The following is a 57,671-nucleotide window of genomic DNA, read 5'->3' as shown; positions in this document are numbered from 1 at the left end:
ACTTGTATGTTGCTGGCAATGGCGGTATGCGCCCCCGTCATGGTGATTTGTTTGCCACTGATTTATCCACTGAAGATCTCTATAAATATATCGATCGCATTTTGATGTTCTATGTCAAAACTGCAGACAAATTACAACGAACCTCGACTTGGATGGATTCATTAGAAGGTGGTCTAGCGTATTTAAAATCAGTTGTTATTGACGATGCGTTGGGGATTAACTCGACCTTAGAGCAGCAAATGGACCATATTGCCGCGACATACCAATGTGAGTGGAAAACCAGCCTTGAACAACCGGCCTTTTTGGCGCGCTTTAATGAGTTTGTTAATCCAAGTGATGCGCCAGAAGCAGATACCAGTGCTTACCAACGAATTCGTGAGCAGCGTTTCCCGAGTATTAAAGACGCAGGGGCAGGAACGATAGCTATTAACGATATTACAGACGATGCAGCACAACTCGCTGTGGAGGAATTAGCATGATTTGGGTCAATGTGTGTAGCGAAGCAAGCATGCCAAAAGGCACCGGAATAGCGGCTTGGGTTGCAGGACGTGCGGTTGCCATTTTCAATTTAGGGGATGACGGTTTATTTGCCCTTGATAATGTAGATCCTGCCAGTGGTGTGAGTTTATTGTCCCGAGGACTTATTTGTGAAATCGATGGTGAGCTTTGTGTTGCTTCGCCGCTTTATAAACAACATTACCGCTTGGATAGTGGACGTTGTATTGAAAATGTTGATTTAGTGGTTAAACCATTCGAAATTAAAACTGAACAAGGCAATGTTTTTGTCTTGGCTCAGTCATAAAGGGGTGCAATATGAGTGCTGAAAAATTTAATATTTTCTGTTTCCACGGCAAGATGAAAATCATGCATTTAAGTTGGATGGCGTTTTTTATCACCTTTGTTGTGTGGTTTAACGCAGCGCCACTTGTTAGCGTGATCGCCGACAGTTTAGGGCTGACTAAATCACAAATTAAGACCTTGTTGATCCTCAATGTGGCATTAACAATCCCGGCGCGGATTATCATTGGTATGGTAACCGACAAATATGGTCCAAGGATCACCTATTCTGCCTTATTGGGTATCTGTTCAATCCCTTGTTTTATGTTTGCGGTAGCCGACACTTTTGAGCAGTTAGCCTTAGCCCGATTTCTGATTGGCTTTATTGGTGCTGGTTTTGTGGTTGGTATCCGTATGGTGAGTGAATGGTTTCCGGCAAAAGAGTTAGGTACAGCAGAAGGCATTTATGGCGGATGGGGTAACTTTGGTTCAGCTGCAGCAGCCTTTACGTTACCTGCCGTTGCACTTGCTTTTGGTGGCCCAGACGGATGGCGTTATGCCATTGGCATTACCGGCTTAATGAGTTTGTTGTTTGCATTTGTTTATTACTTCAATGTGACCGATACCCCAAAAGGTTCGACTTACTTTAAGCCCAAAAAGGGCGGCGGCTTAGAAGTGACCAGTAAAAGTGACTATGTGTTACTGATCATTATGAAGGTGCCAATGTATGCCACGCTAGCGCTGTTAGGTTGGAAACTGTCTCCAGCAGGTGTGAGTATGTTTACTCAAGATGCAACCTACCTTATTTATCTTGGGTTGGTGGTGGTGTTCTTGTTCGATTTTTACCAAACATACCAAGTGAATAAACATTTGTTTTCAATGGAAGTACCTGAGTTTGAACGCTATCAATTTAAGCAAGTTGCTGTATTGAATGTGCTGTATTTCACTACATTTGGCTCTGAGCTTGCCGTGGTATCGATGTTGCCACTCTTTTTTGCAGAAACGTTCGAGCTTGGCATGGCACAAGCGGGTATGTTGGCATCAAGCTATGCCTTTATGAATTTAATGTCTCGTCCTGGCGGTGGCTGGTTAAGTGATAAGTTTGGTCGTAAAACCACCCTGTTAATATTAACTGCAGGGTTAGCGATTGGTTATTTGTCGGTAGCACAAATCGACTCGTCATGGTCATTACCTTTGGCTGTCGCAGTCGTTATGGCATGTTCATTCTTTGTTCAAGGTGGCGAAGGGGCTGTGTTTGCTGCTGTGCCGCTGATTAAGCGTCGCTTAACAGGGCAAATAGCGGGTATGACAGGGGCTTATGGTAACGTCGGTGCAGTGTTTTTCTTAACCGTATATTCTATCGTATCCACTCAAATTTTCTTTTATGTGATTGCGATAAGTGCCGTATTTGGTTTTGTGACATTATTTTTTATGAAAGAACCCAAAGGTCATATTGCTGAAGTAAACGATCAAGGCGAAGTCACTTTAATCAGCGTAAGTTAGTGCTCGAGTAAAGTAGCCAGAGCAACATTGTGCCATAAAACTCAAATTGTTTATGTTTAAGCAATTTGAGTTTTTATATTGATAAAACAGCTTAATCTTAGAGTGAGAGGTTTTATGGCTTCAGAGTCATTAGAACAAACGATGGATAGTGTAGATGCCATGCTTCCTTTTGCTGCAACTTTGCAGCTTGTTGTAGGCCAAGCTTCTGAAAAAGGACGTAAACTGCAAAATGAAGATGCCATAGGTATTCGTATTCCTTCAGTGATACCACTTACGTCGAAAGGTGTTGTTAGTGTTATCAGTGATGGTGTCAGTACCGCTGAAGGTGGGGCTCATGCGTCTGCCATTAGTGTCAGTAATTTTCTTGCGGATTATTATTCGACCCCAGAAACTTGGAGTGTGCAAACATCGAGTACCAAAGTATTAACAGCATTAAACCGTTGGCTGTATGGATTGGGGCAAGACTATCGCGATGCCAGACGCGGCTTTGTATGTACCTTTAGTGCATTGGTATTTAAGTCTTGTTCAGTGCACATGTTGCATGTGGGCGATTCACGTATTTATCGTTTTCGCCGAGGCGAATTACTGCAATTAACTCATGATCACAGTACTAATATTAACTCATCAAACCAATATCTTACTCGTGCATTGGGGATGGATGTTAAATTAGATGTTGACTATAAAAGCTTGTCAGTTGAAGTTGACGACCTCTATTTACTGACAACGGATGGAGTTCATGACGTACTCACTGAATTTGAAATACACCGAAAGTTGACGGCTCTTTGTCAGCAACATCCAACGCTTAGCGATGATTTGTGTGAACAATTCTGCTTAGCGTTGAATAAAAAGGCTTTCGACTTAGGCAGTAAAGATAATCTCAGTGCGCAGTTATTAAGTGTCAGACAATTACCTAAACAGGCTATCGATGATGTGTACCAAAGCTTGTCGCGTCAACCATTCCCCCCCCCACTTAGCGTTGGAATGAAGCTTGATGGATATCAGGTAACTCATATACTTCATCAATCACAACGCAGCCAAGTGTATAGAGTCGTCAATGGGCAAAACCAAGTCTTTTGCATGAAAACACCTTCCGTCAATTACATAGATGATGCCGCTTACATAGAGCGCTTTATGTTAGAGAGCTGGGTAGGGCAGCGCATTAGCAGTGCTCATGTCGTTAAGGTTGTAGAGCAACATAACATAAAGTCCGCTTTGTATTATGTCACCGAGTTTTTATCGGGGATAAGCTTAGGTGAATGGTTAACTCAACATAAAAAGGCCCCAGTAGAAGAGGTGTTACTGTTGCTAAAACAAATCGAATTAGGGATAAGAGCATTTCACCGTCGCGAAACGCTGCATCAAGATTTAAAACCAGATAATATTTTTATCACCCGAGATGGCGTGGTTAAAATCATCGATTTTGGTTCTTGTTATATCAAAGGCGTAGCAGAAATTAGTAGTCCGTTAACTCGAGATCGTATTTTGGGTACGGCTGATTACACTGCCCCTGAAGTTATACTGGGTTATAAGGCCGATGGTCGTGCCGATTTATTTTCGCTTGCAGTGATTGCTTTTGAGATGTTGGCTGGGCAATTGCCTTTTAAAGGCAAACTCGAGAAATGCCGAACGCGGCAGGATTACCAACGTTTAGAATATATTAGTGTACATAAATTAAACCCAATGGTGCCAGAGTGGATTGACGTAGCATTAAAAAAAGCACTCAATGTTGAACCTAATTTACGCCAAGCGGATACCTGTGAATTAATTCATCAATTAACCACTGCCAAAGCGAATCACACAGTAAATGATTATGTGCCCATTATAACTCGCAACCCAGTACGTTTTTGGCAAGTGATTTCAATCGTGTTGTTTATATGTTTAGTGGCTTCTTTGCTGAATAATTGATTATGAGGAGCTTTCTCAAATATATATTACTTAAAATATACAGACTATAAATATTTTCTGTTTATTATCAATAATTTATTTTTTTAATTAGTAACTTATTAGTAATATCTACTTTTGAATTTTTTTCATCATCTTACTCTTTCAAAATACATACTTTAAGGGGAACTCTAATTTTTTTATTATTTGTATATATTTAATTTCTTGTTCTTTGGGAGAATCGGCTCTTCCTATAATTCTCATATTAATGTCTCACTAATTTATAGCTAGCTTAGAATTGCATATTTAAAAATATAAATATAAATCATCATCTTATATGTTTGTGTAGTAATAAAGTAGGGGGCTGAAATTAATATAACCTATAGGTCTATGTTGGTTTAATACTCGAGGATGATTCAAATACCATTTGACAGCGCCATAATATTGACACTATCAATAGAAACGTTATTAAGCCGATTGAATGTTATGGCGCGAAATAACCAAGGGGCAGGGAGCATGATCTTGAACAAGCGTACTCATAAACTTCGCTTTAATGTAAGAACTGGAATTCTTGCTTTTTTATTATGTCTAATATCTTTTTCTAGCTTAGGACAACAAGATCTAAGCGACATAGATGAGCTCAATATTGGCATTAATAATAGAGCTAATGTGAGTCAAAATGGTGATGAGTTATCAATCAACGTAAATCAAAATGGATTCAATAATCGCTTCAATTCCATTCAATTAGGCAATAACAATCAAATATCTTCCACTCAACAAGGCATTCTCAATGGTGCTGCTGTACTCCAGACTGGAAGTGATATTGAAGCCAATATTTACCAATCAGGGTTTAATAACCAAGTGATTGCAAGTCAGGTTGGTTTCAATTTATTGATGGACGTTAGCCAAATTGGAATTAGTAACTTAGCTATCATTAATCAGACTGGTAATGATAATACCATTCGGATCCAACAATACGGTTTTGGAAATGCTGTCGGTGTCACTCAATGGGGGACAACACAGAATGTGAACGTAACTCAAAGGAATTAATCTATTCAATAAAATGAAGGGAATACAAAGATGAAATATTCTAAATTAGCTTTATTAATATCTGCTGTTTTATTAACTTCAGTAAGTGCGTATGCAAGTAACAACGAAGCCGATGTTAGTCAAGAAGGAGATCTAAATACTGCAGTGGTTGTTCAACAAAATAATAGTGTTGCTAATGACGCAACTATTGTCCAAATTGGAGATAGTAATCTCTCAACGATTTCACAAGCTGAAACGTCAAATTCAAAAGCTATATCCTATCAAGAGGGGGATGGAAATACCTCTTTGATTGATCAACATAATGCAACAAGCACAGCTAATGCATCTGTTGAATCTATTGGTAATGATAACCAAGCAAATGTCGTACAGGAATTTTTTAACGGTGAGAATGCTCAAGCAACTGTTAACCAAAATGGCAATGGAAACATAGCAACCGTCACTCAAAATGACGGTGACGGTGCACAGTCTTCGATTAATCAAACCGGAAGTGAAGATACCGCCGAAATTTATAATCATTGGTCAGATTTTGCTGATGCAACCATTAATCAATCTGGAAACTCTAACAATAATGCTTATATTCAGCAGGAATCATCAGATGCTGCTAGTGCCACATTAACTCAAACTGGTTCAAATAATATTGGTGATATATTACAAAACACTCAAAATTATGGTGGAGCAACCAGTGACGATACCGTTGCAATATTAGAGCAGGAAGGTAATGACAACATTGGTTTAGTTGAGCAAGTTGGTTTGTCTAACATGGCAAATGTATATCAAAATGGTGAATCTCATGATGCACATGTGACTCAAAGTGGCGGTAATCATGAAGCTCAAGTTAACCAATACGGTTTGAATCAAACCGCAACGGTAATGCAAATGGACTTTGATCATGTTGCAATCGTCAATCAGTCAAATGAAGGCAACACTGCAACAGTGACTCAAAGTGCGTTAACTCTTGGGAATGGTAACGGTAATTCAGGTTCTGGTAACAATGCTACTGTTGACCAAGAAGGTATGGGTGATACCGCTACGATTGCGCAAGCGGGTTTCTCAAACGAAGCAATAGTGTTCCAAGGGGAGTTCAGTTATGACAACACGATTGCGATTAACCAATCAGGTCATCATAACTATGCGGGTGCATCAACTGACTCTGGTGGATTCAGTACCGTTACAGTGAATCAAACTGGCCATCATAATGAAGTTAATAGCCGACCAAATGGTAGTAATTTTTATGGTGAAGGGATCGGTGCTGGTTCATGGGGTACGGATAACGTTGTTACCGTTGATCAGAATGGCCATCATAACAAAGCCTATGCCGATGCGGCTGATGTTTCAACAATCATTGATATAGATCAGACTGGTCATCATAACGAGGCCTATGCTGAATCTTGGTGGGGTGATACTAACGAAATTGTTATTAGTCAAACAGATGCTATGAACTTCGCAGATGTATACGTTGAAGGGCTAGGTAACAATACTGTTCATGTTACTCAAGCGGATATGCATAATTCAGCGATCGCTACCAGCACGGGTTATAGTAACACAGTGACGATAACTCAAGGTTTGTAGTACATAAGTATAATAAAGGGTGTGTAAGCACCCTTTTGACTAATTGTTAAATGATAAAAGCCTTGCTAATCTTGTTTCACATTGATGCAAATTCTGTTTAAAGAGCATCTAGTTCATCTTCACATGGAGTGTAAATGATGTTTAAAGTCGTAAATTGGATGATTGTTTCTCGGTCACAGTTATTGATCGATTTACTTGATTGCCGCTGGCCACAAGAGTTTTTAATCAAATTGACTAAAGCTCAGCCCAATGGAATGGCAAAAATGTTAGCAAGTGAGCCTATTTCAGTTGTTGTATTTGACTTGTCGACTATTGATTTACAACAAACTTACCAATTACAACGCCTCATTGAGCGCGAATATTGCGCGATTCACACAGTGTTTTTAAATTTTCCTAAGCAGCTTGATACTAAATTTTTAATTCATCCTTCAACAACAATAGGTGTATTTTATTCTGATGCTAATTTAGCGGAAATAAGCCAAGGTTTGAATGAAATACTCAAAGGTCGAAGTGTTATGCCGCAAGGCTTGCAACGTTCAATATTAAACGATGAGCATGACGATGACAGTGAACAACTGACCATTCGTGAACGTGAGGTATTACAAACGTTATTGTCTGGTAGTACTAATCTCGATATCGCTAATCAACTATTTGTCAGTGAATCTACCATTAAAACGCATCTCTATCGTGCGTTTCGAAAAATTGGTGTGTCTAGTCGTGGTCAAGCCATTGCTTGGGCACAAACTCACATGCATGAGGTGAGAGTGTGAAATATCCATCAGTGATACTCATTTACTTGATTGCGAGTCAGGCAGTTTTATTAAGTGACGCTACCGCTGATGATCGTAAAGATGTTGACGTTAATGTTCCAGAATTTACAAAAGCTAACATTGCCCCCACCACAGATGAAGTTATTCCAGAATCTTCCGCTTCCAAAGCTCAAGAGAATTTATTGCATTCAACTGAACCTGTAGTGAGTGTCAGTGATGCAAAACCTAAGCGTGAAGCTGATTTAATTGATGGGTTAATCTTAAATAGAGCCATGACAAGATTTGGCCACCGTTTTTATCGAGAATTTGTTAGCGCTTATCGTGATATCAATGGCATGAGCAACCATTCGGGGCTCACTGTTGTAGAGCAAGCCACAGCAAGAAGTGGTAGTAAAATTTTAGTGTTGCATAATCGAAAGCCGGTTTTTGTGACGTTTTTATCCCCAGCATCGCGAAATATTGATGCACAAGCGAACATGGCAGCAAAGCGGGTCAATGCTTCCTTGTTGCAATATCAACAACAGGCAAAATGGGCGGCATTTTCAGACCCCGATCTTGCTCCTGATGAGTTTTAGCAGGGAATGCATATGAAAAAATTATTACTAATCTTATCAATAACATCATTTAGTTTTCCCTTAGCCGCGACGCAACTGGTATATACCCCAGTTAACCCTGCGTTTGGGGGCAGTTACCTTAATGGTAGTTATTTATTGGCAAATGCGTCAGCGCAAAATGAACATCAAGGTGGCTCCTCCTATGTAGCTCCTACAGCGCTGGACAGGCTTGCTAGTTCATTACAGTCACGCTTAATGAGTCAACTGTTTAATGATGCGGCAAATGGTGGTGAAGGTTATTTAAAAACCGATGACTTTGAGATAAATGTGGTCAATGAAGATGGATCGTTACTGGTTCACATTACTGACTTATTAACCGGCGAGACGACCATCATCGAAGTTGGTGGTATTGTCGGCGCATCAACAGGGGGCTAATCATGAAAAGACTACTGCTTAGCTTATTTATTCTATCTTTGAGCGCGTGTTCTTCGATAAAAAGTGAATTCGACGGTATTGAAGCAACCACAAGTTTAATGCCAAAGGGCGAGACATATTATGATTTAGTCAGTTTGCCATCCCCCCAAGGAAGTATGGTGGCAGCAGTGTATGATTTTCGTGATCAAACGGGTCAATACAAGCCGATACCTTCGAGTAACTTTTCAACTGCAGTACCTCAGTCTGGAACGGCTTTCTTAGCTCAGGCGCTCAATGATTCTGCTTGGTTTGTGCCTGTTGAGCGTGAAGGGTTACAAAATTTACTGACAGAACGAAAAATTGTTCGTGCAGGACTCAATGGTGATGCCAGTAAGTTGCCACAATTAAACAGTGCCCAAATTTTAATGGAAGGTGGCATAGTGGCTTACGACACCAATATTAAAACCGGTGGCGCAGGCGCTCGTTATTTGGGAATCGGCGTATCGGGTCAATACCGTGTCGATAGCATCACGGTTAATTTACGTGCGGTCGACATCCGTACAGGTCGATTATTAAGCAGTGTGACAACCACTAAGGCCGTTATTTCAAAAGAAATTACTGCTGGCGTATTTAAATTTATTGATGCGCAAGAATTATTAGAGTCTGAGGCGGGTTATACCTCAAACGAACCAGTGAGTTTATGTATTGCAGCTGCTATTGAAAGTGCGGTCGTACATATGATTGCCGACGGTATTTGGAAACGAGCTTGGAATTTACTTGATCCTGTATCAGGAGTAAAAAACCCAACATTACAAAAATACTGGTTAGAAGCACATACTGAAAATCAAGTATTAGAACGGATTAAGCAGAGCTAGTCATATTGGTACATTTGTATAGTAATAGAGAAGATTTATAAAAAAGGATATCAAATTGATATCCTTTTTTAATTCAAATTTTCGATTAATATTGATGGTACTCAGTAAATCAATTTTCAAACTTGATAATCGTTTCTTAGTCTTAACCAAGCCACAATTGTGTTTTAGTCGCATCAATGATGCTAAGCGAAATCGTGTCTAAAGCCGCTTCACTGATCGTTAATGTTCCTTGCATCAATTCATCACGTCTAAACCAATGCAAAGTGATTTGTTCGCCAAGGGTTCGACTTTGCAGTTGCTGTTCAAATTGACTGGTTACTTGCAAGTGGTCTGCTGCAATCAATAAATCACCCGCACTTAATCCCGCTTGATGTGCTGGACTGTGTTGGCTAACCGTTAGAATTTTTAACCCTAATGATTCCGCTTTTGTTTTTGCGCCAAAACCAATGTTATAACCTGTAGCTCCAGCACCACCCAAATCAGTTACACCTTCACAGGTCCGTAAACTCATATTCACGCCCACTTGAGCCAGTAATTCTTTTAGTGGCAAATCGTCTGTGTTGTCGAGATAAGTAAAGATATCGTCACAAGGGCGATTTAATAGCGCTTCAACAATCTGTTGATGGCTTGACGATTCAGTACCTACACCTGTTAAACCATATTGTTGCCAAAGTGTACGCATAACATCATCAAGGCTGTATTTACCTTGGGTTTCAATACGGATAGTTAAGTCTACATACAAGGCAAATAGTGCGCCTTTAGTGTAATAGCTGACAATTGCATTAGCGGCATTTTCATCTTGCTTATAAAACTTAGTCCAAGCATTAAAACTTGATTGCTTTAAGGTTTGTTTAAAGCGACCTTCGCCTCGGTATACTCGAGTCATAATTTGACTGAGTAAAGTAAGGTAACCTTTCTCATCAATACACTGAGATTTAAAGGTAATTAAATCATCATAATATGACGTGATACCTTCGTACGCCCACAATTGAGAAGTATAAGACTCTTGTGATAAATCAAATGGCGTAAACTCAGCAGGTTTAATCCGTTTAACGTTCCATGAGTGGAAATATTCATGGCTACACAGTGATAAATAAGTGCGATAACCTTTATCTACTGGCGCATCGAGTGACAAAGGTAAGTCGTTGCGAGAGCACATTAACGCTGTAGATGCTTTATGTTCTAAACCGCCAAAACCATTGTCCAAAACGGTGGTCATGAACACATAACGCTTAAAGGGTGCTGGAGTGCCAAACAAATTGATTTGATATTCGCAAATCGCTTGTAAATCTTTGGCTAATCGAGCCATATTTGCCCTGTGTTTGCCACTGAGTACGATATCGTGTGGCACACCAGCAGCGAAAAAGGTTTCGACGGTCAGTTCACCCATTTCAACGGGATGGTCAATTAAGTCATCGTAGTTTTCAGCGCTAAAATCACCAAAGCTAAATTGTTCACCTGATGCTCTAGTCATGCTGGTGGCTAGCGTCCAATGAGCTAATTCTGCAAGTGCAGGTTTAGCCATGGTGACGGTATGTGGTTGAGACTCAAGACCATTAGCCGCTAGAAACACGCTACTGCCATTAAAAAAGCCATGATTAGTATCAAGGTGTGCAGTGCGAACAGACAAATCCCATGCATAAATTTGATAACACAGAGTGATATCACTGCCTTGGTTATTCAATTGCCATGTTTGTTTATCTAATTGAGTGACTGCAAGCGATTGTAGATTCTCTTTGGCATCAATTTCAATGATATTTTTGGCAAAATCGCGGATCATGTAGCTGCCAGGTAACCATGCTGGTAATGAAAAAATCTGAGATGGATTGGCGTTTTTTAGCGTAAAGGTCACTTCAAATAAATGAGCTTTTGGGTCGACCGCATGAATATGATAATGCATAAAGAATTCCGAATGAGTGGCAAGTCGCAATCAAAACGATTGAGCTATAATAACCAATGCTGCCAAAATTGACTCACTTAAGCAAACGAATCCCATTTTAGGCAAAATATTACCCATAAAAAGCGTTTTTACTGGAGTGATAGTTCAAAGAGTTGATAGTATTATCAATAGCATCAATGCAGTTATCTAATGAGGGCATCCAAATGGCCGAAGAAACCATATTTAGCAAAATTATCCGCCGTGAAATTCCAGCGGATATTTTATACCAAGATGAATTAGTCACCGCATTTCGGGATATTGCTCCGCAAGCTCCTACGCATATTCTGATTATTCCCAATCATTTAATCGCGACAGCAAATGATGTTAAAGCGTCTGATGAATTAGCATTAGGGCGGATGATAACAGTAGCGGCCAAACTTGCCGATGAAGCCGGTATTGCTGAAGATGGATATCGCTTAATCATGAATTGCAATAAGCATGGTGGTCAAGAGGTGTACCATATTCATATGCATCTTTTAGGGGGTAAACCATTAGGCCCAATGCTGAGTCGTGGATAATGAAAATTAACAGTGATTTTTTCCCGTTAACTGAAGTTGCCACCCGTTTTGTCAACCAGTTAGCTCAGTGCCGTCGTTTAGGGCTTTCAGTGCAAGAAGCCAGTGAGCATCATGTGTTAATTGAGTTACCTTACAGTCAAGATATTATTGGTTACCCCGACACCGGAGTCATTCATGGTGGGGTGATCACAACCTTGATAGATACCGCTTGTGGCACAGCCGTGGTATGCGCCATTTTGAAGAAGTACCAATCGTTAGAGTTGTCTCCAACATTGGATTTACGTGTCGACTACATGAAACCCGCAGAGCCTCATAAGTCGGTTTATGCCTTTGCTGAATGCTATCGTTTATCGTCAAGCGTTGCTTTTACCCGTGCGATAGCATATCAAGACAGTATTGATGAACCTATCGCTCACGCGGTGGGTTCTTTTATGCGAATTAGTCCAGAAATGGTCGGCGAAGAGTTTCGTCAAGTGTTAATGGGGAATTTACCGGGGGCGAAATCATGAGTGAACCAACCCAAATAGAGACACAAAAGGGTTTAGATGTTCAAGATGTGGTTAAACGTGCCATTGAACTGAATGATTATAGTTACCTACTTGAGAAAGTACCTTACTCACAATTTATTGGCATGTCAGTGGCCCGTTTTGGTGATGAAATGGTATTTAGACTGCCGGCTAAAGATGACAACATTGGTAATCCGATTTTACCTGCAATACATGGCGGAGTGATTGCTGGGTTTATGGAAATGTCGGCAATTGTGCAACTAATGGTATTTATGCAAGCCAAGAAAGTACCTAAAATTGTTGATTTCTCAATTGACTATTTACGCGCAGGTTTACATCAAGATACCTTTGCAGAATGTAAAATTACTCGCCAAGGCCGCCGTGTGGCTAACGTCAGTATGAACTGTTGGCAAACCAACCGTAAACAATTGATAGCCACTGCCAGAGCACATTTTTTGATAGATTAAGTCAACGCTTTACATTAACAGCAAATAAGGAGATAGCATGAAAATAACGTCAATATTTGTGTTCGCATTAGCATTGTTGCTTAGCGCCTGTGCGCATAACACGGCAGGTATTTCGGTAGACTCAAGCGGGCAGGTTAGAGTCGATAGCAGCTCTTTTGCCAGTGATGTCAATGTTGTGGATATTTCATCTGTCATGGTTGCTGACTTAATCAAAGCATCGGCGCTAATTCAAAGCAAATCGAGCACTGACCTACGTCTACAATATAAATTCACTTGGTACGATGCTAGCGGATTTACAGTTGAGGATGAAGCAAGCAGTTGGAAGTCGGTTAAATTACATGGTAAACAGCAGTTGCAAGTGGGTGCGGTAGCGCCCAATACACAAGCTATTCGATTTGAGATTTATGTGCGCGAAGCTTTCTCAAATTAAGCCACGCTACAGAGAACTTGAAGAGACATGATTACTGAGATTTAATATAAAGTTAATCAATTATATTTTTGCGTTATCAAATTGTATCGCTGCTCGTGTATTCATGGTGAAGTTAGTTTATAATCGTGATCGCCAAGGGGTGTTCAGTAAAACCTGAACTGAGATGTCTGTATGACGAACCCTTAGAACCTGATCCGGCTTATACCGGCGTAGGAATGGGCCACACTATTTATGTGCACCTCTTATTCGCTACTCTTGCCGGATCTCAAAATCACTATTTGAGGTCCTATGTTCACGAAAAACTCTACTAGGTTACACCAAACACCAATTGCCTTAGCGGTAATGGTGGCATTAAGCTCGCCTGTGGTTATGGCTAAAACGGCCGATGTTGAAAATGTCACTCCCGAATATGAAAAAATGGAAGTGATTGTTGTTAATGCTGATTTTAGTAATATCAGCCTTGATAAAATGCCGTCAAGCGTGACGGTTATTGATGCCCAGCAATTAGAAGACGAAGGGGCGCAACATTTTGAAGATGTGCTCAATTCTATTGCCAACTTTAACTGGTCTGGTGGCAGTTCTCGTCCAAAATATTTCCAAATTCGTGGTGTCGGTGAACAAGAACAATATCAAGGTGCACCTAACTCATCGGTTGGCTTTGTGGTCGACGACATCGACCTATCAGGCCTTGGCATGGTGTCGAGTATGTACGACATGCAGCAAGTTGAAGTCTTGCGCGGTCCACAAGGTACTCAATATGGTGCTAATGCACTAGCTGGATTAATTTACTTAAAAAGTAATGACCCTACCGAATCATTTGAACATGGCGCAAAAGTCAGTTTAGGTGATGACAATCTTCGTACTCTTTCTGGTTTTAGCTCTGGTCCACTCAATGACTCAGGTAAATTGCTCTACCGTGTATCACTAGAACAGCACAATCAAAATGGTTACCGTGACAACCTTTATCTTAACCGTGATGATACCAATGAACGTGATGAGTTAACGGCTAGGGCTAAGTTCCGTTGGTACGCTACTGACGATCTTCAAGTTGATTTAACCTTATTGCATGCCAATTTTGATAATGGTTACGATGTGTGGACATTAGATAATAATCGCAGTAATACCTTAACTGACCAACCCGGTGTTGATACACAAAAAACGACTGGAGCAGGGGTTAAGTTCATATACACGGGTATGCAAGCATTTGACTTCACATCATTAACATCATTTGCGCAAACTGATCATCATAATGGATATGATGGTGATTGGGCCAATTCGGATTATTGGGCGAGTAAAGCATGTACTGTGTATGACGACGCAGGAGCGGCCTCAGGTACTGAACCTTGTGTTTATGATTACACCTGGGACAAAAAGGGCGATCGTAAAACCTTTACCCAAGAGTTCCGTTTATCATCCAAAGATGCAGGACGCATCTTCGCCGGTAGTACCGACTGGTTATTGGGTGTATACGCGATGAATTTGAAAGAAGATAACGACTTATACTCGGAATACAACACCTGGCCAGATGAAGTGTTGCAGTCAAACTATGAGGCGACAAACTATGCCATATTTGGTCAATTAGACAGCCATTTAGGTGATGATTACTTATTGTCGACTGGGTTGCGTTTCGAGCGCCGCGATAGTGATTATAGTGACAGCAATAAAGATGACTTTGCCCCATCAGAAGATATGTGGGGCGGCCATATTGCGTTGTCAAAAGCCATTAATGCTAATCACAATGCTTATGCTCGTGTCGCCCGCGGTTATAAGGCGGGTGGTTTTAATATGACACTGCCTGCTGAATTGTCTGACAAGAAACAGTTCGACACTGAGATTTTATATAATTATGAAGTTGGCTTAAAATCGAGCTGGCTTGATGGAGAAGTGGATTCTACCTTGGCGCTATTTTATATGGACCGCCAAGACCAACAAGTTGCCGCCTCTTTACAAGACCCAGATAGCCCGCAGCGTTTTATTCTATTTACCGAAAATGCTGGCAGTTCAAGTAACTATGGCGCGGAACTCGATGCAAAATGGTATTTAACAGAAAATATTGAGTTCTACGGTAGTTTCGGTTGGTTGGAAACTGAATATGGCCAATATCAATACAGTGACAAATACGGTTCAACCGTCGATTTATCTGGGCGCGACTTAGCGCATTCACCTAAATTTACTTACAGTGCTGGTATGACTTATGTTGCTGATTCTGGTTGGTTTGCAAACGTGAATGCCAGTGGTAAAAGCCAGTTTTATTATTCTGACAGCAATGAATCTCAGTCAGAAGCCTATACCATTTATAACGCCCGTTTAGGCTATGAAACGCCAACATGGTCGGCATATTTATGGGGCCGCAATTTGTTTGATGAACAATATGGTGTGCGAGGCTTTTACTTTGGCAACGAACCAGATCAAGATTGGGTCGATAAACAATATATTCGTTACGGTGATCCGCGCCAAATGGGTGTGACATTAGAAGTTCAATTTATGTAATGACATAAAATCGCTGTAGCCTTTGTTGCAGCGATTTTTATTAAGGAATAGAAATGAAGTTAACTGCAGAAATCAGTATGTATCCGTTCAATGAAAACTATCTCGATCCTATCCAATGGTTTATCGGCAGAGTGGATAGTTATGACAATATTCAACGAGTGACTAACGCGATGGCAACCCAAGTCTGTGGCGAGTATGCTGATGTAATGTCGATGCTAGCCGTTGAAATGCAAGCCGCACATCAAAAGTGGGGCAAAGCTGTTTTTGTGTGTAAATTTATCGGTGGTGAGCTCAACCTAGCTCATAGCGAATAACCACAATGAATGATCTATTTATAACGCTACAACAAGCCTTTAGTGAAGCGTCATTAATGACGTTTTGGGAGGCTGTTGCCGTTATGCTAGCGCTTGCTTACTTAATTCTTGCTATGCGGACTAACATCTGGTGTTGGTCGGCAGCATTTATTAGTACCGCCATTTACACTGTACTATTTTGGAATGTATCGTTATTGATGGAGTCAGTCCTTAATATTTATTATATGGGGATGGCGGTATATGGTTATTGGTTGTGGTTGCACGTGCCACCTTCTCAGCAAAGCAATTTGCACAATTCTGAGCTGCATAATGGTACTCAGCACAACATAGATACCAATCACCTTAATATTACCAGTTGGTCTTGGAGTACTCACGCTCGGCTTATCGGCGCGACATCATTAGTGTCTATGCTGGTGGGATATTTAATGGCTCATTACACGTCGGCCGCATTTCCCTATATCGATGCGGCAACCACTTGTTTTGCTATCGTTACAACCTATCTAGTAGCGAAAAAAGTGCTAGAAAATTGGCTCTATTGGGTCGTCATTGATTTTGTGTCTATTTACCTTTACTTCCAAAAAGGCTTAATGCTGACATCGGGTTTGTTTGTTTTATACGTCGCAATGGCAGTTGGCGGATACATGATGTGGCGTAAGAAATATCGTCATCATATAATAACGCAACACAATACGAGTCAAGAGGTGGTTGGTGCATAACCAACCATAATATCATTTTATTAGAGTAAATATTTGATGTCCCAGCCGTTGTTATCTCTACCTATCGATGTGCTTAATATAATCAACAAAGCCATGCCAACCACATTATTTCAGCAGCTTGCTACGCAATGTACTGCGGTGTCTTTTCTTAACACAGGGATCAGTAATGTTAATATTAAGTTATCTTGTGAAGATGGCGATAAGGTCTTACGAGTAAATCAGCCTCACAGTAATTGGTGCGATAGAGCGCTTGAAGTTGAATGTTGGCAAGCTGCAATTGTGGCTAACATTGCACCTGCATTGATTTGGGTCAGTGATGATAAGCAATTGTATCTGAGTGAGTTTATTGATCAACCAGAGACAGACTGGTCGATATTTGCCTCAATGCGCAGTCACTTATCGCTTGGGCAATCGACAAATCAATCCATTTCGGCTGTGGATGCCGTTCCTTTGCTTAGTGCATTATTTTGTAAACTCAGTGTGTTGCCGGTGCCGGAGAAAAACATTACCGTTAGTGAGCAATGGCAACAATATGCATACCAATTAGATTCATTAACGGGGTCGCAAACAGATCCACAATGGCATGATGCGAGGCAGCAATTGTTACGCTTAAATGGGCTTGTTCGACATTGGTTATCGCAGTTAGAAGCCTGTGTGTTGCTGCCGACTTTTTGTCATAGAGATTTAACTCCGCACAATTTACTGCTTAGCGGCAGAGCCCCTCAGCAACTGCTTTGTATCGACTATGAATATGCTGTGGCGAGCCATCCGTTGTTCGATTTAGCCAGCGTCGTGGCTAGTCATCAACTATCAACGATGCAATCTAACCAATTAATCGATAACGTGATTATGCAATACTGTCAGGTTGCTAGCCTCACCGATGTGTCTGCGGCCAAAGCGGCATTACCCGCCGCAATAAATTGTTTTTGGTTATTCTCGGCAATGTGGGCGTTATTAATGGCAGCCAAAGAACCGCAAAAATCTACACAATACTTACAATACTTTACAAAGTATTTTACATTAATCACTTGCTAATATGCTCTGATAAAGTACAAGCTTCTGATAAAGTATAAGTGAAGTAATACCAGTTCTAATAAATATCTGGTCATTCAGCGCCTACTAGACAAGTAATAAGATTATAGACATAGTTTTTCTACGTCAAAATCATATTAAGCAGCATAGAAGGTTCTGAAACCCGTCCTGCGGGAGTCATTCAGACTTTCTATTTTTTGTTGCATTGTTTCATAAGGGAACAACCATTCTTTCAACAATGCGTCTCAAACTGAAAAATCTGAGTGACTCTGATTGATCACATCATTACTGGATTTGATATAAATTTTGATAAAGGAATTATCTGTGTCTAAAAAATTGATTATCCTACTGTTAAGTAGCTTATTTTTTGTCGGCTGCTCAACCAAAGTAAGCTATTTCTTTCTGGATTGGGCGATAGAGTGGGAAGTTGAAGAGTACGTAGAGTTAACCTCAGAACAGCAAGATAAATTTGATATTATTATTGAATCGTTTTTAGTCTGGCATCGCCAACAAGAATTACCGCGTTATCGTGATCAACTGTCTTTATTATCGACATTGACTAATCAACAAACAATGACCCCAGAGCTATGGCTTAACCAAGTGTCAATGGCGAAGGCACATTGGTCTCGAATTTTCGATTTTGTTATGCCTGATCTGTTACCTATTATGGCGAGCTTATCTGATGGACAAGTTGATCAGATACTGGCGCAGCTAAAAAAAGAACAACAAGAATTAATCGAAGAATACGCCGGCAAAGATCAAGCTGAATTGATAAAAGACTCAGATAAAAGAATCGCCGAGCAATTATCTGAATGGACTGGCGATGCTACAGATGAACAAAAAAACATTATTCATCAAGCTAATACGCAGCGTTTAGCCACGTTAGACATGTGGCTTGAGTATCGCCATGAATGGCTAAGTCAATTTGAACAAGCACTGAAACGCCGTCAGCAAACTGATTATTTTACCCAACAAATGAAATTATTAATGATCTCGCCAGATGAACTGAAATCAGAGGTTTATCGCGATAATGTTACCGAAAATACCCGTAAGTTTGGCTCAATGTTGATTACGCTTAATCAAACATTTAGTCAAAAACAACGTAAGCACTTTGATAAAAAATTAGCTGAATTAGTAGAAGATTTAACTGAATTACACTTAGACAAATAATATCTATTTTTATCCGTTAGTCTCCAAAGCTGAAATATTTTTAATCTTCAGCGGGTCTATTACTACAACAACGATTTCAGCTAGGATTATTTATGCAGACACTAAGTGGATTTTATCAACAATTTTTAAATGTGATTAAACATACAGAAGGCTTAGCCGCCTTACTGCTAAGGCTTTATCTTGCGCCAGTGCTAATGCAGGCAGGATACAACAAATTGTCACATTTTGAAGACACCGCAGCATGGTTCGGCAATCCTGACTGGGGATTGGGTTTACCTATGCCAGAAGTCATGACTGCGTTAGCTGCAGGCACTGAATTGTTCGGTGGTTTTTTACTGTTGATTGGTTTAGCCACTCGAATCGTGGCATTGCCAATGATGGTCACAATGCTAGTTGCTGTTTTTGCGGTGCATTTACCCAATGGTTGGTTGGCTATTGCCGACCCAAGTTCGTGGTTGGCGAATGAGCAAGTGTTAGCTTCAGCGGAAAAGCTTTCTGCGGCGAAAGCTATTTTACAAGAGCACGGTAATTATGAATGGCTAACCAGTTCAGGTAATTTTGTTATTTTAAATAATGGTATTGAATTCGCGATGACGTATCTAATTATGTTATTGGCATTATTTGTGATTGGTGGCGGCCGTTACACCAGCGTTGATTACTTTATAGGACGCCGGTTGTTAAAGTAACCTTGTTTACATCACCTGAACTCAGTATAAAAAAGGGCTGTTTGAGAGGCGTTTGTTATTTCGAGTTTAGGTTACATAGAACAACCCTAAAAAATCCCACCTAATACGTGGGATTTTTGCTAATATCGGCAGCATAATTTACTCAAAAGGATTGTATCTTGGACGCCGAACAACTGTTATTGACTCGCCAATCGACGCCTCGCCTAGTTGCCCCAGCACCCAATGCCGAACAACTCACTTTTTTGCTTGATGCAGCAGCAAGAGTACCAGACCACGGTGCATTAACGCCTTGGGAATTTATTATTGCGGTAGATGATGGCTTAGCTAAGTTGGCAGATATTTTTGTTGATGCGGCTAAAAAAAGTGGTGCAGATGATACTTTTCTGACTAAAGTCGCTAACATGCCTTATCGTGCGCCTATGGTGATTACGGTCGTCGCCAAAACACAAACGCATGATAAAGTACCCGTTTTAGAACAGCATATAGCAGCGGGTTGCGCCACGATGGCAATGCAGCAGGCGGCATTTGCGATTGGGCTAGGTGCGGTATGGCGTACAGGCGATTTTGCTTTTGATGCTAATGTGAATAACGCATTAGGATTAGCCGCAGACGATCAAATTGTTGGCTTTTTATATGTTGGCACCCCAGCAGTGCTCGCTCCCACTAAATCGCTTAAAAGTGGCCAGCAATTTGCGCGATATTTGTAAGCATTGCAAGGTTGGGGTTATGACCAATGGGCCACGACGTTGGTGGCCGCAGGCCATAAGTACAAAGCAAAAAAAACACCAAGATCTCGGCTTAAAAGCATTAGCGGGACGACGAGAAGAGGGTTAACAAGCTCTTGTTCAATAATATATTAAGAAACAATCAGACTTTATTCACTGAACTTCAAAGCAAAGCTCTAAAACAAATCTATTCGTAGAACTCGAGTGGGATCATGTTTTGATAGACATAATAGCCTAATGGTCCCATTAACAAACTCAGCATAGACCACACTACACGTTGACCATGTTTGATATGTGCTTTCGAGGTATAGGCTCGATAGCAAAAGTGAATATGTAAAATCAGTAATGCAATGAGCATTAATACTAACGTAATATCCATATTATTCATGTCATGTTCCTTTGCGTTCCAGCAATGACTTATCTAAGTGTAAGCTTAAAATTAAAATCTGCAGTAAAAATAATAGAAATCCATGTTCTTAAACGGCTATTCACTGCTAACACCTTTAATTTACGTTAAAAATTATCCGATTAATAGCCCGTAAACCATTAAATATTCATAATTTTTTAATTTTTGCACAAAGGTATTACTTGTCCATCATTACGTACTGAATGTTTGAGGTAAATCAAAGTTTTTTGTGGTAACCACAATGGATATTTGCACATGGTCACGTTAAATAGCGGGCTATTGATTAATGTGGTTAACCAAGCGTTAACTTTAGGGTATGGCATGGTGTCAAACCACGAAGGTTCAACATTAGCAAACTGTCGAATAAACGGAAAAATAGCAAAATCAGCTAGTGTTGGGCTGTCGGTACACAAATAGTTGTGTTGCAGCAACTGCCTTTCCAACAACTGAATAAACAGCTCTGCCTGTTGTCGATACCAAAGTTGACTGTATTCAGGGAACCTGTCGGCATACTTATATTTATCTAACCATGGTTTAAATTGATTATCATTGGCATTAATGAGCGATTCAGTCATTGATTTATCTAACCAGTATTGCAGGACTTGATACTCTTCTGTGGTTAAGTAATAGTTTTCTGGCGCTGGGTGTTCAGTTAATACAAAGCGCATAATATCTAGACTTTCACTGATCACTTGGCCGTTAGTAAACTCTAAAACCGGCACTGTGCCTTTGGCCGAAATGGTGATCAGCTCTGCGGGTTTATTTTTAAGCTCTATTTCACGCACTAACGGATTCAGTTGGCTCAAATGAAGACTAATACGTGCTCGCATAGCATAAGGGCAACGACGAAAGGTGTACAAAATGGCAGAATTCATTAGGTGTCTATAAAATGATGTCTTGCTAATAGAGTAACGTTTCTTGGCTGAAAACCCAAAATTAACCGCTACCAACATTGTAAAAAAGTACATCTGCTGGTTTTAGTATTTTTTTGACTGTGATTTAGGTATACTTTCGGCCGTTTTTTTGAGTCTGTGCACAGTGTGCAGACCTTATTTATATGCACAGTAATATGCACTGGAAATTAAGTTCCAGCCAGCGGAGACCTCATTTTTATGCAACAACCTAAACAAGCGTCTAAACAAGAGCCTAAACAAGAGCCTAAACAAGAACCTATTCAAAAAGCTATAACAGCTGCATCTCAAGCCCAAGTCGCTGTGTGCGCGTTATATAAATTCGTGGCATTACCGCATTTTGAGGCCGTTCGTCAGCCATTGCTGAGTGTCATGGAACAAAACGAAATCAAAGGCACTTTGTTGCTTGCTCAAGAAGGCATTAATGGCACTGTTGCAGGAACCTCATCAGCGATTGATATTTTATTGGCCTGGTTGGGCACTCAACCTGGTTTAGATAATATCGTGACTAAGCTATCTTTTGACGCTGAAATGCCGTTTTATCGCACCAAAGTGAAGCTGAAAAAAGAAATTGTGACTATGGGTATTGAAGGTATTGATCCTCGTAAAGTCGTCGGGACCTATGTGAAACCTAAAGACTGGAATGCACTTATTTCAGATCCAGATGTGGTGTTGGTTGATACCCGTAATGATTACGAAGTGAAGATTGGTACTTTTAAAAATGCTGTTAATCCAGTAACCGAGACTTTCCGTGAGTTTCCTGAATATGTGAAGCAAAATTTAGATCCGGCTAAACACAAAAAAGTGGCGATGTTTTGTACCGGTGGTATTCGCTGTGAAAAATCTACTGCATATTTGAAAGAGCAGGGCTTTGATGAGGTATATCATCTTGAAGGCGGCATATTAAAATATCTTGAAGAAGTCGAGCAAGAGCAAAGCTTATGGGAAGGTGAATGCTTTGTGTTTGATAACCGCGTAGCGGTAAATCACAGCTTAGAAAAAGGTCAATACGATCAGTGTAATGCTTGTCGTATGCCAATTACTGAAGCAGAAAAACAAACTGAAGCCTATGTTCAAGGAGTCAGCTGTCCACATTGCATTGATAAAGTGCCTGAAGAACAACGTCAGCGGTTTATTGAACGTGAACGTCAAGTCCAATTAGCTAAGCAACGCGGTGAAGCGCATATTGGTAGCGATGTAAAGCAAGTGATTGATGCTCGTCGCCAACAAAAAGAAGCTCAGCGTAAAGCACAAGAAAAACTGAATAACAAAGGCTAATGAATACCTTTGCTAAAACGAAAGCCCAATCTACATAAGATTGGGCTTTTTTGTTATGGGCACAGTATTAATAGTTACCCTATTTCAGGTTAGTTAGATTTTTATCATTTTAAACGCCATATACAGCATTGCCTTTTAAGATAAGGGACTCGCTTTACCCAAGCGGGAGATAAAACAGTGATAAAGGGTTTAGCAAGTGTCATAAGTGTGTTATTTTGAGCGCTTTTTTCGATTAGATGACAGAAGGTAAGTCAATGTTTGTTGGATTTGATTACGGCAGTGCCAACTGTGCGATTGGGGTAATGATTGATGATGCGGTATCGTTATTACCATTATCAACTCATTCGGATTTTATGCCTTCAACGTTGTACGCAATGGATCGCGAGCTTATTGCCGAGGCGGTATACCAAGGATTACCAGAACACTTAAAAGCAGAGTATTCTCATTTACGCAGTTCTCAGTTAATGCGTGCTAAACAAATGCGCCATGAGCTTGATCTGTCGCCGAATGAACAAGCCGTATTTGTTGGCCAAGCTGCGATAGATGCTTATTTAGACATGCCTGAAGAAGGTTTCTATGTCCGTTCTCCAAAGTCTTTTTTAGGTGCCAATGGATTACGTGTTGAACAAATAGCCTTATTTGAAGACATTGTCACCTTGATGATGCAACATGTTAAAACACTAGCCGATAAAGCGTTAAACGCAAAATCGCTTAGCGCAGCGAGCCATGCGGTGATAGGTCGACCGGTTAATTTTCAAGGCATAGGTGGCCAAGACAGTAATCAACAAGCTGAAACTATTTTACGCCTGGCGGCTACTCGTTCAGGCTTTACTGATGTGAGGTTTTTATTTGAACCTTTAGCTGCAGGTATGGATTTTGAATCAAACCTTAGCGATGACAATACCGTGTTAGTGGTCGATGTTGGCGGTGGTACGACAGATTGTTCAGTGGTAAAGATGGGGCCGTCCTACATTAAGCAACAAGACCGCAGCCCAGACTGCTTTGGCCATTCAGGTCAACGGATTGGTGGTAACGATTTAGATATCGCATTAGCGATGACTGGATTGATGCCAAGCTTTGGTGCAGACACGTTAATGATTAACGGTAAACCTATGCCAAGAACACCTTTTTGGAACGCGGTGGCCGTCAATGATATTAGTGCCCAACGTGACTTTGTTAGTTTACCTTCTCGTAAGTTAGTTGAGCAGCTAATCAAAGAAGCGCAGCAGCCTGAACTATTAGTTCGTTTACAAAAAGTACAAAAGAATCAAATGAGTTATCAAGTGGTACGCCAAGCTGAAGCAGCGAAAATCAGTTTGTCAGACAATGACACCATTCTATGTTCGTTAGATTTTATTGAAAAGGGGCTGTTAGTCCCATTAACAGCAGCACAGTTTGAGCAAGCCATTAATGATCCCTTAGCGAAAGTTGAAGCATTAATGAAACAAGCTATGCAAACGGCTATCGCCAAAGCGGAGCAACAAGATTGCGATATGCCAACCAGTCCTGATATTGTATATGTAACAGGCGGTACGGCCCGAAGCCCAGCTATATACAATAAAATTGCTAGTGTTTACCCCAATGCCAAAGTGGTGGTGGGTGACCATTTCGGTTCGGTAACAGCAGGTTTAACCCGTTGTGCTCAAAGTGCATTTAACTAAAATTCATTGCACTTAGCTCGCGAAGGCTGATGGTTATGTTAAAGGCTGATGGTTATGCTAAAGGTTGGTCATTGTGCTAATAGTAGAATGATCAACCAGCATGCTTTGTCTGCCATCAATATGGTCAATTAATATGATTATAGTGATCACCAAAATGATGACAATGTTAGTTATTATTATGGCTTGCGGCGGCCGCGCGTCAGTGTGGACTTATTTGTCATTAAAGGCATAGCCATAATGGTTTACCTTTAATGACAGAACATCTCAATTTTTTATAACAACCTATTTTGATGATATAAACTCATAATATTAAAAGGTGTTACCGATGAAAAAAATGCTAATAGTGCTAGGGTTAACGGCACTTCTTACGGCTTGTTCTGACAATGAAGTCGGTGATGTATCACTTGGGATGTTTACGACACAAGACATAAAATTAAACATTTTAAAGGATGACATCGTAACAGGTGTCACTTGTCACATCGCCTCAATAGAAGAAAATCTTAGTTTTTCAGATCCAAGTGATAGTTCTATTTCTTGCAGACAAACAGGGGAAATCACCACCGATATGATTGCACAAATAGATAAAAGTAAATCTGGTGAAGTTGTGTTTAAAAAATCAAAAAGTATATTTTTCAAAACCATGAAAATCAGAAGAATATTCGATGCTGAAAATCAAACGTTAATGTATGTCTCTTACTCTACCAAAGAAACATCGGGAAGCTTCAAACACAGCCTTTCGACCGTTCCACTTTGGGGAACCAAAGCTTATGTTGACCTCGCACCAGCTCACTAAGGGCAAAGGTCTGTCTTGCTTCGGGCATATTCGTATGCATTTTCTACCATCTTGTTATCTGGTTTTGGTACAAGGGAAAATAGGTTGTTCGGTTAATTGATTTCACGATGAATCATTAACAGGTTAACTCGCCATTTAAGGCATACAAAAATGCCTGTTAGGTTCGCTAACAGGCATGTCGAATTGAGCAGATTAAATGAATACGTGAATTAACACTCGACGATATTCACCGCAAGACCGCCTTTTGCTGTTTCTTTGTATTTACTGCGCATGTCTTTACCGGTTTCCATCATCGTTTTAATGACTTTATCCAGTGACACTTTGTGATTACCGTCACCGCGAAGTGCCATGCGTGAAGCATTAATCGCTTTTACAGCACCCATAGCATTACGTTCAATACAAGGTACTTGGACTAGGCCGCCAACTGGATCGCAGGTTAAACCTAAGTTATGTTCCATGCCAATTTCAGCGGCGTTCTCAACCTGTTCTACGGTTCCGCCCATGATTTCAGTTAACGCACCGGCTGCCATTGAACAGGCTACGCCCACTTCACCTTGGCAACCCACTTCAGCGCCAGAAATCGAGGCATTTTTCTTGTACAAAATACCAATGGCAGCAGCGGTTAACAGATAGCGGCTGCACACATCGATATCGACTTCTTGCACAAACATATCGTAGTAACACAATACTGCTGGGATAATCCCTGCTGCGCCGTTTGTTGGCGCTGTAACAACGCGGTCGCCTGCGGCATTTTGCTCGTTAACCGATAAAGCAAATAAATCGACCCAGTCCATAGCGGTCAATGGGTCAGTGTTATTTCGCCCTTCCGCTTTTAGACGACGGTAGAGTGCTGGCGCACGTCGGCGTAATTTTAAACCGCCTGGCAATATGCCTTCTTTGTGATAACCACGTTCAACGCAGTTTTTCATGGTTTGCCAAATTTTCCACAAACCTTGCTTGATATCATCTTCACTGGCAATGCTAAGTTCATTGGCCATCATTAATGATGAAATACTTAAGCCGTTGTCGCAGCACAATTGCAGCAATTGCAATGCACTATTAAAGTCGTAAGGTGCTTGTTCTATTGGCGTTGCTGGAGACGCATTACGTTGAGTGATTTCATCTTCATCAAGAATAAACCCGCCGCCAACTGAATAATAGGTACGCTGATATATGCATTCGCCTTTAGACAATGCATATAAGGTCATGGCATTAGCATGTGCAGGTAAGGTTTTACGTCTGTGGTAGGTTACCCCTTCTTCGCGAGTAAATTTCACCTGACGTCCGTCTGCTAAGGTAAGTTTTTGAGTCGTAGACACAATGTCTAAAATGGCATCAATCCCATCGGTATCTACGGTTTCTGGATCTTCACCCATCAGGCCTAAAATGACCGCTTTTCCTGTGCCGTGACCTTTACCTGTTTGGCCTAAAGATCCAAATAATTCTGCTTGTAACTCATCGGTATTCGCTAATAAATTATTATCAGCGACATGCTGTATAAAAATTTTACCTGCCTTCATAGGACCCACTGTATGTGAGCTAGAAGGACCGATACCAATTTTGAACATGTCAAATACGCTAATCATGTTGTTTAACCCTTGCTGAGTCGTTTATTGTTTTCGTTATAAGTGAGTATAATCGTCAAAAGTAATGTTGGCGGTTTATCTCTTATTCTTGGTAGAGTATCCCACACATTAATCAATGACAGTTCATTAGATTTTTTGATGCATTATTCTCACATTAGCCAGCCTTATACTTGATGCATAATGTGACTGGATTAACCTGGCATGATTGTCAGCTATATAGATAAGGGAAAGATTTGAGCTATTTAATGATGGATCTTGCAGGTTTAACTGTATCTGCAACAGAAACTGAGCAATTACAGCATCCGCAAGTGGGTGGTATTATATTGTTTAGTCGCAACTGTGAAAATAAAAGTCAATTAATTGAATTGGTTAAAAGTGTTCGCAGTATTCGCCCTGAATTATTAATTGCGGTCGATCATGAAGGTGGCCGAGTTCAACGTTTTCGTGAAGGTTTTAGTTTAATTCCTGCCATGGGTGATATTTTACCTGCCGCTAAAGGCGATTTAACATTAGCTAAACAATGGGCGAAAGAGTGTGGCTTTTTAATGGCAGTTGAGCTGTTAGCGTGTGATATTGATTTAAGTTTTGCGCCTGTTTTAGACGTAAATGGTATAAGTGAAGTGATTGGAAAGCGCAGTTTTAGTGCAAATCCTGATGAAGTCAGTGCATTAGCTCAGCAGTTTATCATTGGCATGAATGAGGCCGGTATGGCTGCGGTAGGAAAACATTTTCCTGGTCATGGCAGTGTTGCTGCCGATTCACATATTGCCATGCCAGTTGATCCAAGGACTAAAGAGCAAGTGGAAGCTTTTGATATGCAGCCATTTAAGCTCTTGATAGGTTCTCAGCAGCTACAAGGTGTGATGCCAGCACATGTGGTTTATTCAAATATTGATCCTAATCCCGCTGGCTTTTCATCTTACTGGCTACAAACTATTTTACGTCAACAATTAGGTTTTGATGGGGTGATTTTTTCTGACGACTTAGGCATGAAGGGCGCCAGTTTTGCTGGTAATTACCTTGGCCGTGCTAAAGCGGCATTAGATGCTGGTTGTGATATGATCTTGGTCTGTAATGATCCTGTTGGTGTTAATGCTTTATTAACCGAGTTTGATTGGCCTGCTGCAGAGCCTACACATACCGCATTATCGCTAAAGGGTAATACTGCACAATCCTTGCAGGCGCTTGAGCAACAATCGCGTTGGCAAGCTGCGCAGCAATTGACGATGGACATTACTCGCATTGCACAATCATTGTAGATTGTCTCAATAACCACAGCTCGAGTTAAGGGGGCGTATTTATTCTCCCGGGCAGAGGTTGTCGAGTAAATGAGCAGGCCATTAAGCAAAAAAACCGGATCAATTGATCCGGTTTTTTAGTCTTAAGCTATCGAGCTGTTAACCAGTATAAGGTGCTGGTTGGCTAGTGGTAGCACGCTCGGTTAAATCAATGGGTTTAACATTAGTCGGTTGAGACATTTTTCGAATTTGCATCACAACACCCAATTGCGGGTGATCAAAGTAGTGGATCTCGCCACTGCGCACACGACGATTCTGGATAAGCGGGATGCTTTCTAAATAAGGTGCTAGTTGCTTTTTACCTTCTATTTCTAGAGCGGCATATTCATTAAACTCTAAAGGACTTGATTCAAGCATTTTTTGAGTCGGTTTACGCAAAGCCAGATTATTTTCAATATACAGATAATGACTGAGATAAATGTTTATCGAGCCATCTAATTCCCATACAGGACCTATTTTTGGCGCTTCATAAGCGTTACCTAAGGCACCAAATTCTGTGCTTGGCATGGCTTCTGTTTGAGTTGCTTTTTTGACCGCTAAGCCATGATATTCAAAATTCTTTGAAAAATCCTTACCACCAAATATACGCACTGGTTTAGCGCGTCTACGCGACTGCATATTTTGTTGCCAGGTTAAATGCACTAGGCTTTTAACATAAGGTTCGCGACTGATCGTTCGAATTAAGTCATTAAACTTACCTTGGCTTTGAGCCAGCAGTAATGGGCCTTGACCTAAATATGCGGATTGCGGCTTGCTGGCTCCGATATTAAACGGAACTTCGCTTGGATGGGCCGCGATACTGTTACTGACTTTTGGGTCATTACAGTTACTGGCGCCATTGGTCCAGTCGGTTGAAGTACAACCATTTAAGCCAACGGCAACCCCGGTTATGTCGGTACTGATCACTGGCGTAATGATATCCACAGTGTCTTTACTGAGCTTTGGTGGTGTGGCATTGAGCCATTTTTCAACAGACGGCTGTTGGCGTTCAAATACAAACACTTCAACTTCAAACCATGATTCTGCATGGGCTGAAAAGCTGTGGGATAGCGCTGTGATAGCGGCGATAGAAATCGCAAGTTTACGAAGCACTATTTGTCTCCAAAATTTGATGTTTAGCGAACTGTTCAAGCAGGGTGTTGATTAACTCAAGACGCTCTTTGCTTGTCTCAGCAGGAATGTTGAACTTTAACTTATTTGGCCCGTCCATTCGATAGATTTGTGGTTGGTTTTGCAACAAACCAATAATAAACATCGGATCGACGTGATTTTCTTGACCAAATTCGACACTGCCACCTTTGGCGTGCATTTCTATTTTGACAATACCTAACGCGGTTGCTTGATGTTTATACAGAGTAATCGCCATTAAATTTCGGGTTGGCACAGGTAACATACCAAATCGGTCAATAAATTCGACTTTAAGTTCATCGAGCATGGTGTCGGTTTCGCAGTTAGCGATACGTTTATACAATGATAAGCGCATATTAACATCACTGACGTAATCTTCTGGTAATAACGCCGGAATGCGTAAATCGATTTCTGCTTTGGCACTCATCATATAGGCTAAAGAAGGCTCTTTCCCTTCTTTGAGGGCTTTTACGGCAGATTCCAGCATTTCCATGTATAAGCTAAAACCAATTTTTGAGATATGGCCGCTTTGTTCATCGCCGAGCAATTCACCCGCACCGCGAATTTCTAAATCCTGAGTGGCGAGTAAAAATCCTGCGCCAAGATCTTCTAGGGCTTCAATGGCTGCAAGGCGTTTGCGGGCATCTGGGGTCATACGTTTAGGATGAGGCGTCATCATATAAGCATAAGCTTGGTGATGCGATCGCCCAACACGGCCGCGAAGCTGGTGCAATTGTGCTAAACCAAACATGTCGGCTCGGTCGATAATGATGGTATTAGCACTGGGCACATCGATACCGGTTTCGATAATGGTAGTACATACCAACACGTTAAAACGTTGGTGATAAAAGTCGGTCATGACTTTTTCAAGATCGCGTTCTCGCATTTGCCCATGGGCGGTTATGACGCGGGCTTCAGGAAGTAAATCGCGAATGTTTTGCGCGGTTTTTTCAATGGTCTCAACATTGTTATGCAGATAATACACTTGGCCACCACGCAAAATTTCACGCAAGATGGCTTCTCGTGCCGTGGCTTTGTCATATTCACGCACAAAGGTTTTTACTGCCAAACGTTTAGCTGGTGGGGTGGCGATAATCGATAAATCTCGCATACCCGACATGGCCATGTTCAATGTCCGCGGAATCGGTGTGGCGGTGAGGGTTAAAATGTCGACATTGGCACGTAATGCTTTAATTTTTTCTTTTTGACGCACACCAAAGCGGTGTTCTTCGTCGATGACTAATAATCCGAGGTTGTCGAAGTTAGCTTCTGATGACAGTAATTTATGAGTGCCGATAACGATATCGACTTTACCTTCAGACAGTTGTTCAACAACACTGCTTTGTTCTTTAGCGGTTCTAAAGCGTGACATCACTTCAATAACGATAGGCCAATCAGCGAAACGGTCTTTAAAGTTTTCGTAGTGTTGCTGGGCAAGCAGGGTAGTCGGCACTAACACCACCACTTGTTTACCGGCATTCACGGCGACAAATGCTGCTCGCATGGCCACTTCTGTTTTGCCAAAACCTACGTCACCACAGACTAAGCGATCCATTGCGCGTGGTGCTTGCATGTCTTCAAGTACTGCGTGAATGGCACTTTCTTGGTCGACGGTCTCTTCAAAGGGGAAACCTTGACTGAATTGGGCGTATTCTTCTTCATCAATACTCATTGCATCGCCAGGACGAGCTTGACGACGGGCATATACATCCAACAATTCAGCGGCCACATCACGAATACGTTCTATGGCTTTTTTCTTGGCCTTAGCCCAGGTTTCGTTACCTAACTTATTGAGGTGAGTATTACCATCGCCGCTGGCATTATAGCGACTGATAAGGTGCAGTGACGACACTGGCACATACAACTTGTCGCCACCTGAATATTCCAGTTTTAAATATTCTGCAACCAAACCGCCAGTATCAAGCGTTTCTAATCCTTGGTATAACGCAACACCGTGCTCTAGGTGGACAATAGGTTGACCGACTTTAAGTTCAGCCAGGTTTTTGACTAAAACATCGGTGCTAACTTGTTTTTGTTTTTCGCGGCGACGTTGCTGCGAAATACGCTGACCAAACAGTTCGGTTTCACAAATGATGCTTACTGCACCTTTTGCGGTGTCGGTTAGCACACAACCTCGCGCTAAAGGCGACACGATTAAGCCTATATTGTCTTTGGCTGCGAGGTAGTCGTTAAGATGAGCAAACTGCTTGGGTTTAATGTCAATTTTGGCAAACAAGTCTAACAGGGCTTCTCGGCGGCCTTCCGATTCGGCACTAAACACTAATTTTGGATGCTGCTGATAATACTCTTGTAACGCAATGAGTGGTTGTTTGAGTTTATGGTTAGCATTGATGTCAGGCAGTGTTTCAACGTTAGCGATGAGGGTATGCGTTGGAAGTGCAACTTCAGCTAGCGGCTCGCCGGCATTATTGGTGTCGGTGGCAATATATTGCTGTAATAATTGGGTACGAGTAAAAGATTTAAATGCCGCGAATAATTCATCATTAAGCAAGTAAAGTTCTTTGGGCGCCAATAACGGCCTTAGTGGATCAACTCGTCGGTCTTCGTAACGGACATTGACTTCATGTAAGTGCGCTAAGCTGGCTTTTTCAATATTGCCTAAGGTGAGCAGTTGACTGTTTTGCGGCAAATAATCAAACAATGTGGCCGTGTCATCGAAAAATAACGGTAAGTAGTTTTCAATGCCTGCGGGCATTAAATTACGGCTGACGAGTTGATAAACTGATTCGGCCTCTTTTGAAATTACTTCAAAGCGACGACGATAACGTTGTCTAAAACCTTCAATAGCATTGCTGTCGGTGGGGAATTCTTTGGCTGGCAGCATGCGAATCGCATCGCGAGCCATGCCTGAACGCTGAGTATCAACATCAAAAAAACGTATCGATTCAACTTCATCATCAAACAATTCTATGCGTAATGGTTGTTTTGAGCCAGTAGGAAAAATATCGATAATAGAGCCACGAATAGCAAACTCACCATGTTCGTATACTTGATCGACGATATGGTAACCGGTATCAGTAAGGTGTTGTCTGGCTTGCTGTAAACTGTATGTGTCGCCTTTATTAAGCACCATGACATTGGCAGTCATAAATGATTTAGGAGGTAGGCGAACCATTAAGGTATTTACCGGTACGATGACCACATTGTGCTGGCTTTGACCAATATTGGCTAAGGTTTCAAGTCGCTGCGATATTAAGTCTTGGTGCGGCGAAAAACTATCGTAAGGCAAGGTTTCACGATCGGGGAACAAACATACATTCACATTGATGTGGTTTAATAAATAACTCAGTTCGACCTCAAGCGATAACGCACTAGGCGTATCGTGAGTGACAATAATACTGGTGCCAGGATGGTTATTGATTAAGTTGGCGAGGGTGATGGCTTGCGACACGCCACCCAATGTTGCCAAAGTTTGCGTTTGTTGGCCTTTTTTTACACTCGGCGGCGTGAGTACACTAAATAGGTTCATTGAAATCTTTGTCAGTTCCGTTTGCGATCAAGTCGTATTGAATGAGGCGAGGCTTCAGCTACGCTGTTTATCGATATTCTGTTTACGTTTTTTGAGCATTTTTTGTTGTACATTCAAGCTTGCTTTAACTAATTGCTCAATATCATCTTCAAGTATTTGGCTAAATTCAAGTTCACAGCGCCAATATGCGGTTTCGATGGCGTCATCTGTTGATACTGGGGTGCAGCTTTGTATTTGGCACAGACACAGCAGTGCCACTAATTCTGTATGCAAATAGATGTGGGTCTTAACGTATTCATTTACAACTAATGGACGTGAAGAAAGGATACTAATTCCACTGCCACCAAATTGATCACCTTTAAATAACTCACCATCTTGAACTTCTTTTTCCAACACGTGTTGCAATACTAAATCGACTTTACGCGATTGTAGCTTTAAAAAATCCACTACGGCTTTAGCATCATTGTCTAAATTGCGCAGTTGCAGTAAACAATTTGCTTCAAGACTTTTCACTTCGGTCAGTAGTTTTAACCCAACAGATTGCATGTCGCGGAGTTCATCATCTGTGGGTAAAGCTTGGTTTGCATCCCACGAAGTTAAGTACACATTAAAGTGGTGAGGCACACTAAAATAAGAATTGCTGTCAGGTATCAAGGTTTGCCTCTTTATTTATCACACTAATAGCCCTATTATCGTGCCCAACTTAATGATTTAGCAAGTCATACACGCTGGCTTGTTGTTTTCATATTCACATTTTGCCTGATTGTCTGACTTATACGCCCCAATAGGCGCACAGGATTAGTATTTTTTTATGAATTTAGGATTTTCTTTTTTTATTGGCTACCGTTACTGGCGAGCCCGAAAAGCGAATGCTTTTGCCTCTTTTATTACCTTCTTTGCGGTATCGGGTATTTTTTTAGGTGTTGCAGCATTGATTGTGGTCAGTTCAGTGATGAATGGACTCGAAGGCCAACTGAAAAATCGCATTTTAGGGGCTGTGCCACAAATGACCCTTATCAGTGATATGGGATTTAGGGATTGGCAACAAAGTAGCCAAAGCCTGTTGGCGGATAAATATTTACTACAAAATATTCGTGGCATTGTGCCTAGTGCGACCACTCAAGCCATGATCCAATCGAGCAGTAACATTCAAGCTATACAAATGTATGGGGTTTACCCAGAGCTTGAGCAATCATTGTCGAGCATTGCGGCTCATACTTATTCAGATGCTTTTTCAACGTTACAAGCTGGCAAGTATTCAATTGTGCTCGGCACTGATCTAGCTCGCAAATTAGACGTTAAAGCGGGCGATAAGGTTAGAGTGTTAAGCGGTGACGGGGTGGTCTATTCACCCATGGGCCCGGTGCCGAGTCAGCGCAAATTTACCGTTGCAGGTGTATTTGAAATGGGCTCGCAAGTCGATTCCAGTGTTGCCTATGTGCATTATAAAGATGCGCGTAAATTGATGCGCCAAGACAGTAATACCATTAATGAATTACGGGTATATTTGAACGATCCATTTTCCGCGCCAGCGTTAGCACCCAAAGTGGTTGCTGGATTTGCTAAGCAAAATATTGAAATCCAAACCAGCGACTGGCGGCAAGACTTTGGCCACTTATTCTCGGCCGTTAAGATGGAAAAAAACATGATGTCGTTGATGTTAAGTTTAATCGTTGCTGTTGCCGCGTTTAATATGGTGTCGGCATTGGTCATGATGGTGGTCGATAAAACCACTGATGTTGCTGTACTCAAAACACAAGGTGTCACAACCTCGTCTGTGATGGGCATATTTATTGTGCAGGGATTATTAAATGCTTTGTTAGGTTTAATTCTAGGGACAGTTGTTGGTATTGCTGTCACCTTGAATTTAAATGAAATTCTATCTGGTCTTGGTGTTTCTATTTTAGGTGTTGGGCAAACATTACCAGTGCAATTGTCGATAAATCAAATGAGTTATATTATTGTTGGCTCGCTATTAATTACCTTACTTGCCACTCTTTACCCTGCGCTATCGGCTGCAAGGGTTCAACCCGCTACTGCTTTGAGATACGAATAATGAGTCAAATACAAACCGCGTTATTACAAGTTAATCATGTCAGCAAGCAATATCATGATGGTGAAGTGACTACTCATGTATTGTCTGGAGTCGATTTAACGGTTTATAAAGGCGAACAATTGGCCATAGTGGGGAGTTCAGGTTCAGGTAAAAGTACCTTACTACACATTATGGGCACCTTAGATTCGCCAACGTCGGGTTCGGTATTACTTGATGGCGAAGACTTATATAAATTGTCTGCGGTACGCCAAGCACAAGTGCGTAATAACGATTTAGGCTTTATTTATCAGTTCCATCATTTATTACCCGAATTTACTGCGATTGAAAACGTTGCTATGCCTGCGTTTATCCAAGGTAGAGATAAAAAACAAGCTTTGGTTGATGCTAAAAGCTTACTAGATCGTGTTGGTTTGGGGCATCGATTACATCATATCCCAGCGCAATTGTCTGGTGGCGAACGTCAACGTGTTGCGATAGCACGGGCATTAATAAACAAGCCCAAGTTAGTGTTAGCCGATGAGCCAACGGGTAATTTAGATGCCAGTAGTGCAGATAATGTTTATGCGATGATCCGCGAGCTGGCTCAGCAATTTGATACTGCGTTTGTTGTAGTGACTCATGATCATAAATTAGCCGCTAAAATGGACCGTCAATTGACCATGAAAGATGGTGTGTTACAAGTGGTTCCTAATAGTGCAGGGCAGGCCGAATGAGTCAGTGGTTACCATTAACAATTGGTTGGCGTTTTTTTCGTGCCAGGCAATCAAATCGTTTTATCGGTTTTATTTCATTTGCTTCAACTGCGGGCATTGCGTTAGGCGTCGGTGTACTGATTGTGTTGTTGTCGGCCATGAATGGCTTTGAAAAAGAATTGCAACAACGTTTATTGGGCGTGGCATCTCATGGTGAACTTGTTGGTGTGAATGAACCCATCGCCGACTGGCAGGTAATTGCTAAAAGCGCACAAAACTTACCACAAATTACCGGTGTAGCACCGTTTATTCGCTTGCAAGGGTTAGTGCAAAAGCCGAGTGGTTTTCAAGGACTGGTGGTAACAGGTATTGATATTAACCATGAAGCCGATGTGTCGAGCATTAACCAATACATGTCTACAGAGGCATGGCAGTCGCTACAGGGCGATCAAAATAATATTGTTTTAGGCCGTAGTTTATTGACTAAATTAGAGCTTAATGTCGGCGACACGTTAGCTATGTTCACCCCAGATGCCAATAACAGTCAATTAACCTCGGCTAAAAGTCATCGGTTTGTGGTCTCTGGTGTATATGATGTCGGCGGGGAAATTGAATCAATCCAGGCTTATACATCGATGGAGTATCTGGCTGATATGTTAACGCTAGGGACTTCGGTTAGCGGAGTACGCATTCAAGTCGATAATGTACTTAATGCAGCGAGCATTACTCGTGATTTGGGGTTCGCCCAAGAACAATATTTATACATTAATGATTGGACTCGCTCACAAGGGCATGTCTATCAAGATATTCAGTTAGTGCGTTTAGTGATGTACTTGGTATTAGCGCTGGTGATTGCTGTGGCGTGCTTTAACATTGTGTCGACATTAGTGATGGCAGTACGTGATAAAGCCTCTGAAATTGCTATTTTAATGACAATGGGCATCAGTCGTGGCGCTATAATGACCATATTTATGTTACAGGGTGCATTAAATGGGCTTATGGGGTGCACTATTGGCGGTGTGTTTGGCGTCGCTTTTGCCTATAACTTGAGCGCGATAGCAAATGGCTTTGAGCAATTGTTGGGTATTCAGCTATTGGCGTCAGATATTTATTTTATCGACTTTTTACCGTCGCAACTTCACGGTAAAGATGTGATAGTCGTTATTGTTATGGGATTGGTCATGAGCTTACTTGCGACTATTTACCCCGCATGGAAAGCCACTAAAATAGCACCAGCGACAGCATTAGCGGGCCGATAGTTTAGGTGCAGATGAACACTTGGTTGTAGCGCTTCATTCGGTTTTAGGGCTTAATTGGGTTGTAACATCGTCGCTTATTGAATTATCGAGCCAATGAGTGATAGCGTAAACAACCTGAGTTGAGCCATGGTGGTGTATGAGTATTTATACGTCATGTTTGCTAGTTAGCGAGTTAATTTGCAGCCTGTGTATGGCTTATAAGGATGTGTTATGTCTTGTAATCAATGCACTGATTCGGTTTTTAAACAGAAAATTGGTCGTTGTAAACGCTGTATGTGGCAGTTAACGGCTCTTAGCTTATTCACCTGGCCACTGTGGTGGTATTACTACGCCGATACGCCTAAGACGGTCGAGTCTATCGCGCTACTTTTCTTTGCTACTAGCTTTACCGGTTTACTGATTCTGCACTTGATGGTGTGGGCTTATCGAGCGGCTACAAAGCAACAATAACCAACTTCCCTTTGCCGTATTATTAATAGATTATCGTCATAGGCATATGTTGAGCCACCCCATCGTTTATATTCACGGATGGCCAAGCCCAATGGCACAAATATAAATTAATATCCTTAGCTTATCAATAATTAAGGCCGCAGAAGCGGCCTTAATGGTATTAAGTTGATCAATCTATTGATGGCTTACTAACCTTTACGCTTTTGCCATTTAAACAAAACTGAATAGCGCCACATACTTTTAATGACAATAAACCCAACTAGCGCACTGATAATGCCAAGAGCTAAGCAACCAACGAGAAAGGGTGGGCCGATGGTTGATACAGATGCTTCAATCCATGCCCAGCTGGCTTCAAACTGAAATGCTTGTGCTTTATGACCTAGGATTTTAGCGCCTAACAAGTAGGCACCATAAAACATTATAGGCATCGTCAGTGGATTTGTTATCCATACCAGCGCCACAGCAACCGGAAGGTTGACGTTAAATATAATGGCAAATCCAGCAGCAACGACCATTTGAAATGGCATGGGGATCCAAGCCACAAATAGCCCAACAGCAAAGGCTCCTGGCGCTGATTTGCGATTTAATACCCATAAATTAGGTTTGTGCAATAGTGTGCCAAACATCCGTAAATACTTATGTTCACGAAGTGTTTCTGGTTTTGGCATAAATCTTTGTATTAATTTTTTTGGCATATTTGTCGATTAATGTCTTAACTAATTCATTATGAATCGATTTATCTATGGCTTTTGCGCCTGTTCTTTATCAGCGATGTTATGGCCTTCGCTGGCACCAATATGGTGTTTGCCCATTCTATTCTTGGCTATGCTTCTTTGCCTTCGCAAAGGGCCGCTTATGGCTGGCTGTTTATTCGCCGTCATTTGGCTGAGCCTGTTGTTTCATTGTCTATATATGCATCAATATGCTGAAAAGTCGCAACAAATCGAGTTTAAGGCGCAGATAGTATCACTAGTTAGCCAAAACAGCGACTGGATTAGTTTTGATGTGCGCGTCATGGCAAAACCTTATCAAGACGCTTTTTTAGAGACGTTGTCGCTTAATAATGTGCAGCGATATTACCGATTAACATGGCAAAAGCCAGATAAAATTGTTGTTGGCCAAATATGGCAATTTAGTGCAAAGGTTAAAGGGATTTCGAGTATCCAAAATCAAGGTGGTTTTAACCAGCAAAAGTACTTTATTAGTAAACATATTGTCGCCAAAGGTCGAGTTAAGCAAGCTGAGTTGCTTAGTCACAGTGGATCGATGCGTCAACAGATCATGGAAACATTATCGCCTTTATTGGCACACTTTTCTCAGGGCGATATTTTACAAGCGTTGATTTTTGGTGATAAAAGCGCGTTAACCTCTGAACGTTGGCAGCAGTTGCGGCAGACAGGGGCAGGGCATTTAGTCGCGATTTCAGGTTTACATCTGGCGGTGGTTTTCGGTTTATTCTATGGCATTTTGATTGGGGTAAGTCGTTATGCTTTCTCTTGGCAGCATTTGGCTAAAATCCAACTCGCAATGGTATTTGCGGCAGCATTTACCTTAGGTTATGGCTACTTATCTGGGTTTGCTATTGCCACTCAACGCGCATTGCTGATGCTATTTTTATTGATGATATTCAGCTTTATTAAACAATTTAGTCATCATTGGGATCGACTTGTATATGCATTATTTTTTGTATTGTTGGTCGATCCTTTTGCGTCACTAGGTGCAGGGTTGTGGTTATCTTTTGGTGCATTGGTGATTATTTTATTGTCGGTGAAACCTGATTCGGTAGATCAACGTTCTAGCTTAAGCACTGCTCTTGTTAACCCAGACATTGAAGTTTCTAAGTTCACTTTGAGGGACAAATGTATCCAAAAAGCTATACAGCTTAAGGATAAAATTTTACATGGACTTATTATATTGTGGTCTATTCAATGGCGTTTAGCGCTGTTACTCGGTGTTTTGCAAGGGATATTATTTGGTGGCATTGCACCTCATAGTATCTGGTTGAATATGCTGCTGGTACCTTGGTTTAGTTTGGTGGTTATTCCATTAACCATGCTGAGTTTTTTCATTTGGTTACTGGCGTTGTGCATCCTATGGTTGTTAGCGATTGATATTGTTTCATTGCAAAGCCTAAGCGTAATGATATTTCAGTGGGCTAATTTTAGTTTGGAGCCCTTTGCGTGGTTATTGCAGTTGAGTGATCGCTTGCCGTTAAAACAACTGGTGTTAACCGAACAAGAGTTAGCTGCGGGAGTCTTTTTTGTTTTTGCGCTGATATTGTTGATGTTACGCGGTTATGTGCCGAGTCAGCGCAAGTGGAGTTATCGCGTTATAGTGTCAGTGCTTATGCTGCCAGTCATCATGAACAAGTTAGTGACCCATGAGATATTGTTATCGCCAGCGTCTTCGTTAGGTTCAACACCATGGCAGCTTCATGCCATCGATGTGGCTCAAGGAATGGCTGTGGTTTTACAGCAAGGGCAGCACGGGGTTATTTACGACACTGGCGCTGCTTATGGCGAGTTCAGTTATGCTCAACGTGCGATATTGCCTTTTTTGGCGAGTAAGGGGATTCGTTATATTGATTATATTGTCGTGAGTCATGACGATAATGATCATGCTGGTGGATTAAACGTATTAGTCGAACAATTTCCACAGGCGACATTAATTGCTGATTTTTCAATGTCAGTCTCAGCCTTAACTGATTCATCACATGGCGTAAAAACTTGTGACGGTGAATTATTTTGGCGCGGTGTACAACTGAGTTTTATCCCAAATCTGTTAAGCGCCAATAGTAATGATAATAACCGCTCCTGCGTGGTTAAATTGTTTGACGGTCAATCTACAGTATTGTTAACCGGAGACATTGAAGCTCCACGAGAGCAAGTACTTCTCGCGGTAAATGCAGATATTCAAGCCGATATTTTATTCGTTCCGCACCACGGTAGTCGAACCTCATCTACCCAAGCCTTTATTGATAGTGTTAACCCCCAATTAGCTATTTTTACCGCAGGTTTCTCTAATCAATATGGTTTTCCTAAACCGGATATTGTGGCGCGGTATCAACAACAAGGCAGTAAAATATTACAAACTGGCCATGTCGGACAAATAAGCATCAACTTCACTGATGAAGGATACAAAGTGACCACTTATCGTCAGCAAATTGCCCCATTTTGGTATAACCGTTTGTTTAGATTTGGTGAGTCACTTAAAGCAGAGTAGAATGTTATTCATGTTTGCTAGTTAAGTATTGGATTCAATGTCAGCATCACCTAAAAATGAAATGTGGGTCGTTTTCAAACGTTTGATGGCCTATGTCGTACCGATGAAAGCCATGTTTATTATGGCTGTTCTAGGTCTTATTACTTATGGCGCTGTCGATGCAGCGTTTATCGCATTTATTAAGCCGTTTATTGATGAAGGCTTTAGTCAAACTCCAGCGATAGTCGCCGGTGTCGACTTACCAACACACGGTGGCTTTAACGCCAATAAAGACATTATGTTAATGGCCCCAATAGCGGTTATTTTAATGTTTAGTTTACGTGGAGTGGCTAACTTTGTGTCGACCTATTGTGTGTCATACATGAGTGCTCAGCTCATTATGGATATGCGTCAACAAGTGTTTGAGCATTACCTACGTTTACCTGTGAGTTATATTGACCGTGAAAATAGCGGTAATTTGATTTCGCGCGTTACGTTTGATACCGAACAAATTGCTCGAGCATCAGGCAGTGCGTTAATTTCAATCGTCCGAGACAGCATGACGGCCATCGGTATGTTAGGCATTATGTTCTACTATTCGTGGAAATTGTCGTTATGCATTTTGGTGATAGGCCCCATCATGGGCGTGGTTATTAGTGTTGTCAGCAAACGCTTTCGCAAGGTTTCTAAGCAAATTCAATCTGCAATGGGCGGTGTAACCGCAACCACAGAGCAGATGATTAAGGGCCATAAAAACGTATTAGTGTTTGGTGGACAAAAAACTGAGGTTGAACGCTTTTTCCAAGTTAACGATCGTAACCGCTACCAAAACATGAAACTTGCGGTTGCGCAGTCAATCAGCCAGCCGCTCATTATGGTGATTGGTTCATTCGCATTGGCGTTTGTGTTGTATGCCGCTACTTGGGATAGCATGAGAACGGATTTAACCGCTGGTACTTTTGCTGCTATTTTAGGCGCCATGTTAGCCATGCTACAACCGATTAAAAACTTAACCCGTGTCAATGCGGAATTTCAGCGTGGTATTGCCGCTTGTACCACAGTATTTGAATTATTAGACACCCCACCAGAACCAGATAATGGTGCATTTAGTATCGATAGAGTTGAAGGTAAGTTGACCTTTAATAATGTGACATTTGCATATCCTGGCCAAGAAAAGTCTGCACTTAATGGGATTAATTTTGAAGTTAAGCCGGGTAAAACGGTTGCATTAGTCGGTCGTTCAGGCTCTGGTAAATCGACCATTGCCAGTTTGATTACTCGCTTTTATGGTAATTTATCAACTGGTGATATCCGTCTTGATGACACCAGTATTTATGATTACCAACTAAAATCACTGCGTAATCAAGTCGCTTTAGTGTCGCAACAAGTTACCTTGTTTAACGACACTATCGCCAATAATATTGCTTATGCTTATCCAGGTGAAGTGACTCGCGAACAAATTGTGCATGCAGCAGAATTAGCCTATGCCATGGAATTTATTGATACTTTACCTGAAGGTCTTGATACCCAAGTCGGCGAAAATGGTGTGTTGCTTTCAGGCGGCCAGCGCCAACGTATTGCCATTGCTCGCGCCATGTTACGTGATGCGCCAGTGTTAATTTTAGATGAAGCAACATCGGCATTGGATACTGAGTCGGAAAAAGCGATTCAAAAAGGCCTCGATAATCTTCGTCATAATCGCACCTCTATTGTGATTGCCCATCGCTTATCAACCATAGAAAGCGCTGATGAAATTTTGGTTATCGATCAAGGGAAAATTGTTGAACGCGGTAATCACAGTGAGTTAATTGCCCAAGCAGGTATTTACGCTAATCTTTACCAGATGCAGTTCAGTCAATAATGATTAGGTGGTTGTGATGCAACAGCTTATTCATCGCATTTGGTATCAAGGTCATCAAGCTAAATGGTTATTACTGCCGTTATCTGGGGTATTTTGGTTAATATCCACTATTAGGCGGTTACTGTTTAGTTGTGGGCTAAAACAAGCGCAAGTATTACCTGTCCCCGTAATAGTGGTGGGTAATATCACCGCGGGAGGCAGTGGTAAAACTCCAACAGTAATTTATTTAATTGAACTGTTACGCCAACATGGTTACAAGCCAGGTGTGATAAGCCGAGGCTATGGAGTTAATATCGATGGTGTTGTTGCTGTCAATCCTAATGCAAAAGCTAATGATGTAGGGGATGAGCCTGCAATGATAGTGGCTCGTACTCAAGTACCTATGGTTGTCGGTGCCAAGAGAGTGAGCGCAGCGCATACATTATTAGCAGACTTTGATGTTGATGTGATTATTAGTGATGATGGCTTACAGCATTATGCCTTAGGCCGTGATATCGAAATTGCTTTAGTGGATGGTGAGCGTCGTTATGGCAATCACTGCTTGTTACCCGCAGGCCCTTTACGTGAAGGTTTGTGGCGGTTAAATTCAGTTGATTTTGTGATAAATAATGGCGGACCAGCTCAAACCGGTGAAGTGCTGATGGCACTAGAGCCCGCGCCGCTTTGTCAGGTTGACAATAACCTAGACGATAAGTTTAATCAGCAACATAGTGTCGTTGCTATGGCGGGTATTGGTAACCCGCAACGTTTTTTTAATAGTATTAGCCAGTTAGGCTATAAAGTAGTACAAACAGTTGAGTTCGCAGATCACCAAGCTTTTGACCCAAAGCAATTAAGTGACTTATCCGTACAGCATTCATTATTAATGACTGAAAAAGATGCGGTTAAATGTCGCGATTTTGCACAATCAAACTGGTGGTATTTACCTGTAAATGCGAAGCTTAACTCAGAATTTGATCACGCATTGTTGAGCCAATTACAGCAAGTGGCTCAAACTAAAAAAGGATTGTCTCATGGCATTTGATAAAAAATTACTCGAAATTGTGGCCTGCCCAGTATGTAAAGGCAAGCTAGATTACGACAAAGAGTCGCAACAACTGATCTGCAAGTTTGATAAATTAGCGTACCCTATTACCGAAGGTATTCCGGTATTGTTAGAAAATCGTGCTACAGCGTTAGTGACTGAATAACGGTTCGATGATGTGAAAAATGATTGAATGATTAAGCGCCCAAAAGGGCGCTTTTTTTGTTTGAGGAAAGCCATTATATTGAGCTGCAACATTTTTCTTATTCAGCTATCAACAGTTTGCTCTTAGCTCCGTTTATCTAATCATTTTTACCTTAGTCATTAATCATGGTCATTTATCGTGTGTGCTATTTAATGATGAATTGATCGGATATTCATACTGATTAATATCGATGGTAACCAAATGTATCTTTTGTGTTTTTAGTTTGTATACAAGCTATGTATGAAGTTTTTATATAAAGCTAATATTCTATCAAAAAGCACTAAAAATCATTGATTTAATTGAGTTCTATAAACGTTAGTAAGATAATTTAGTCATCAGTAATAGTGAGTCGATGACTAGGTTGTTTTATGGCTGAGAATGATAGTTTTCAACAACATGTGGCTAAGGTTTATCGTGAACACCGTGGCGAACGTGTAGTGCCTTTCGAATACCAAGGTAAGCGATATTGGTTGAAGCAAGTAGAGCATCTTGCAGGGGCGATGCGTTTATTAAAGCAAAACTCCACAGCTGCATTACATAAAGAAATTGGTGTATTAAATACGCTAAGTCATTTAGGTGCACCAGTGCCTGCGGTTGTCGATTTTGGTGACGGTTACATGGTTGTCGAAGACGCTGGAAGTACCATTAATCATCTGCTCGAGTGTACAAACCAAACCTTATGGCAACCCATTTTAAATGATGTCAGCGTAGCATTAGCGAAACTACACTCTATGCAGCTTGCTCATGGTCGTCCAGCCTTACGTGACATTAGCTGGCAAGCCGGTGAGGTTAAATTTATCGATTTTGAGGCGAATCAACAGCATAAATCAGTTGTCTCACAACAAATTCGAGATGTGTTGGTGTTTATCCATAGCTTATATCGCTATATTGGACCCAATAATAATGTGATTAATCAAGCTATTGCTTGTTATCGTTTAGCGGGTGGTGAAGCAATATGGCAAAAAGCCAAGCAATTTTTAGCTTCCTGGCAATGGTTATATTATTTCGCGAGACCTTTTCGAGATATTGGTGGAAAAGATTTGAAGCCAGTGTATTGGGTGTTGTGGCATTTCAGGCAAGCGCCTTTAACACTGGCATAGTGTCTGTAATACCTTTAACTACGTTGGTATTTTATACAAAAAGCTTGCCTAGACAGCAAGCTTTTTGTATGTAGACCGGCAGTGATCTTGATTGATATACCGAAATGGATTATCTAGTTAAGATTTTGCGGCTAGGTCTTGATATAAAGTTTCAATCCATTTATCTGCCGAGATAAATTCCCAAGCCCAATTAGCATATTTTGCTGGAACGCCCTGTTTTTTGATGGTGGCTAAATCATGGCCCATTTCAATTTCACCACGCATCCAATTAATACTGTCATCAAGCATATGCTTGAATTTTAGCAGTGCATTTTTATCGGCTAACTCGCCATGACCGGGTATTACCTTAGTTTTATTGTCTAAACGATCGAGGATCAAACTGACGTTTTCACGATAGCCTGTTACAGAGCCTCCCGCCGCTAAATCAATGTACGGAAAGCGGTCTTTAAAGTATAAATCGCCCATGTGAATAATATTGGCTTTTTGCCACATGACGACACTGTCACCATCGGTATGGCCTGGACCTAGGTGAATAACCTCTAAAGTATCTTGATTAAAATGAATTGAGATATTGTCTTCATAAGTGATAACGGGCAATGCTGACGCAGGAGTACTGCTATCCGCTTTGAGACGTTCGAGAACATTATGATGAGCTAAGATAGAGCCTGTTTCACCAAAGTGGGCGTTTCCACCCGTATGGTCACCATGGTAATGAGTATTAACGATGTATTTAGGCAAGCCAGGTTGAATATCATTAAGTGCGGCGGTAATTTTATCGGCTAAAGGTGCAAATTGATCATCAACAATTAATATGCCGTCATCTCCAGCAGAAACCGCAATATTGCCTCCGGCCCCGATAAACATGTAAGTATTATTGTCTAGTTTGTTGGATTTAATGACCACATCACTGAACTTATCATCAGCAATGGCTGACGTTTGAGCTAATGCAAGCATCGCTACTGCACTGAGTCCGATGATGTGACGTTGAAATGTTAGTTTCATGACGATCCCTCATTGCTGTCATAGCAATTATTTTATTGTTATTAATACTGCCTAGCGTAACAAGTTGATCACTTATGGTGCAATAACATCCAGTGAATTAGCATCTGATTAAATAAAATCACGCTTCTCCAATGTAGCTTATTAAGCATTGACCATAGCAAACATTGACCATAGCAAACATTGACCATAGCAAACATTGACTACTGTAAACAATAACGATGCACCAGCAGAACTGAAGTGTAGGACTATTTGGTCCAAGGCAGCAGTTTTTGAGCAAATGCATTGGCTAGCCCTAGTCTAATTGCGGCTTTATGTCGTACTAGATATAGCGCTTGATAGCATAATGGTACCAAATACAAACTGGTGACGGTTGAAAAGGTTAACCCACCAATAATGGCAATGGCCATTGGCGAATACGGCGGTCCACCACCGCCTATCTGAGTATCTCCCATTGCTAATGGCACTAATCCCAGCACTGTGGTTGCAACCGTCATTAATACCGGACGTAAACGAGTAATACACACGTTAATGATGGTATCACTTAGCTTATCCAAATCGGGTGTCATCTGATTAATTTGGTCTACCAGTACAATACCGTTATTAACCACAATGCCCATCAAAATAAGTATGCCAATCATCGACATTACCGACATTGGTGTACCTGTGAGCCACAATGCCCAGAACACGCCAGTAATTGAGAACATAATCGAAGTGATAATAGCTGTCGGTAGCAGCAGTGATTCAAATAACGCCGCCATGACGATATAAATCATTGCGATAGCCAAGATCATATTTACCGCCATGATGGACTGGTCTTCATCTTGGCGTTCAAAACCACCGCGTAACGAGTAGCCGTACCCGTAGGGGAAGTTCACTGAGTCCATCACCTGAGTAATTTTGGTTTGCGCTTCTTCGGTTGTGAGATCTTCAAGATTTGCACCAATGGATAAAGCCGTTTGGCGATTAAAATGACGAATAGTATCAAATCGAGGAACTACGGTTGCTTCAGCTAAACTGTCCAGGGTATAAACTCGGTCACCTTGGCGAATGATCGGCAGTTGCTTAAGTTTTTCTAAAGAGTTCTGCCAGCTTTTGTCATAGGCCAGTTCGATACGTAGTTCGCCGCTAGGATCATGGCGAAACGAACGTAACTGCGACCCTCTTAAGGCAATGGCAATGTTCGATGCTATATCGCTTAATGTTAAATCCAGACGGGCAGCCATTTCTCGGTTGATCACCACCACCACTTCTTGTTGGGCGCCATTCACTTCCGAGCGCACATCGACTAAGCCCTCTATATTGTCGAGCAATGGCATCACTTGTTCACTGATGCGGATTAGTTCGGTTGTTGAGCGTCCCGTTAAGGTTACACGAATGCCGTTATTTTCATTGCCCCAACCAAATTGTGGCGTGGCAATCGAAAATTTAGGAAATCCTTCGCGGATCATTTTCTTTAACTCACCAATGTCTATTGGGATGTCTTTTTGTAATAAAATGGTTGATTGTGCATCTTGCGGGGCGTAGTAACTGTAAACCGCATCAATATAAAACGTGTCTTTATTGCTGTATAAATACGTTTCCATGCTATTAATCATGGCTTCGGTCACCGCTAGATTATGGCGACCTTCTAGCTGGTAATTAATGTATAAACGGTCATTACCTTCGCCGTCTCCTTGATCTTGTTGCACCATACTTAATGGCAATGCTGTTGATACCAACAATGCCACTGCGATGACACCAGAACGTTTTGGTCGGGTTAATATCCAAGTGAGGCTGCGTTGATAAAAACGCCCTAAGCGATTGTTGTCATTAGCGGCCTGCACTTCAAAGTGAAAGTGGTTGAGCATCAGTGGGATTAATGTTTTCGCTACCAATAATGAAGCCGCTAGCGAGATACAAATGGCCACAGCAACATGTTCTAAAAAGATGGTCAGTTGCACTTTTACGCCGAAAATATTAGGTAAAAAAACAATGGCGGTGGTTAATGTGCCTGCTAAAACCGCCAAAGAGACTTTTTCAACGCCAGTTAACACGGCTTGTTGGTTGGCTTTTATCTGACAAGTGTCGTCAATGTGCCCAGCTTGTTTCTCTTGTAGCACGCTTTCGGTGACCACCACCGCATTATCAATCAACATGCCGACGGCTAATAACAATCCCATCATCGATAAAATATTTAAGCTGTAGCCTAAAAAATACATACCAGCCAATGTCATACATAATGAAATCGGTACCGATGAGATAACCACTAAGGTCATTTTAAGGTTACGCAAAAACAGAAACAGCACCCCAAATGACAGTACCGCACCCATTAAGCCAGACAGTAATAAGTCTTTGAGTGAGGATTTAACCCCATAGGCTTGGTCTTCCATGATAAACAGTTTGATGCCATTAAATTGCTGATCTTGCTTAACCTGTTCGATAACGCTTAGCACACGATCAGACACCTCTACTAAATTGGCACCAGATTCCTTAAATACATCAATACCCACCGCATATTTTTGATCTAAATGTCGGCCTTCAATTTTCTCGGGCAGGGCATAGCTTACCATCGCAATATCTTGCAAGCGGATACCCGGCACAATCACCAGATTATTGATATCATCAAGGCTGGTAAATTCACCTTTTGGTGAGACTTGATACACCCGTGAATTTTCTCTTAGGGTACCAGCACTGATGACAAAGTTTTCTGCCAGTAAACGCGATCGTAAATCGAGGCTATTAAGGCTTGATGCGACCAATTTATCGGCATCAAGTCGGATTTCAATCTGTTTTTGTTCAACACCATAAAGGGTGACTTTTGATACGCCATCAACGCGTTCAAGTGGCTTACGAAGCTGTTTGTCTAACAAATCAAATGCATTAGAGAGTTCGCGCTCGCTTGATATGCGAATGGTTAACACCGGCATATCGGCGGTTGAGAACTGTTGGATCATGACGCGCTCAACATCTTTTGGTAATAAATGCCTTACCGAGTCAATTTTCTCGCGCGCTTCTAGGCTTTTGGTGGCAACATCTTCACCCCATTTCATGTTGAGCTGAATAAACGCACCGTCTTGGGTTGAATCTGATCGCACCTCTTCTATGCCGCTCATGGTAGCAAGTGACTCTTCCAGCACTTTAGTGATGTCGCGTTCAACTTCTGCAGGGCTGGAGCCTTTGTACGGAACTTGCACCACAATTTGTGGAATATCAATTCCTGGAAACATTTCTAATGGCAGCATTCTACTGGCCGCCATGCCAAACAACATAATGGCCAAGAAAAACATGCAGGTGGTGACGGGGCGCTTTATCGCCAGTTGAGTGATGTTCATGCTGGCGTCTCCGCTGTATTAAACTCAACGTCGCTTTGGGTATATTGTTTACGGTCAAATAGCGCATATAAAGCGGGAATAACTAACAATGTAAGCAAGGTTGACATGCTTAATCCGAAAATGACTGTAATAGCCATTGGCGCACGAACTTCACTGCCATCGCCAATGCCTATTGCCATTGGTAATAAACCTAAGGTAGTGGTTAGGGTTGTCATCATTATAGGACGTAAACGAGATTGCGCGGCATCATTAATTGCGGTCAGTTTATCAATACCTTCTTGGCGCAATTGATTAATACGGTCAACCAATACAATCGCATTGTTGACCACAATACCTGCTAGCATAATTAAGCCAATAAATACCACTACGCTCAAATGGGTCCCGGTAATGAATAAACCCACAATACTGCCGGCAACGGCCATTGGAACAGCGATTAAGATTAGCAGTGGATGCAACAATGATTCAAATTGGCTGGCCATCACTAAATACACTAGGAAGATAGCCAAAACGAGGGCTATTTTCAATGAGTCAAATGAGTGCTCCATTTCTTCATTTTGGCCGCCAAATCTGGCCTGAATCGAACTTGGTAGCTGCTGTTTAGCCAATATCTGCTGGGCTTCAATTACCGCTTCGCTTAAGTCACCGTAAGCCAAATTAGACGATACAATAGCGACTCGTTGTTGACTGATACGATTAATTGCTGAAGGGCCAATTTGCAAATCGATTGTGGCGATAGCACTTAATGGAATTGGTTGGGCACTATTAGGATTAATAATTAACGATTCAATGTCGCTAATTTGATCGCGTTCGCTTAATTCACTGCGTACCAAAATGTCCACTTTACGATCGCGTACCGTAAACTGGCTGGCAATAGTGCCACCGACACGTTGGGCTATGCGGTTAGCGACTGTCGGAGCGTCCATTCCCAGCGAGGCTAAACGGGCATGGTCAAAGCGAATACTGATCTCTGGTTGGCCATCGCGCAAGGTAGTATTGATGTCACTAAAGCGGTCAGAATCAGACAAGGCATTAACCAGTTGGTCTGCACTTTGTTTGAGTTGAGCTAAATCATAACCCGATAGCTCAATTTCAAGCGGGGTTTTAAAACTGAATAATTCAGGGTGTTCAATTTGCGCTTCTAGTTCAGGAATATTTTTTGCTGTGTTACGCAATACCTGGCTAACTGCATTAAAGGCTAAAGGGTCTGCGAGTACCACTTGTAATCGGCCCCAGTTTTCACCACCTCTTGCAGTATCCGATGTCATTAACCCACCACTACCAGCCTGACTATAGGCGTGTTTCACATCTTCACGGTCTTTAATCGACAGCGCTAGTTGTTGTAATACAGCATCAGTTTCACTGACTTCGGTGCCTGGCGGTAATAATACTTCGACATAAAACTCACCTTGATTCATCGGCGGGATTAGCTCGACACCTAACTTAGGCAGTAAACTGCTTGACGCTAGTGTTACCAAAAGTGCTAACACAATGGTTAACACTTGATAGCGTAGAGCGTGATGTAACACCCGGAAATAGATTGATTCGACGATGCGATATAGGTAGTTAAAGCCGGCACAGATGGGTTTGAGTAATAGCCCAAATACACTACTTACAAAACGGCTAATGACAATAATTGCGGTTAATAATCCTGAAGGCAAATAGCTAAACAAGAGTTTAAAGGGAAAACTCAACACAGCCAGTAAGTAGTAGGTGATTTTTCCTTTGCGGCTTGTTGGTTTCGGTTTTTGGGCGACTTCAACTGGTTGCGGCAGGCTGGTGAAGCCTTGTCGTGATGCCAACATGGGAATGGCTGTTAAGGCAACAAATAATGAGGCGAGTAGGGCGAACGTGACCGTGAGCGCTTGGTCGGCAAATAAGGCTCCTGCAATGCCGTCGACAAACACTAAAGGGACAAATACAGCTAGAGTGGTGAGTGTTGATGCAAAAATGGCGCCTGAGACTTCTTTACATCCTGTGACGGCAGCTTCAACTTTACTCATGCCTTGAGATTTATAACGGTCTATGTTTTCTAATACCACAATGGCATTGTCGACCAATAAACCAATTGCTAACGCAATACCACCTAACGACATAATGTTTAAGCTGATATCGGCAAAGTACATCATGTTAAAGGTGGCAATAACCGAAAAAGGGATCGAGATAGAAATAATTAATGTGGCAATAATGTCCCGTAAAAACAGGTAAATTACCAGCATCGCCAGTAAGCTGCCAAATAACGCTGCCGATGTCACTTCATTGACAGCGCTTTCAATAAACTCAGATTGGTCGTAAATAACTTTTAACTTATTGTGCTCATTAGCTTGATTGATTTTTTCAAGTTCAGAGCGTAGCTTTTGCGCAACAGCAACGGTATTGGCGTCACCTTCTTTGTATATGGCTAATTCAATCGATTCTACTTCGCCGATGCGAGTAATATCACTGCGTTCTTTGTAGGCATCACTAATCACCGCAATATCAGATAATCTGACTAACGTTTGGCCATCGCGGTAGATAATCACTTGACCTAACTCATCTAATGAATTGAATTGATTTAAGGTTCTGACCAAGTATTCTTTATCACCCTGAATCACTTTACCTGCTGAAAGATTAATATTTTCTTCATTTATACGGCGCTTAACCTGGTCGGCATTAAGGTTCAATTGGCTTAGTTTTTGTTGATTTAATTCAATATGAACTTCTTGCTCTAACCCGCCTGATAGCCTTACGGCGGCAACACCGGATAAGGCTTCTAAACGTCGTTTTAACTCCTCATCTGCAAAGGTTCGCATTTGCTTTAACTGCTCCGCATCTGCATTGGGTACAGAAAAAGCTAAGCGCATGATGGGATCAAGATTGGGGTTAAAACGCAGTAATAATGGCTTATTAATGTCTAAGGGCAGCTCGATAGTGTCGATTTTTTCACGCACTTCAAGGCTAGCCATGTCCATATTTGTGCCCCATTCAAACTCGAGCACAACATCAGACATGCCAGAACGTGAAATTGAACTTATTTTCCGCAGTCCTTTTACCACCCCAACAGCTTCTTCAATTGGTTTTGATACCAGCTGCTCAATTTCAACCGGAGCAGCACCGTCATAGGCTGTGCGTATGGTCACGCTGGGATAGCTTAAATCGGGTAACAGTTTTACCGCGAGGCGAGAAAACCCTACCATGCCAAAAAGCATCACAGCTAACATGAACATCCATACAGTGACGGGGCGTTTAACCGAAGTGTTAATTATTGACATTATCCCGCTCCGTTATCGAATAGCTGCGAAGCTAAGTGGGGTAATAATTTCCACTAATGATTGATCTTTGAGGTTTTGTTGGCCCCGGATGACAATTTTTTCGCCATCTTCAACACCCGATAAAATTTCAACCGTGTTATTTTCACGATATCCCAAGGTGACTTCACGTCGTTGTGCCTTGGTGTCTTTTATCACATACAAAGCTTGAGTGTTGTCTTGGTTGATTAATGCGTTATAAGGCACGGTAAGTACATCAAGGTGGGTGTCGTATTTAAGTTCAACCCGAGTAAACATACCCGCTTTTAATGTTGCATCTTGATTTGGCACGGCTAACGTCACTTTAAACGTACCGCTTTGAGCATCCACTATCGGACTAATGCGCAGCACTTTTGCATCGATAATATTGGCCGCTGTACCTTGGTGTTGTTGAATAATACTGGCTTGTTGACCAACCCGTAAACTAGCAAGTTGTTGTTCTGGTAAGTGTAATATGCCGTGAAGTTGGTCTTGATTAACAACATAAAATAACTCTTGGAACTCTTTTGCCATATTGCCTGTTTTAACATAGCGTGAAGCAACGACACCATTAATGGGTGAGGTGATTTGGCTTTCTTTAACTTGTAGCTCTGCTAAGTCGCGCTGTGCTTTAGCAGCTTGTAGGTTGAACTCGAGCTTGGCCATTTGATCCTGGCTAATAAACTCTTTGTTGTTCATTTTATTTAAACGATTTAACTCTTGCTGAATAATCTGCACTTCGGCTTCTGAACGATTGAAGTCATAACGTTGACGCTTGGCATCAATTACCGCAAGTATTTGCCCTTTGGTAACCCGATCGCCTTCTTCAACGTTAATCTTTTCGATTATCCCAGCAATGCGGCTCATCACATGAGACTCTTCAGGTGCTTCAAGTGTGGCGGTGGTGCTGTAAAAAGACGATACATTGCCTGTGGTGACCAGTGCTGTTTCAACCGGAATAGCAAATTTTTCATCTTCTTTTGCTTGCTCTTCTTCGCCGCTGCAACCACTCAATACTGCAATGCAAAGTAAAGGAATTGCCATTTTCTTCATGCTGATGAACCTATCCATGGGGTACCTGCTAGTGTTATATTTTTTGAATTAAATGACGCTAATGTACTTATTGTTATTCTTAAGCGAGTTAACGTCACGTTATCATTTGTAACTAATGTTAATTAAATACATCAAAGCACTAACTGTGCCACTTTTCATAGTGTATAAATAACAAAGGTTTATAGTATTTTTAGTTAAGGGTTAGCGAAATTGACAATGTTAAGGTAGTGAAAACAATTAACATTTGGTGTGATTGGTTATTTATGTATTTTCGTGTTGTAGAAATAAACAGATTCATTGATATCAATAAATGGAAAATAATTTAAAAGGAAGCGTAAATGAAAACAACAACATGGTTGGGCATGATGGCATCAGTTTTTTTATTGTCCTCATGCAGTATGTTGGTGAGCCAGCAGTCGGGGAAACAGTCTGTTTCGAGCAGTCTGATGGACTTTTTGTATCCTAATAAAGAAGATCGTGCAGTGCATAGTGCCGAAATTCCATTGCTTACATTACCAGTAAAAGTCGGTATTGCCTTTGTACCGTCTACAGGTTTTCAAAAAGAGGCTGTGCATAGTAAAGATCAATACGAATTACTTGAAAAAGTGAAAGCGGCTTTTGTTCAATATGATTATATTGACCGCATTGAAGTCATTCCGAGTACTTATCTTGCTGGTGGTGATGGTTTTAACACATTAGAACAAGTTGGGCGTTTATATGATGTCGATGTAATGGCGTTGGTGTCTTACGATCAAGTGACTCAGTCTGTAGAGAATAATGCCGCGTTATTGTATTGGACCATCGTGGGTATGTATGTGATTCCGGGCAATGAAAATACCGTACAAACCTTTGTTGATACCGCAGTGTTTGACATTAAAAGTAGAAAAATGCTTTTTAGAGCACCGGGGATCAGCAAGCTTGAAAAACGAACCACAGCCATAGGTATTGATGAAACCTTAGCAGAAAAATCGATGCAAGGTTTTGACCTGGCAGTTACTGATATGACTAAAAACTTAGATGATGAGTTAGCTCGATTTAAGGTGAGAGTTAAAGAGGAAAAAATTGCCAAGGTGGAACATAGCAATAATTACAGCGGCGGGGCTATTGATATTCAGTTTGGTTTACTATTATTGATAATGTTATTCATTCGATTAAGACTCAGTAAGGATGTTGAACGCTAACCTCACTGTGGGCTATGTTCAATTGACTATGCTCAAGTATCTATTTTCAATGAGCAGTGATTAATCGATGAGTCACGTTGTTCGGTTAATCATTTTTATACTATCATTTTTTAGAAGTCGTTTTATCTGTGATGCGCGTTAACGCAGCACAATTATCTTCAGTATGGGCTCTGTCGTGTGACTAACATTTCCAAATAAATTTAGAGAATCCATGTTTAGTCCAGATATTGACAATAATATAAGTAAGCAGGTTTTTTAGATGGAATAAGGAGCGATATAACTGAGGGTTTGTTGATAAATTATTGAATCTCAGCTTTGTAATAAGCTGAGATTCAATAATAAGTATAATAAATACACTTGAATTACAGTATTTTATTAATACTTTAATTCATTTTTTATGAAGATTTATTCGTAATGGAAAAGTTAACCCGACGAGTCTTAGAACGCTCAGAACTGGTTAATTTTACACCGTTATCTTCAATAACTTTAGTAGTCGAAATTAATTGGTCGTTAGATGTGCCCAAAGAGATTAAAAACTCCACTAAACCATCAGCACGACGCTGTGCCAACGCTTTATTGTATTTAACTGTGCCTTTGTCATCTGTAAAGCCCTGAACATTTAGTTCTTTATCAGAATTATTGGCGAGGTAAGTCGCAACGCAAGACATGTGAGTATCAAGCTTACTGTATGACTTATCACTATTAACTTCGAAATACACAGGTGTGAACCCAATAATCATTTCATTATCTGTTTGTAATGTATATTCAATACACTCTGGAGAAATAAAAAATGTTTTGATTGGTTCAGATACAACGACAGGTGCTGATTGACAACCCGCAAGTGTTAATAACGCAATAACAGGTAATGAAAGATTGACGCGTTTCATATTTGTTTAATCCTTTAAAAATGTGGTCCATTAAAAAGAAATCGTAAATTACCGATAATGTTTTATTGGGTCAATAGAAAAACTGTTTTTTAGTTAATTAGATGTTTATTTTCATATTAAAAACATACTTTTTAATGTTTTTAGATTTTAATACATACTAATGGGTGGTTTATTTTAATGAATTTATTTAAAAGTTATTAAGCAAGTTTTTAAATGTTGTTTTTTGCATTTTCTTGCTGCAACATATTGGGGTAATTTTGATTCACTAGGAAGATAGTTTACATACTTTAGGATAATATTAAGGGATTAACCTGTACTTATGGATAAGAGTAAAGCACCAAATCACTTTGCTGAAGATAAAACAGTTGTGGCAGGATTTGAACATTCTGGAAATAATAATAAAGTTAACTTGATTGGGAAGTGTTTCAAAAATCGCTATTTAATTGAGTCGAAAATTGGTCATGGTGGTATGAGTGATATATACCGCGCCAAAGATCTCTATTTGGAGTCATTAAACGTAACAGAACCTTTTGTTGCGATTAAAGTATTATTATCTCAGATATCGGATATACCCGAAGCTCAGCAAGTCCTTATCAAAGAGTCAGTACAAACTCAAAAACTCTCTCATCCAAATATCATCAGAGTTTATGATGTAGATACCGATGATGGCTTTCACTTTATGGTGATGGAGTGGTTAGATGGCGAATCATTAGACCAAGTGATCAAACGTTCAAAACCATTAGGCATCAACTTCAAAGGATCAATGAAAATCATTGATCAGATTGCTTCTGCATTATCGTATGCTCATCAACAAGGTATTGTCCATACAGACTTAAAGCCATCAAATATCTTCCTCACTCGCCAAGGGAACATTAAAGTTTTTGATTTTGGCGTTGCGAAAAACTTACAGCAAAGAGAGGACCGATACGCATTTGCCGAATTCGACCAAGACTCTCCTTTAACAGGTTATACCCCAGCTTATGCTAGTTTTGAGCAGTTATCTGGAGAAGATGCCTGCGCGGCAGACGATATTTTTGCTTTTTCGTGTATTAGCTATGAGCTACTAACAAGTAAACATCCTTATAACCGTGTAGCTGCAAATGAAGTTGATATCACCAACAATAAGTTGATTAAACCAAAAAATATTAGTTCACGATTATGGCCTATGTTGAAAAAAGGTCTCGCGCTTAAAAAAGTACAACGTGCGCCTTCCATCGAGCTAATTATCAATAAGTTCCACAGTAAAAGTTGGCCACTACTCACCGCTATTGCTGCGGGTGTTGTACTTGTTATCGGTGGATTTCAAATTCAACAATATTACCAGATTCAATTAGACGACTTACAAAATAAAGTCGCGCTGACAAATAAGGCCAAAAGCGAAGTTCAAGCATTTGAATTTATTCCTGCTTCAGCATTATTAGCCCAAATAGAAGATATTCCAGAAGATAAAAAGCTGATTAAGAATGGTTTGTTAAAGACACATCAATCTGAAGTGTTGGATATTGTGGAGCAACGTATAGCTTCCTTACCGAAAAGCGATAATGGTCTGTATCAAAATTATGAAAAAATAGCACAAATTATTAATGACATAGAACGTTTTTATCCTGATTCAGTTCGTTTGCTACAAATAAAAAACCAAGCAGAGAGAAGTAAACAATCAGTTGTAGATGCACTGTCTGAACGATTGAGCCTGTTATTATCTCAAGCCCGTTACAATGAACAGGGAAGTAATAATATTCAAGCCATTGTTGAAGGGTTAACATTTGTCGAGCCTGGATATGTTTATACCGCGTCTAATGAAGAATATGCCCTCTATGCAAGCTCATTTGATAACGCCTTAAAGAAACATGATATTAATCAAATAAGTGCACTCATTACAACTGGCGAAAATATATTTTCAAACTATCCGCAGGCTAAGTCATTAATTACATATGGCGCCGAATTGAAAGTGGCTGTTAAAGGCTTAAATGACTATCACGATTTAACGGCAAAAGGTAAAACGGTCGTTTATCCATACGAAGCTGCTGAAGTTTATTATCGAGATACATTTAATCAATTAACCGTGAGGTTAGATGCAATAGATAACCCAAAAGATCTACACGAGTTTGATAAAGAAGTTAGGGGGCTCGCCACGAATTTACCCGATGATTTTGAGCCCCTGCTAACGCTTGATAAACGTTTAGCCGCCT

At 41.0% G+C, this 57,671-nt stretch carries 49 protein-coding genes and 1 riboswitch (2 of these 50 cut by a window edge); of the genes, 36 read left to right on the top strand and 13 right to left on the bottom strand.

Annotated elements, in window-relative coordinates; genetic code table 11:
• From nirB to GUY17_RS12785, 10 genes are all read left to right on the top strand, one after another.
• Nucleotides 1-479, top strand: partial view of a nitrite reductase large subunit NirB gene (gene nirB, locus GUY17_RS12830; protein ID WP_162023375.1) — the end only. The gene continues 2,125 nt to the left of window position 1, outside the view; the window shows 479 of its 2,604 coding nt (coding positions 2,126-2,604); its start codon lies off the left edge, out of view; it ends in the stop codon at nt 477-479.
• The gene (nirD, locus tag GUY17_RS12825; RefSeq protein WP_101086822.1) at nt 476-802 is read left to right on the top strand and encodes a nitrite reductase small subunit NirD; all 327 of its coding nucleotides are present in this window, start codon (nt 476-478) and stop codon (nt 800-802) included. The genes nirB and nirD overlap by 4 nt, the downstream gene beginning before the upstream one ends.
• An 11-nt stretch (nt 803-813) precedes the next feature.
• Nucleotides 814-2,280, top strand: coding sequence for a NarK family nitrate/nitrite MFS transporter (locus tag GUY17_RS12820; RefSeq protein WP_101086823.1), 1,467 nt, complete (start codon nt 814-816; stop codon nt 2,278-2,280).
• A 114-nt stretch (nt 2,281-2,394) separates the two neighbouring features.
• Nucleotides 2,395-4,185 (top strand): bifunctional protein-serine/threonine kinase/phosphatase, encoded by a 1,791-nt coding sequence (locus tag GUY17_RS12815; protein ID WP_254439820.1) that lies wholly within the window; start codon nt 2,395-2,397, stop codon nt 4,183-4,185.
• A 498-nt stretch (nt 4,186-4,683) separates the two neighbouring features.
• The gene (locus GUY17_RS12810; RefSeq protein WP_162023374.1) at nt 4,684-5,211 is read left to right on the top strand and encodes a curlin; all 528 of its coding nucleotides are present in this window, start codon (nt 4,684-4,686) and stop codon (nt 5,209-5,211) included.
• A gap of 30 nt (nt 5,212-5,241) precedes the next feature.
• Entirely contained in the window at nt 5,242-6,780 is a 1,539-nt protein-coding gene (locus GUY17_RS12805; RefSeq protein ID WP_162023373.1) for a curlin, read from the top strand.
• Between the two features lie 137 nt (nt 6,781-6,917).
• A complete protein-coding gene (locus tag GUY17_RS12800; protein ID WP_101087213.1) occupies nt 6,918-7,550 on the top strand; it encodes a response regulator transcription factor in 633 nt (210 codons plus the stop codon).
• The gene (locus GUY17_RS21220; RefSeq protein WP_254439819.1) at nt 7,547-8,125 is read left to right on the top strand and encodes a curli production assembly/transport protein CsgE; all 579 of its coding nucleotides are present in this window, start codon (nt 7,547-7,549) and stop codon (nt 8,123-8,125) included. The genes GUY17_RS12800 and GUY17_RS21220 overlap by 4 nt, the downstream gene beginning before the upstream one ends.
• 12 nt (nt 8,126-8,137) lie before the next feature.
• Nucleotides 8,138-8,539, top strand: a complete 402-nt coding sequence (locus tag GUY17_RS12790) for a curli assembly protein CsgF (protein ID WP_123776865.1) — start codon at nt 8,138-8,140, stop codon at nt 8,537-8,539.
• A 2-nt stretch (nt 8,540-8,541) separates the two neighbouring features.
• Nucleotides 8,542-9,393 carry a CsgG/HfaB family protein gene (locus GUY17_RS12785; RefSeq protein ID WP_162023372.1) on the top strand — a complete coding sequence of 284 codons (852 nt, stop codon included), beginning with the start codon at nt 8,542-8,544 and terminating at the stop codon, nt 9,391-9,393.
• A 142-nt stretch (nt 9,394-9,535) separates the two neighbouring features.
• Here the strand turns inward: GUY17_RS12785 and GUY17_RS12780 are convergent, their stop codons facing one another.
• Nucleotides 9,536-11,293 (bottom strand): M61 family metallopeptidase, encoded by a 1,758-nt coding sequence (locus tag GUY17_RS12780; RefSeq protein WP_162023371.1) that lies wholly within the window; start codon nt 11,291-11,293, stop codon nt 9,536-9,538.
• Between the two features lie 203 nt (nt 11,294-11,496).
• Here GUY17_RS12780 and hinT point away from each other — a divergent pair, with 203 nt between their 5' ends.
• The 11 genes from hinT (at nt 11,497) to GUY17_RS12725 (ending at nt 20,368) form a co-directional block, all read left to right on the top strand.
• The gene (gene hinT / locus GUY17_RS12775) at nt 11,497-11,850 is read left to right on the top strand and encodes a purine nucleoside phosphoramidase (RefSeq protein WP_162023370.1); all 354 of its coding nucleotides are present in this window, start codon (nt 11,497-11,499) and stop codon (nt 11,848-11,850) included.
• Nucleotides 11,850-12,359, top strand: a complete 510-nt coding sequence (locus GUY17_RS12770) for a PaaI family thioesterase (protein ID WP_101086829.1) — start codon at nt 11,850-11,852, stop codon at nt 12,357-12,359. Before hinT ends, GUY17_RS12770 begins: the two co-directional genes overlap by 1 nt.
• Complete coding sequence (locus tag GUY17_RS12765) at nt 12,356-12,823, top strand: PaaI family thioesterase (protein WP_101086830.1); 468 nt, start codon at nt 12,356-12,358, stop codon at nt 12,821-12,823. Before GUY17_RS12770 ends, GUY17_RS12765 begins: the two co-directional genes overlap by 4 nt.
• Before the next feature lie 37 nt (nt 12,824-12,860).
• A complete protein-coding gene (locus tag GUY17_RS12760) occupies nt 12,861-13,253 on the top strand; it encodes a YcfL family protein (RefSeq protein ID WP_101086831.1) in 393 nt (130 codons plus the stop codon).
• Between the two features lie 125 nt (nt 13,254-13,378).
• Nucleotides 13,379-13,486: riboswitch (TPP riboswitch) on the top strand.
• Between the two features lie 55 nt (nt 13,487-13,541).
• On the top strand, nt 13,542-15,743 hold the full coding sequence (locus tag GUY17_RS12755) for a TonB-dependent receptor (RefSeq protein WP_162023369.1): 2,202 nt from the start codon (nt 13,542-13,544) through the stop codon (nt 15,741-15,743).
• Between the two features lie 53 nt (nt 15,744-15,796).
• The gene (locus GUY17_RS12750; protein ID WP_101086833.1) at nt 15,797-16,057 is read left to right on the top strand and encodes a hypothetical protein; all 261 of its coding nucleotides are present in this window, start codon (nt 15,797-15,799) and stop codon (nt 16,055-16,057) included.
• 5 nt (nt 16,058-16,062) lie between these two features.
• Complete coding sequence (gene pnuC, locus GUY17_RS12745) at nt 16,063-16,773, top strand: nicotinamide riboside transporter PnuC (protein ID WP_162023368.1); 711 nt, start codon at nt 16,063-16,065, stop codon at nt 16,771-16,773.
• A gap of 36 nt (nt 16,774-16,809) precedes the next feature.
• Nucleotides 16,810-17,808, top strand: coding sequence for a phosphotransferase (locus GUY17_RS12740; protein WP_162023367.1), 999 nt, complete (start codon nt 16,810-16,812; stop codon nt 17,806-17,808).
• A 321-nt stretch (nt 17,809-18,129) separates the two neighbouring features.
• Nucleotides 18,130-18,975, top strand: coding sequence for a DUF6279 family lipoprotein (locus tag GUY17_RS12735; RefSeq protein WP_162023366.1), 846 nt, complete (start codon nt 18,130-18,132; stop codon nt 18,973-18,975).
• 92 nt (nt 18,976-19,067) lie between these two features.
• Nucleotides 19,068-19,661, top strand: coding sequence for a DoxX family protein (locus GUY17_RS12730; protein ID WP_162023365.1), 594 nt, complete (start codon nt 19,068-19,070; stop codon nt 19,659-19,661).
• Between the two features lie 158 nt (nt 19,662-19,819).
• A complete protein-coding gene (locus tag GUY17_RS12725) occupies nt 19,820-20,368 on the top strand; it encodes an NAD(P)H nitroreductase (RefSeq protein WP_162023364.1) in 549 nt (182 codons plus the stop codon).
• 205 nt (nt 20,369-20,573) lie between these two features.
• Here the strand turns inward: GUY17_RS12725 and GUY17_RS12720 are convergent, their stop codons facing one another.
• Entirely contained in the window at nt 20,574-20,774 is a 201-nt protein-coding gene (locus GUY17_RS12720) for a hypothetical protein (protein WP_101086839.1), read from the bottom strand.
• A gap of 176 nt (nt 20,775-20,950) precedes the next feature.
• On the bottom strand, nt 20,951-21,667 hold the full coding sequence (locus tag GUY17_RS12715; RefSeq protein ID WP_162023363.1) for a glutathione S-transferase: 717 nt from the start codon (nt 21,665-21,667) through the stop codon (nt 20,951-20,953).
• Between the two features lie 237 nt (nt 21,668-21,904).
• Here GUY17_RS12715 and GUY17_RS12710 point away from each other — a divergent pair, with 237 nt between their 5' ends.
• From GUY17_RS12710 to GUY17_RS12700, 3 genes are all read left to right on the top strand, one after another.
• On the top strand, nt 21,905-22,981 hold the full coding sequence (locus tag GUY17_RS12710; RefSeq protein WP_254439818.1) for a rhodanese-related sulfurtransferase: 1,077 nt from the start codon (nt 21,905-21,907) through the stop codon (nt 22,979-22,981).
• 254 nt (nt 22,982-23,235) lie between these two features.
• Nucleotides 23,236-24,642: a molecular chaperone gene (yegD, locus tag GUY17_RS12705; RefSeq protein ID WP_101086841.1), complete on the top strand. Its 1,407-nt coding sequence runs from the start codon at nt 23,236-23,238 to the stop codon at nt 24,640-24,642.
• Nucleotides 24,643-24,967: 325 nt separating this feature from the next.
• Nucleotides 24,968-25,435, top strand: a complete 468-nt coding sequence (locus tag GUY17_RS12700) for a CreA family protein (protein ID WP_101086842.1) — start codon at nt 24,968-24,970, stop codon at nt 25,433-25,435.
• A gap of 209 nt (nt 25,436-25,644) precedes the next feature.
• Here GUY17_RS12700 and GUY17_RS12695 read toward each other — a convergent pair whose 3' ends face one another.
• Nucleotides 25,645-27,021 carry an L-serine ammonia-lyase gene (locus GUY17_RS12695; protein WP_162023362.1) on the bottom strand — a complete coding sequence of 459 codons (1,377 nt, stop codon included), beginning with the start codon at nt 27,019-27,021 and terminating at the stop codon, nt 25,645-25,647.
• A 233-nt stretch (nt 27,022-27,254) separates the two neighbouring features.
• Here GUY17_RS12695 and nagZ point away from each other — a divergent pair, with 233 nt between their 5' ends.
• Nucleotides 27,255-28,280 carry a beta-N-acetylhexosaminidase gene (gene nagZ, locus GUY17_RS12690; RefSeq protein ID WP_162023361.1) on the top strand — a complete coding sequence of 342 codons (1,026 nt, stop codon included), beginning with the start codon at nt 27,255-27,257 and terminating at the stop codon, nt 28,278-28,280.
• 138 nt (nt 28,281-28,418) lie between these two features.
• Here nagZ and GUY17_RS12685 read toward each other — a convergent pair whose 3' ends face one another.
• From GUY17_RS12685 to GUY17_RS12675, 3 genes are read right to left on the bottom strand one after another with little or no spacing between them, the layout of a single operon-like run.
• Entirely contained in the window at nt 28,419-29,411 is a 993-nt protein-coding gene (locus tag GUY17_RS12685; RefSeq protein WP_162023360.1) for a peptidoglycan binding protein CsiV, read from the bottom strand.
• On the bottom strand, nt 29,401-32,937 hold the full coding sequence (gene mfd / locus GUY17_RS12680; RefSeq protein ID WP_162023359.1) for a transcription-repair coupling factor: 3,537 nt from the start codon (nt 32,935-32,937) through the stop codon (nt 29,401-29,403). Before mfd ends, GUY17_RS12685 begins: the two co-directional genes overlap by 11 nt.
• Nucleotides 32,938-32,991: 54 nt before the next feature.
• Entirely contained in the window at nt 32,992-33,591 is a 600-nt protein-coding gene (locus GUY17_RS12675) for a hypothetical protein (RefSeq protein ID WP_162023358.1), read from the bottom strand.
• A 157-nt stretch (nt 33,592-33,748) separates the two neighbouring features.
• Here GUY17_RS12675 and GUY17_RS12670 point away from each other — a divergent pair, with 157 nt between their 5' ends.
• From GUY17_RS12670 to GUY17_RS12655, 4 genes are all read left to right on the top strand, one after another.
• Nucleotides 33,749-34,993: a lipoprotein-releasing ABC transporter permease subunit gene (locus tag GUY17_RS12670; RefSeq protein ID WP_101086848.1), complete on the top strand. Its 1,245-nt coding sequence runs from the start codon at nt 33,749-33,751 to the stop codon at nt 34,991-34,993.
• A gap of 8 nt (nt 34,994-35,001) precedes the next feature.
• Nucleotides 35,002-35,706, top strand: a complete 705-nt coding sequence (lolD, locus tag GUY17_RS12665; RefSeq protein WP_162024358.1) for a lipoprotein-releasing ABC transporter ATP-binding protein LolD — start codon at nt 35,002-35,004, stop codon at nt 35,704-35,706.
• Nucleotides 35,703-36,944, top strand: coding sequence for a lipoprotein-releasing ABC transporter permease subunit LolE (gene lolE / locus GUY17_RS12660; RefSeq protein ID WP_162023357.1), 1,242 nt, complete (start codon nt 35,703-35,705; stop codon nt 36,942-36,944). Before lolD ends, lolE begins: the two co-directional genes overlap by 4 nt.
• A gap of 210 nt (nt 36,945-37,154) precedes the next feature.
• Nucleotides 37,155-37,394, top strand: a complete 240-nt coding sequence (locus tag GUY17_RS12655; protein WP_162023356.1) for a DUF3624 domain-containing protein — start codon at nt 37,155-37,157, stop codon at nt 37,392-37,394.
• A gap of 188 nt (nt 37,395-37,582) precedes the next feature.
• Here the strand turns inward: GUY17_RS12655 and GUY17_RS12650 are convergent, their stop codons facing one another.
• Nucleotides 37,583-38,089, bottom strand: a complete 507-nt coding sequence (locus GUY17_RS12650) for a DUF2062 domain-containing protein (RefSeq protein ID WP_101086854.1) — start codon at nt 38,087-38,089, stop codon at nt 37,583-37,585.
• 31 nt (nt 38,090-38,120) lie between these two features.
• Between GUY17_RS12650 and GUY17_RS12645 the strand changes: the two genes are divergently transcribed.
• The 5 genes from GUY17_RS12645 (at nt 38,121) to GUY17_RS12625 (ending at nt 44,785) form a co-directional block, all read left to right on the top strand.
• Entirely contained in the window at nt 38,121-40,616 is a 2,496-nt protein-coding gene (locus tag GUY17_RS12645) for a DNA internalization-related competence protein ComEC/Rec2 (RefSeq protein ID WP_368039258.1), read from the top strand.
• 37 nt (nt 40,617-40,653) lie between these two features.
• Nucleotides 40,654-42,456 carry a lipid A export permease/ATP-binding protein MsbA gene (msbA, locus tag GUY17_RS12640; protein ID WP_162023354.1) on the top strand — a complete coding sequence of 601 codons (1,803 nt, stop codon included), beginning with the start codon at nt 40,654-40,656 and terminating at the stop codon, nt 42,454-42,456.
• Nucleotides 42,457-42,472: 16 nt separating this feature from the next.
• On the top strand, nt 42,473-43,480 hold the full coding sequence (gene lpxK, locus GUY17_RS12635) for a tetraacyldisaccharide 4'-kinase (protein WP_101086857.1): 1,008 nt from the start codon (nt 42,473-42,475) through the stop codon (nt 43,478-43,480).
• On the top strand, nt 43,470-43,646 hold the full coding sequence (locus GUY17_RS12630; RefSeq protein ID WP_101086858.1) for a Trm112 family protein: 177 nt from the start codon (nt 43,470-43,472) through the stop codon (nt 43,644-43,646). Before lpxK ends, GUY17_RS12630 begins: the two co-directional genes overlap by 11 nt.
• Nucleotides 43,647-44,053: 407 nt before the next feature.
• On the top strand, nt 44,054-44,785 hold the full coding sequence (locus tag GUY17_RS12625; protein ID WP_162023353.1) for a serine/threonine protein phosphatase: 732 nt from the start codon (nt 44,054-44,056) through the stop codon (nt 44,783-44,785).
• Nucleotides 44,786-44,902: 117 nt separating this feature from the next.
• On the opposite strand, the gene GUY17_RS12620 is transcribed toward GUY17_RS12625, so the two are convergent.
• From GUY17_RS12620 to GUY17_RS12605, 4 genes are all read right to left on the bottom strand, one after another.
• On the bottom strand, nt 44,903-45,787 hold the full coding sequence (locus tag GUY17_RS12620; protein ID WP_101086860.1) for an MBL fold metallo-hydrolase: 885 nt from the start codon (nt 45,785-45,787) through the stop codon (nt 44,903-44,905).
• A gap of 245 nt (nt 45,788-46,032) precedes the next feature.
• Nucleotides 46,033-49,098, bottom strand: a complete 3,066-nt coding sequence (locus GUY17_RS12615; protein WP_162023352.1) for an efflux RND transporter permease subunit — start codon at nt 49,096-49,098, stop codon at nt 46,033-46,035.
• On the bottom strand, nt 49,095-52,346 hold the full coding sequence (locus GUY17_RS12610) for an efflux RND transporter permease subunit (RefSeq protein WP_162023351.1): 3,252 nt from the start codon (nt 52,344-52,346) through the stop codon (nt 49,095-49,097). The genes GUY17_RS12615 and GUY17_RS12610 overlap by 4 nt, the downstream gene beginning before the upstream one ends.
• 12 nt (nt 52,347-52,358) lie before the next feature.
• Nucleotides 52,359-53,432, bottom strand: coding sequence for an efflux RND transporter periplasmic adaptor subunit (locus GUY17_RS12605; RefSeq protein ID WP_162023350.1), 1,074 nt, complete (start codon nt 53,430-53,432; stop codon nt 52,359-52,361).
• Nucleotides 53,433-53,752: 320 nt separating this feature from the next.
• Between GUY17_RS12605 and rhlP the strand changes: the two genes are divergently transcribed.
• The gene (rhlP, locus tag GUY17_RS12600; RefSeq protein WP_162023349.1) at nt 53,753-54,595 is read left to right on the top strand and encodes a rhombotarget lipoprotein; all 843 of its coding nucleotides are present in this window, start codon (nt 53,753-53,755) and stop codon (nt 54,593-54,595) included.
• 395 nt (nt 54,596-54,990) lie between these two features.
• On the opposite strand, the gene GUY17_RS12595 is transcribed toward rhlP, so the two are convergent.
• Nucleotides 54,991-55,482 (bottom strand): OmpA family protein, encoded by a 492-nt coding sequence (locus GUY17_RS12595; RefSeq protein ID WP_162023348.1) that lies wholly within the window; start codon nt 55,480-55,482, stop codon nt 54,991-54,993.
• A gap of 319 nt (nt 55,483-55,801) precedes the next feature.
• Here GUY17_RS12595 and GUY17_RS12590 point away from each other — a divergent pair, with 319 nt between their 5' ends.
• On the top strand, nt 55,802-57,671 hold the 5' portion of the coding sequence (locus tag GUY17_RS12590; RefSeq protein ID WP_162023347.1) for a serine/threonine-protein kinase. Its footprint extends 116 nt past the window's final position; only the first 1,870 of its 1,986 coding nucleotides appear in the window; the start codon lies at nt 55,802-55,804; the stop codon falls past the right edge of the window.

This window comes from Shewanella sp. Arc9-LZ, assembly GCF_010092445.1.
In the GTDB taxonomy this organism is placed as follows: domain Bacteria; phylum Pseudomonadota; class Gammaproteobacteria; order Enterobacterales; family Shewanellaceae; genus Shewanella.
This window is presented reverse-complemented; position numbering and strand designations above follow the sequence as displayed.

Bases quoted from the DNA above. Each gene is read 5' to 3' on its own strand.
- GUY17_RS12655 (WP_162023356.1), top strand. From the start codon at position 37,155: ATGTCTTGTAATCAATGCACTGATTCGGTTTTTAAACAGAAAATTGGT.
- GUY17_RS12625 (WP_162023353.1), top strand. From the start codon at position 44,054: ATGGCTGAGAATGATAGTTTTCAACAACATGTGGCTAAGGTTTATCGT.
- lolE (WP_162023357.1), top strand. From the start codon at position 35,703: ATGAGTCAGTGGTTACCATTAACAATTGGTTGGCGTTTTTTTCGTGCC.
- GUY17_RS12720 (WP_101086839.1), bottom strand. From the start codon at position 20,774: ATGAATAATATGGATATTACGTTAGTATTAATGCTCATTGCATTACTG.
- GUY17_RS12780 (WP_162023371.1), bottom strand. From the start codon at position 11,293: ATGCATTATCATATTCATGCGGTCGACCCAAAAGCTCATTTATTTGAA.
- hinT (WP_162023370.1), top strand. From the start codon at position 11,497: ATGGCCGAAGAAACCATATTTAGCAAAATTATCCGCCGTGAAATTCCA.
- GUY17_RS12750 (WP_101086833.1), top strand. From the start codon at position 15,797: ATGAAGTTAACTGCAGAAATCAGTATGTATCCGTTCAATGAAAACTAT.
- GUY17_RS12700 (WP_101086842.1), top strand. From the start codon at position 24,968: ATGAAAAAAATGCTAATAGTGCTAGGGTTAACGGCACTTCTTACGGCT.
- GUY17_RS12820 (WP_101086823.1), top strand. From the start codon at position 814: ATGAGTGCTGAAAAATTTAATATTTTCTGTTTCCACGGCAAGATGAAA.
- GUY17_RS12760 (WP_101086831.1), top strand. From the start codon at position 12,861: ATGAAAATAACGTCAATATTTGTGTTCGCATTAGCATTGTTGCTTAGC.
- GUY17_RS12595 (WP_162023348.1), bottom strand. From the start codon at position 55,482: ATGAAACGCGTCAATCTTTCATTACCTGTTATTGCGTTATTAACACTT.
- GUY17_RS12800 (WP_101087213.1), top strand. From the start codon at position 6,918: ATGTTTAAAGTCGTAAATTGGATGATTGTTTCTCGGTCACAGTTATTG.
- rhlP (WP_162023349.1), top strand. From the start codon at position 53,753: ATGAAAACAACAACATGGTTGGGCATGATGGCATCAGTTTTTTTATTG.
- GUY17_RS12695 (WP_162023362.1), bottom strand. From the start codon at position 27,021: ATGATTAGCGTATTTGACATGTTCAAAATTGGTATCGGTCCTTCTAGC.
- GUY17_RS12805 (WP_162023373.1), top strand. From the start codon at position 5,242: ATGAAATATTCTAAATTAGCTTTATTAATATCTGCTGTTTTATTAACT.
- pnuC (WP_162023368.1), top strand. From the start codon at position 16,063: ATGAATGATCTATTTATAACGCTACAACAAGCCTTTAGTGAAGCGTCA.
- GUY17_RS12715 (WP_162023363.1), bottom strand. From the start codon at position 21,667: ATGAATTCTGCCATTTTGTACACCTTTCGTCGTTGCCCTTATGCTATG.
- GUY17_RS12610 (WP_162023351.1), bottom strand. From the start codon at position 52,346: ATGTCAATAATTAACACTTCGGTTAAACGCCCCGTCACTGTATGGATG.
- GUY17_RS12645 (WP_368039258.1), top strand. From the start codon at position 38,121: ATGAATCGATTTATCTATGGCTTTTGCGCCTGTTCTTTATCAGCGATG.
- GUY17_RS12730 (WP_162023365.1), top strand. From the start codon at position 19,068: ATGCAGACACTAAGTGGATTTTATCAACAATTTTTAAATGTGATTAAA.
- GUY17_RS12765 (WP_101086830.1), top strand. From the start codon at position 12,356: ATGAGTGAACCAACCCAAATAGAGACACAAAAGGGTTTAGATGTTCAA.
- GUY17_RS12790 (WP_123776865.1), top strand. From the start codon at position 8,138: ATGAAAAAATTATTACTAATCTTATCAATAACATCATTTAGTTTTCCC.
- GUY17_RS12755 (WP_162023369.1), top strand. From the start codon at position 13,542: ATGTTCACGAAAAACTCTACTAGGTTACACCAAACACCAATTGCCTTA.
- GUY17_RS12710 (WP_254439818.1), top strand. From the start codon at position 21,905: ATGCAACAACCTAAACAAGCGTCTAAACAAGAGCCTAAACAAGAGCCT.
- GUY17_RS12670 (WP_101086848.1), top strand. From the start codon at position 33,749: ATGAATTTAGGATTTTCTTTTTTTATTGGCTACCGTTACTGGCGAGCC.
- GUY17_RS12620 (WP_101086860.1), bottom strand. From the start codon at position 45,787: ATGAAACTAACATTTCAACGTCACATCATCGGACTCAGTGCAGTAGCG.
- GUY17_RS12605 (WP_162023350.1), bottom strand. From the start codon at position 53,432: ATGGATAGGTTCATCAGCATGAAGAAAATGGCAATTCCTTTACTTTGC.
- GUY17_RS12650 (WP_101086854.1), bottom strand. From the start codon at position 38,089: ATGCCAAAAAAATTAATACAAAGATTTATGCCAAAACCAGAAACACTT.
- msbA (WP_162023354.1), top strand. From the start codon at position 40,654: ATGTCAGCATCACCTAAAAATGAAATGTGGGTCGTTTTCAAACGTTTG.
- GUY17_RS12815 (WP_254439820.1), top strand. From the start codon at position 2,395: ATGGCTTCAGAGTCATTAGAACAAACGATGGATAGTGTAGATGCCATG.
- GUY17_RS12770 (WP_101086829.1), top strand. From the start codon at position 11,850: ATGAAAATTAACAGTGATTTTTTCCCGTTAACTGAAGTTGCCACCCGT.
- yegD (WP_101086841.1), top strand. From the start codon at position 23,236: ATGTTTGTTGGATTTGATTACGGCAGTGCCAACTGTGCGATTGGGGTA.
- nirD (WP_101086822.1), top strand. From the start codon at position 476: ATGATTTGGGTCAATGTGTGTAGCGAAGCAAGCATGCCAAAAGGCACC.
- GUY17_RS12785 (WP_162023372.1), top strand. From the start codon at position 8,542: ATGAAAAGACTACTGCTTAGCTTATTTATTCTATCTTTGAGCGCGTGT.
- mfd (WP_162023359.1), bottom strand. From the start codon at position 32,937: ATGAACCTATTTAGTGTACTCACGCCGCCGAGTGTAAAAAAAGGCCAA.
- lpxK (WP_101086857.1), top strand. From the start codon at position 42,473: ATGCAACAGCTTATTCATCGCATTTGGTATCAAGGTCATCAAGCTAAA.
- GUY17_RS12615 (WP_162023352.1), bottom strand. From the start codon at position 49,098: ATGAACATCACTCAACTGGCGATAAAGCGCCCCGTCACCACCTGCATG.
- GUY17_RS12740 (WP_162023367.1), top strand. From the start codon at position 16,810: ATGTCCCAGCCGTTGTTATCTCTACCTATCGATGTGCTTAATATAATC.
- GUY17_RS12630 (WP_101086858.1), top strand. From the start codon at position 43,470: ATGGCATTTGATAAAAAATTACTCGAAATTGTGGCCTGCCCAGTATGT.